The organism is Acidobacteriota bacterium (assembly GCA_026393675.1).
Taxonomy (GTDB): Bacteria; Acidobacteriota; Vicinamibacteria; order Vicinamibacterales; family JAKQTR01; genus JBAXOX01.
On record JAPKZQ010000005.1, the window covers coordinates 57,672 to 99,405 of the forward strand.

Sequence of the window (41,734 nt, forward strand, 5' to 3'; positions counted from 1 at the left end):
CGTGCTTCGGTACTACGCGTCCATCATCGGTGATGCGCCCTATCAGAGCCTGACGCTCGGCCTGATCGAACGCGACACGCCCGGCGGCCACAGTCCCGCGTACATGTCCGTGCTGAACCAGCCCCTGCCGACAGCGGCGTTCAGTTGGCGCAACGATCCCGCCGCGTTTCCCAACTTCCCGGAGTTCTTCGTCGCACATGAACTGGCGCACCAGTGGTGGGGCCAGGCTGTCGGATGGCGCAGTTATCACGAGCGCTGGATCAGCGAAGGATTCGCGCAGTATTTTGCGGCGCTGTACGCGAGGCAGATCCGCGGCGACGGCACGTTCAACGACCTGATTCGCCGGATGGCCCGCTGGGGAATAGACAAAGCTGAAGAAGGGCCCATCTCGCTCGGCTATCGCCTGGGCCACATCCGCGGGGACACGCAGATTTTCCGTGCCCTCGTCTACAACAAGTCGGCCGTCGTGCTCGACATGCTGCGGCGGCGCCTGGGCGACGAGACGTTTTTTCACGGGCTCCGGCGTTTCTACAAGGACTGGCGCTTCCGCAAGGCGGGAACCGACAACGTGCAGCAGGCCTTCGAGGCAGAGAGCGGGCAGTCGCTCGGGCGATTCTTCGACGCGTGGGTGCACGGCGCCGGGGTGCCCGCGCTCAGGTCGTCGTGGCAACTCGACCCGGCAGCCGCCGTCCCGACGGCCGTCGTGCGGCTGGAGCAAATTGGAGTTCAGTACGAATATCCCGTGACCGTGACGCTGCGCTACGCGATCGGACCGGCCGACGATGTGCTCGTGTCGGTCGTGGATCGCATCACCGACATCCGCCTGCCCCTCAAAGGCCGCCTGCGCGACGTCGAGATCAATCGGGACGGACTCACCATCGTCGACGTCTCCCGCCGGTAGCCGCCCGACTAATCCCTTGCTATGATGGCACGCATGGATACCGTCACTCTGCGCATCGATGGGCGCGAGATTACGACCGAGAAGGGCAAGACCATTCTCCAGGCCGCCCTCGACAACGGCATTTCTATCCCCTACTACTGCTACCACCCCGGTCTCGGTGTCGACGGTTCCTGCCGCGTCTGCATCGTCAAGGTCGAGAAGATGCCGAAATTGCAGACGTCGTGCTCGACCGTCTGCGGCGATGGCATGGTGGTCGATACGCGCAGCCGCGAAGTGATGGACGCGCGCGCAAGCGTATTTGAGTTCCTGCTCATCAATCACCCGCTCGATTGCCCGGTGTGTGACAAGGGTGGCGAGTGTCCGCTGCAGGATTTTTCGTACACGTTCGGCCCCAAGGGAAGCCGGATGGAGTTCCCGCGCCGCACGTTCGACGGCGAGGGCGTGAAGGCCGACATCGATTTTGGTCCGACGCTGATGTTGAACCGCAATCGCTGCATCCTGTGCACGCGCTGCGTGCGCTTCATGCGCGACATCGATGGCGAGGCGCAGATCGGGATCGTCGATCGCGGCAACGGGAGCCAGATCTCCACGTTCCAGGAGCGAGGCGTGCATTCGCTCGTGTCCGGCAACCTGATGGATGTATGCCCCGTGGGGGCCATCACGACGCGCGACTACCGCTTCAAGTCGAGGCCGTGGGATAACCCGATTGCCGTCGATACGACGTGCACGTTGTGTTCGAAGGGCTGCAACACGACCGCGTGGCTCAAGGCCAAGCCCGAGTGGGCAAAGGGCGCGCGGCTGATTCGGATCACGCCACGCTACAACGCGGATGTGAATGGCTACTGGATGTGCGACATCGGTCGCTTCCAGTATCACTGGGTCGAAAGTGACGCGAGATTGACGACGCCGCTGGTGCGCCAGAATTCCGGAGCGCAGGCAGCGGCCACCTGGCCTGGTGCCCTGGCCCGCCTCGCCGAGCACGTCCGGCCGGTGCTGCAGACCGAAGCGTCAGCGTTCCGCGTCCTGGTGTCGGCGCATGCGTCTCACGAAGAACTGTTCCTCGTCCGTGAGCTCGTGCAGAAGGCGCAAGGCCCGAACGCGACGTACCGTGTCGATGTGAGTTGGGCGACGTCCGAGAAGCCGCAGCCCGCACGCACGAAGTTCAAGGTGCCAGTTGTTGATGCGCCCAATGTGGCTGGCGCACGCACGTTCGGTCTCAATGTGCCCGTGGGCGATTCGGACCGCGCTGATCTTTGGGGCTTGCGCCGCGCCGTCGACGCGGGCACCGTCAAGGCGCTGTTTGTCTTCGATCCCGGTCCCGATGGCAGCATCGGAGACATCTCGTGGATCATCGACGCCAGGACGTCCGGCAAGCTGGCGTATCTGGTCGTGCTGGGGCCCGTGAGCACGGCGTTGACGGCAGCCGCTGATGTGGTGCTGCCTGGTGCTGCCTGGACCGAAAAGGACGCGACCTACACCAACGATGGCGGCCGTCTGCAGGCCACCTCGCGCGTGATGAACGCGCCCGGTGAGGCCCGCGAAGACTGGCAGGTGCTGACGCAGGTCGCCGAGGCGCTGGGTGTGGCGATGAAGTACGCGGATTCGGCTGCCGTGCGCGCCGCGATCGCCGAGACGATGGCCGGCGTGCCTGGGATGGCCGGGATTGCGCAGGTCATGATTGCGAAGCCGCAGACCGCGAGCATGTGGTTGCAGACGTCGAATCCGTCCGAGCGCTGGAAGTGGGATCACATGTTCCAGGACCTGCCGCCAGTCAAAGGCGAACCCCACGTCGTACGGGCGGAATTGATCAAGAAGTAGACGATGGATAACGTCACGCTCTTTGCCGCCTTCGTCGCCGGTCTGCTGTCGTTCGTCTCGCCGTGCGTGCTGCCGCTCATCCCGGGCTACCTGTCGTTTGTCTCCGGCGTGTCGCTCGAAGAGATGCGCGGCGGAAACGATGCCCAGGGCACCGCGCGCGCACGCGGCAAGGTGTTGCTGTCGTCGCTCGGCTTCATCTGCGGATTCACGATCGTCTTCGTTTCGCTGGGCGCGTCAGCCAGCGCCGTCGGCGAATTCCTGATGAGTCGCCTCAGCATCCTCGGCAAGGTGGCGGGGGCCGTGATCATCCTGTTCGGCCTGCACATGATGGGCGTGCTGAAGATCGGCTGGCTCTATAACGAGAAGCGCGTGCAGACCCAGAAGAAGCCAGCCGGCCCGCTGGGTGCCATTGTGGTGGGCATCGCGTTCGCGTTCGGATGGACACCCTGCATCGGACCCATCCTGGCCGGCATTCTGGCGATTGCCGCCAGCAAGGAGACGGTGTGGCAGGGGATCGAGCTGCTGTTGGCCTATTCGCTTGGCCTCGGCATCCCGTTCCTGATCACGTCGCTGGCTATCAACCAGTTCTTCGCGGCCTTCGCGCGCATCCGCAAGCACTATCACGCCATCGAAGTCACGTCGGGCCTCCTGCTCGTGACCGTCGGCGTCCTGATGATCACCAACCGATTGACGGTGATCGCCCAGTACCTGTCGTCGTTCCTCCCGACGCTCTGAATTTAGTTCTGTTCGTAGGGGCGCCACTCATCGCGCCCTTGTACCGCTCCCCCCTGCGATATAGTACGAATCGATGTCGTCCGCCCCGGAACCGACCGCTCCAGATCCCATCGGACCCGCCCAGCGCACAGGCGTCGTCTCGACGCTCGCCAAAATCGCCATCACCGCTGCGCTCTACGCCTTGGTGGCGTACTGGGTCGATGTCGGCGCTCTGTGGGCCCGATTGCGCACCGTCCAGATTGCCTGGGTGGTGCTTGGCGTCGTCGTCTATGTCGCCGGTCAATGGCTGAGCGCCTACAAGTGGTGGCTGTTGCTCAGGCCCGTCAAGCTCGTCGTGCCCTACCTGCGCGTCGTCGGTTTCTACTTCGTCGGCATGTTCTTCAACATCTTCCTGCCGACCATCGTCGGCGGCGACGCCGTCAAGGCCATCGTCCTCGCCCGCGAAACAGGCGCGCTGGCCCGGTCGACCATGTCCGTGTTCATGGAGCGCAACGTCGGGCTGTTTGCGCTGCTGACCATCGCGACGATTGCCGCCGCGTTCGCGCCGCCCGTCATCGTGATGCGTTTGTCCCTGCTGTCGCTCACGCTGCTGCTGTTCGCGGCATTTATTGTCGCCAATCTGGTGATTACCAACCGGCACGCGTATCGTCTGGTCGACTACTTGATCGCGATGACGCCGCTCTCGCGCATCCGCTCGCGAGCCTCGTCGCTCTACGACGCCGTCGTGCCGTATCGGGGCGCGGCTGGCGTGATTTCGGCCTCTGTTGGCGTCTCTTTCGTGTTCCAGGCCATCGTCATCCTCGTGGTATTCTTGAACGCCAAGGCGCTCGCTCATGATGTGCCGGTGTCGGCCCTGGCGGTGTTCGTGCCGCTCATCTCGTTGGCGGGGATGCTGCCGCTCAGCGTCAACGGTCTTGGCATCCGCGAGGCGCTGTACTTGTTGCTGTTCGGCCAGATCGGCATTCCAGCCGATGTGGCGGTGTCGATGGCGCTCCTCTATGCCGTCGTGACCCTCACGGCGAGCCTTCCGGGCGGAATCGTGTCAATGGTGCAGCGGCGTCCAGATCGGCTCGTTGCGCCACGCGCCCGTTAAGTAGGATGTCGGTGGAGGAAGATTCAATGAAGAGCCGGACCGTTCGCGTTCTCATGGTCGCGATAGCCGTCGTGGCTCAGGCCGGCGCAGGCTATCTGGCGTGGAGGCTCGACCAGCAGATGCGCGCCGAGCGGACGACCATCGCCGCATTCGAGGCGCAGGTCCGTCAGGCGTCGGAGTCGCTTGCGGCCATCGGCGCGGCCGAGCGGGGGTACGTGGCCGAAGGCCAGAGCGGCGAACGATGGCAGACGCAGGTGACGACGATGATGAAGGGCGCGACGCCGAAGTTGACGGATCTTCGGCTCGCGGCAAAGACACCCGAGGCACAGGGCGCGCTCGAAACCGCCATTGAGATCATGGCGTCGTTTGGCCAGGCCGACGCGAAGGCCCGCGATTATGTCAGTTCCGGCCAGCGGCTCTCGGCATCGGACGTGATCTTCGCCGACGGTCCCGGCTTGCTGACGAGAGCGATCGCCGCACTCGAAGATGCCCGCGTCCGCGAGAACGTCCAGCATGAGGCCGCCCTCGCGAAAATGCAGCAGACGCAGTTGTTCTATCTCGGCGGCGCCGTTGGGTTGACGCTCGTGATCCTGCTTGTGCTCGTGCCGGTTCCACGAGTCACAGAGGGCTCGGACGTCGGTGATGGCGTGGCGCGCGCGCCGGTCGGCGCCGGTCTGGGCCTGTCGCAACCGTCGAGCAAGACTGCCGGGGCAAAGGCGATGGCAAAGCCCGCGACAGGGTCCGCGGGACTGACCGGTCACGATCCCCGGGAAACGGCGTGGTCTGCACGCGTGCAGGAACTGGGTGCGGCTGCCGATATCTGCGCTTCGCTGGCCCGCGTCCAGAATCTCCAGGAACTGCCGGCTCTGCTCGAACGGGCAGCCGGCGTGCTTGATGCGACCGGTGTCATTATCTGGATGTCGGAAGGATCGCCCGCGCTCCTGCGCCCCGTATTGGCACACGGGTATGCGCCGGCCACGTTGGCGCGCATGGGCTCGATTGGACCCGATGCCGACAACGCCACGGCAACGGCCTACCGGACACGAACCGTGCAGACGCTGCCGGCGGACCCGCCGTCTGGCGGGGCCCTTGTCGTCCCACTGGTCACGGCGGATGGCTGCACGGGCGCAATCGCGGTCGAGTTGAAGAAGGGTGTCGAACCGAGCGACTACCTGCGCGCCGTCACCACGATCCTCGCCGCGCAGTTGGCCACGCTCATCACGTCGGCGCCCGCGGCGGATGCTTTGCACGCCAGGGAGTAGCGGCACGTGGGGAACGCTGGCTCACCGGTTCTCGATCCCGACACGATCACCGAGTTGCGCAGGGCGAAAGTTGACTACGGGAATCCGCTGCTCATCAGACAACTCGTCGAGATCTATCGGACCAACGCCCCGAAGCGGATCGAACAACTCCGGGGCGCGATTGCGGGCGGCGATGCCAGGACGCTCGGAATGGTTGCGCACACGCTGAAGACTAATTGCGCGATGCTGGGCGCGACCGCGATGGCCGCCATGTGTGCGACACTCGAGGAGTACGGTGACCAGGCGACCTTTGATGATGCGGTCGCGGTGTTCAGACGGGTCGAAACGGAATTCGAGAGGGTCCTCGCGGCGCTGACGCAGCTACTGACAGAAGAACCGGTGGGCATGTGACCGTGTAGGGGCAACCCCCCGTGGTTGCCCCGCGTGATTCGGGCGGGCACCCTTCGACTCCGCTCAGGGCAGGCGGGGGCCCGCCCCTACGGCGTGCAGGCATTGGCCTACCGTCTACTGGCTACTTCTCGTACGCTGGTTTTCCTCGCACGATGACCTTCGGCTTGCTCGGCGTGGCCTTCTCGAAGGTCGCCTTCACGCTCATGGCCTTCTTGTCGCGCGACAGGCCAATCGTCGCGTCGCCTTCCTTGTCGCGCAACTGCGCCACCAGCGTGTTGGCGTCGGTAATGGGCTTGTCATTGACCGCCGTGATCACATCCCCTGCCTTGATGCCCGCTTTGGCAGCCGGGCTGTCGGCGCGCACGGTCGACACCAGCACGCCGCCTTTCACCCCAAAATACGCCGCCAGTTCAGACGTCAGCTCCTGAACCGTCACGCCGAGACGGCCCCGGTTTGTGAACGCCTCGAAGAACGGGGCTTCGAAGGTGAACACGCCTTCTGACGGCGTCCGCGGTGCCAGCATTCCTGGCCCGCCTGGCATTCCCGGTCCACCCGGCATTCCCCTCCCACCAGGCTGACGCTCCATCCTGAACTGACGAATCAAGGGCTCGACCTGCGCCATGCCGCGCTCGATTTCGCGCCGGATGCCGTCCCGGTTGACCATCACGTCCACGAGCGGTCCTTCTGCCGTGGTCAGTGTGGCCTCGACATCGGTGCGCTTCCCTTCGCGCATCACGCCAATCTTCACCGCACGGCCCGGTGCCGATTCGCTGACCAGGCGCGTGAATTGACGCGTGCTGCGAACGGCTTCGCCATCAAACTGGACAATGACGTCGCCCGCCTTCAGCCCGGCCTTGGCCGCAGCCGTTTCCTTCGTCACGTCTTCGACGACCACACCAGTCTGCCCTGCCAGCTTCATCTTGGTCACATCGGCCGCTTCAACATCACGGATCGAGACGCCAAGGCGTGGCCCTCCGAACGCGAAGTAGCTGCCGGCCTGGCCGACCCGGGCCACGCCCTGAGGCTGCTCGCCGTCGCGCCCATCGACCGTCACAACGACGTTGTGCCGTTCCTGCCGTGTACCCGTATCCTGGGCCGCGACCGCAGGCGCCCACGCGACCGCCGCCGCCGCCACGGCAAGAATCACCACCGTCAGTCCGATTGCATGACCTAAACGCATGACCTGCCTCCAGATAACCAAGTGTGCCAACTACACCGACTCAGACGTGCGGCTCATCTGTTTGGTCGGCCCGCAACCCGGGCCACTGAAATTGGGTCAGACCCAGTTTCTCATGTCAGTCTCATTTTCGTGGGTCTGTTTCCGACCCTATATTGCAGTTTCTGCAACACCTCCGCCTGACGGCGGCAAGAAATGACCTCGGAAGAGGACGCGGGTCCAGCTGACAATGGGGTTAGCAGCGGATAATTGGGTCAGACCCCTTTTAATCTGGCCTGGCACCGCCAATGCGCCGATACACACAGGGAACCGTGCCGGTCTGGCGAGACTCGTGGTCTCGAACCAACCGGAAACCTTGTGTCCGTTGCCGTAACGTGACGGTTTTATTGGTGTTAGTTTATGACAACCGCCCTCAGCGGCGTGCCGTTGCGATCTACCGGAGCAAGCCATGACACCGTCCCAGGATCCTGAGCCGAACACAGACGACTCCGGCACAGACGCGCTCGATGCCGCCTGGAACGAGGCGCGCCAGCGGTTCGTCGCGGGGTTCCCAACGCGCTCAGATTCAATCGGCTACCTCCTCGGTCTGGTCGCCACGTTTGGCGGCCAGGGCCCGCTGATCCCGCTGCAAGAGATCGTCCACAAGACGGCCGGGCTGGCGGGCACGATTGGCTTCCCCACCGTGTCGGCTCGTGCGCGCGATTTGGAGGATCTGCTCGATCAGGTCCCGACTGGCAAACTGGATGTCAGTCGCGCCAACCTTCTCTTTGAATCGATCGAAGAGGGCTTTTCGACGGATCTCGCCAACCCGCCGCTGTGGGCGGGCGCCATGTCGAAGGCCGATCACCAGCCGCGAATCATGGTCGTCGAAGACGACGAGGATCAGCGGGAGGTCGTGGGCATTCATCTGCGGGCAGCCGGGTACGAACCGGTATTCGTCCCAACCGGCGACATCGCAGTCGAGGCGGCGCGGCAGCATCGTCCCGACCTCATCTTGCTCGACGCGAATCTTCCGGGCCTCGATGGCTACTCGGTCTGCCGCCTCCTCAAGCTCGATCCGGATCTGGCCACGACGCCCGTCGTCTTCATGACGGTGCGCGCCCGACTCGACGACAAGATCGTCGGTCTGCTCCTCGGCGCCGACGACTATTTGATCAAGCCGGTCGACATGACCGAGCTCACGCTCCGCATCCAGTTGCTGCTCGCCAAACATGCCAGTCGGAGCGATGCCCGGCCCGCGTTCTCGCTGCCAGACGAGGGCAAGGAACTCGATTTCGAGAGCTTCGTCGCCGTCGCGCGCGAGCAACTCGCCCTGCATGCGGCGACACTCGTCCTTGTGCGGACGCCGGAAGCTCGATTGATGGAAACCTACACGGCGTTCCGAACCGAATCCCGGCGCCGCGACCTGGTCGCCTGCTACGGGCCCGCCCACATCATCCTGCTCCTCGTCGACATGCCGACACCGAAGGCGACCGTCCGGCTCACCGACCTCATGAACCGTCTCGGACGCGGCACGCCGCCGCGTTTCCAGGTGGGTTTGGCGGTGTCTGCTGCCGCGGGGGCGAAGCCCTTCGAATTGCTGCTGGCCGAGGCCGACGAAGCCACCGTCGCGGCTCGGAAGTTCGGACTGCTGCTGGTCGTCGCCGGCGAGCCGTTGCTTGAAGCCACGGAATCGCGCCGCAAAGGCACAGTTGTGTTGGCTGATGATGACCCCGACGTCACGCGACTGATCCACGCGCAACTGAAGGCGGCCGGGTACGTCACGGTTGTGACATCGGACGGCAGCCAGGCCGTCGCCGCCATCGAACAACATCGACCCGACATCGTGATTATCGACATGATGATGCCGCGGATGACCGGGTTCGATGTGTTGGCGTCGATCCGTAACCTGCCCGCACGGCCGCGGAGCATTGTCCTGTCGGCGCGCGGCCGCGAACAGGACGTGACGCGCGCCTTTGCCCTGGGTGCCGACGACTATATGACCAAGCCATTCAATCCCCAGGAACTGCTCGCCCGCATCGAGCGGCTGCTGCGATAGATGCTCCGGATAGCCGACCTCCTCATCGCCGTGCTGGTGCCGTTCCTGATCTTCAGCGCGCTCGGGCTGATAGCCATGTTGGTGTTTCTCGTGTTACAGCGCGTCATCGACGAAATCCAGTTTCGCCGACGGCGCTCACTCACGGCCCGCTATCGCCCGGCCGTTGACGCCCTGCTGCGGCCGGACGGGGGACACGATGCGCTGGTCGAGCTGGCGCGGGCGCCGAAACGCCATCGCGCCGCGATTGCCGCAATGCTGCTCAAGCCCCTCGCCATTTCGACCGGATCCGTCGTCGAACGCCTGCGCGACGCGGCACGCGCGATGGGCCTGATTGAACAGTGGGCCCGGCGGCTCTCAGATCGGCGCTGGTGGGTACGAGCAGAATCGACTCGCGCGTTGGGGCTGGTTCGCGAGAACCGCGCCCTGTCGCTTCTCGTCGCGGCCCTCGATGATGATCACGAGGAGGTTCGGGCGGCCGCTGTTGATGCGTTGGGCCTGATCGGAAATCCGCAGGCGATTCCGGTGCTCCTGAGCCGCCTGGCGGACCAATCCAGAAACCAGCGGGCCCGGATCATTGAGGCCCTCCGAGAGTTCGGCGACGCAGCCACGCTCGCGCTCGTTGAACACGCCCAGCAGCGCGTAGAAGACGCAGTGGCGATTGCCGACGTGCTCGGGTTGATTGGTGGCCCGGTGGCAAGTGAACAACTGAAGTCGTGGATGACGCAGCCGCGTGCGGACGTCCGAACCGCCGCGATGCATGCGCTCGGCACAATCGGCCTCGACGAGAGCGGACTCATCGTCGCGCTCCAGGCGCTCGAGGATCCGGAGCCCGCCGTGAGGGCCATGGCCGCACGGGCCCTGGGCCGGGCGCGCCGGGAGGAAATCGCCGAGCACCTCGCGCACCACCTGGATGACGAGTGGATGGTCGCCGCCAACTGCGCAGACGCACTTCGCCGAATGGGCGCCAGCGGCGTCGAACGGCTTCAGGCGAGGGCAGACGACGAAGGGTACGTTGGCGATCTCGCCCGCCAGATGCTGTGGGAACGGCATGCCGCCGGGGCGGGAGCCTAGACGATGTTCCGCATCGCCATCGTTGACGGATTTGCGGCCTTCGATCTGATGCTGCTGATCTACTTCCTCGTGGTCAACACGATTTACCTCGTGTTCTCCGTTGTGTCGTACCTGAAACTCCGCCAACATCGCTTGCGCTGGACGTCGCGCGAACTGGGCGTCGTCATGCGATCGCCCGCGACGCCAGGCATTTCGATCCTCGTGCCCGCCTTCAACGAGGCCACGAACGTCGCCGAGAGCGTCCGGTCGCTCATGTTTCTCAACTACCCCCAATACGAGGTGATCGTCGTCAACGACGGGTCAACCGACAGGACGCTCGCCGAGGTCGTTGAGAACTTCGACTTGGTCCGGGCGCCGATTAGTATTGAGGAGGTGGTCGCGACCAAGCCCGTGCGCGGCATCTATCGGTCGATTGCCAGCCAGGATCTGATAGCCATCGACAAGGAAAACGGCGGCAAGGCCGACGCCATCAATGCCGGGCTCAACGCCGCCAGATTCCCGCTGGTGTGCGTGATCGACGCCGACTCGGTGCTGGAAGAACATGCCCTGACCCGCGTGGTCCTGCCGTTTATTGAGCACCCCGATACCGTGGCCGTCGGCGGCATCGTCCGTCTCGCCAATGGCTGCAAGATCGATCACGGCCGGGTCGTCGAGGTCGGGTTGCCAAAAACCCACCTGGGAACGTTCCAGGTCGTCGAGTACTTGAGAGCCTTTCTGGCCGGGCGGGTCGCATTGTCGGCGATAAACGGCCTGATGATCATCTCGGGGGCCTTTGGGCTGTTTAAGCGCGAGGCGATCGTTGCGGTCGGCGGGTTCAGGCAGGACACCGTCGGCGAAGACATGGAGCTGGTGGCCGATCTCCACAGGTTCTATCGCGAAGCCCGCAAGCCCTACCGGATTGTGTTCCAGCCGGATCCGGTGTGCTGGACCGAGGCACCCGAGTCGATTCGCGTCCTGGCACGTCAGCGGGATCGATGGCAGCGGGGCACGCTCCAGGTGTTGAGCCGTCACTGGAGGATGTGTGGAAACTCCCGTTACGGCGTGCTCGGCCTGTTCGTGATGCCGTACTATGTAGTGTTCGAGGGAATTGGTCCGATTATCGAAGTACTCGGCTATGTGCTGACCGTTGTGGGCGTATGTGCCGGGTTGATTGACTGGCGTTTCGCCGAGTTGCTGTTTCTCGCGGCGGTGCTCTACGGCGCGATGATTTCGCTGGCCTCTGTGATTCTCGAGGAAGTATCGTTCCGTCGATATCCGCGGCTCGGCGACCTGCTGGTGCTTGGCCTCTACGGTGTGCTTGAGAATTTCGGCTACCGGCAGATGGCCACATGGTGGCGCGCGCGGGGCGTGTTCAGATTCCTGCGCGGTCACCAGGATTGGGGGACCATGACACGGAAGGGGTTCGAAAAAGCATGAAACTCCTGCTGGCGGAAGACGAACCGGACGTGCAGCTGATTGCCCGCCTCTCGCTCAAGCGGGCGGGATTTCAGGTCGTCACGGTCAACAACGGTCTCGAGGTGCTCGAACGCGTGGGCGCCGAAGCGCCCGACGCCATCCTGCTCGACTGGATGATGCCGGATATGGACGGCTTCGAGACCTGTATGCGGCTGAAAGCGGATCCGGCCACCAGGCAGATCCCCGTGATCTTCCTGACGGCCAAGGTACAGGAATCTGAAGTGGCCAAGGCGCTGGCGCTCGGCGCAATCGGTTGCATCGGCAAGCCGTTCGATGCGCTCACACTTGGCGAGCAGGTGCTGACGATTCTGGGGAAATAGGCTTGTGAGTCTTCGGGGACGCATCTTCGCCGTGATCGGCCTTATGGTGGCCGCCGCCTTCCTGCAGGCCGGGGCTGTCGTGTGGTTCGAGCACTTGCGCACCCACGGCGACGTGGATATGATGCGCGCGGGACAGCGGTTCGATTACCAGACCCGCATGAACCGTGCCGTGGTGGAGTTGGAGAACGAGCAACGGTCCTACCTGCTCACCGGTCTGCCGGCATTCCGCACGGACTTCGACCGCCGATGGAGCGAATACGTCAACCTCCCGACGCTGCTGCTCCAGTACCTCGACGAGGAAAAGGACAAGAAGTCACTGGCCGACCTCGACCGCCAGATCCAGCAATGGCACCTGATGGTCACAGACCTGATGGACCGCCGCGAGCAACTGGCCAACCTGCCGCGCGTGTTGCAGGACCAGACCGCTCCGCCGATGCGGCAGGTCCAGAACGCACTCGACGCCAACCGGCGGCGTGTCCTGGAACTGCTCAACGACCAGATCACGAACGCGTCGCAATTGAACTTCAACAACTCGCTCTTCACGCTGGCGCTGCCGGCCATCGATATCATCATGTTGCTCGTGCTGGTCTTCGTGCTGGCGCGCATCCTGCTGGATCCGCTGGCCGCGATTGCCGAATCGGCGCGCCAGATCTCGGGTGGCAATTTCGACGTCCGTCTCCCGCCTGCCAAGCGCGACGAGATCGGAGCGCTCGTCAAGGCGTTTCGCGATATGAGCACGGCCGTCCAACGCCGGCAGCGCGACCTCACGGACGCGCTGTCGCGCGAACGCGAGATTTCGCAGATGTACTCCGCGCTCCGGACCAACGCGGAGCAGGAATCGGCACGGCTCCAGGCGACCTTCGCGACGGTGCCGGCGGCTCTGGTCATCCTGGAGGCGCCAAGCGGGCACGTCGTCCTGCAGAACGCGGCGGCCGACATGTTGATTGGCCGCGAACCCGACGACGAAGCCGATCGACATCGTTACTGGGAGAGCTTCCGCGCGACGTACCGCGACGGGCGGCCCTGCCCGGTCGACGAGTGGGGACCGCGCAGCGCGCTGCGCGGTGAAGTGGTGGTCGGCCAGGAACTAATCGTCAAGCCGCAGGATGGCAGAACCATCCCGCTCCTGGTCAGCGCCGCGCCGCTGCGCAACGACCTCGGCGTGATCACGGGCGCCGTCGCGGCGTTCCAGGACATCACGAATCTCTATGAGGTCGACCGGCTCAAGAACGAGTTTGTGTCCATCGTGTCACACGAGTTGCGCACGCCGCTCACCTCCATCAAGGGCTCGCTGCAGTTGCTGCTTTCCGACGTGCCCATGCCCGATCCGGACCATCGGATCCTGATGGGCGTGGCCTTGTCCAATACCGAGCGGCTGGTGCGCATCATCAACGACATTCTCGATATCTCGAAGATCGAGGCTGGAAAACTCGGACTCACTCCTCGGCCGTACGACGTCCACGAACTGGTGAATCACTCCATCCAGAGCGTCGGCCAGATTGCCAAGGGATCGTCGGTGACGCTTACGCCAATCGTCCCGCCGGACATCCCCAAGGTCATCGCCGATCCCGACCGTACCATTCAGGCCATCGTCAACCTGCTGTCGAACGCACTCAAATACGCGCCGGCCCGCTCCGACGTGACGCTGGAAGCGCGGTCAGATCCGCCCGGATTCGTGACCTTCGCCATTACCGACAAGGGTCGTGGGATTCCGGCCGAGAAACTCAGTCAGCTCTTCCAGAAGTTTCAGCAGATTGATGGGGCCGACACGCGGACGTTCCGCGGAACAGGCCTGGGCCTCGCCATTACCAAGGCGTTGGTTGAGATGCAGGGCGGATCGGTGGGAGTCACAAGCGAAATGGGCAAGGGATCGACGTTCTCGATCACGATCCCGGTCGTCAAGTAGAGCGATCCGGATTCCTGATCATGACGGTCCTCGTAATAGACGACGAAGACGACATCCGGTTGCTTGCCGAAGTGGGCCTCACAGCGTCCGGGCTGAAGGTGGTCGTCGCGGCGAGCGGCGCCGAGGGCGTCACGATGGCACGCACGCACACGCCGGACCTTGTCGTGCTCGACGTGATGATGCCGGAGATGGACGGCTACGCCACGCTCGATGCGCTGCGTCGCGATCCGGCAACCGTTCGGATTCCCGTCCTGATGTTGACGGCCAGGAACCTGGCGGCCTCGGAAGAAGCGCTGCGCGGGCGCGGCGTCGTCGATTTTGTGGCCAAACCGTTCATCCCCCGTGAACTGGTCAAACGGGTTCGCGCCGCCCTGGGCCTCTTCTGAACCGTGTTCATGTTGCAGTACGGACACGCCTTCCATTCAATCTTGAGATCCTGCCCGCAACTCGCACACGTCTTCTTGAGGCTGCTCAGGCAATATGGGCATGTGGAGAAGTCCAGCGTAGAGGTCAGGACGCGTCCGCGGCTGAGGACGTTCCGCCCTGGGACCCACAAGAAACACGCGAAAATCGCAGTCTTTCGCGCGGCACGACTCTTGATATTGGAGGGAGTAGGCCGCGTCGGATCAACGGGGTGGGTCAACCACAGGCAGGCGCTGGCATCACCGCCCCGTATGACAGGGCGATCCGGCGCGGCTCCTACACCAGCCAGCATTTACCGCTATGCCGTAATCCTCACCACCACGGCTGTCATGTCGTCGTTCTGCGCCGCCGTGCCGCGAAATGCCGTGGCCGCTTCGAAAATCGCATCGACAATCTCGCGGGCGGGCCTCGTGCGCGCACGCTGAATCACCGCCATCAATCGCTCCGTGCCGAACTCGTCGCCGTTCTCGTTCATCGCCTCGAACACGCCATCAGAGCAGGACGCGAACACGTCGCCAATTCCGAGACCAACGGTCAGATCGTCGTATGAACTCTCCGGAAACGAACCCAGCGGCACCCCGGGACACTCGATCTGAGTGCAACGCTCGCTGGTGCAATGGATGGGGAACGGCAGACCGCTGTTTGCCAGCGTCACCCTGTGATTCCTGAGGTCGAACTGCGCATACAGCAATGTGCAGTAGTACTCCTCGAGCCGGCGCTCGTGCATGATGCGATTCATTGACGACAGCACTTCGGCCGGACTGGGCGCAACAACACTGTGGCGGCGGCGGAACGTGCGGGAGCGGAGCAGCTCGCCGGCAAACGCGCTGTAGAGCGCCGCGGGCGCGCCCTTCCCCGACACATCGCCGACCGCCACGGTGAGTTTGTGGGGCTCGAGCGACAGAAACTCGTACAGGTCGCCGCCAAGCTCGCGGGCCGGCTCGAATCGCCACCCGACATCCACGCCTTTGAGCCGCTTGGGAAGCTCGGTTGGCAGGAGAGCCTGCTGGACGCGCTGCGCGAAGCGCATTTCCTTGTCGAGCCGGATCTCGTTGCGCCGCACCTCGTCGTAGAGGCGCGCGTTTTCGACGGCGACCGCCGCGCTTGACGCCAGCGGCGTCAGCAGTTCCACGTGCCGCTTGTTGAAGGCGTTCAGTTCGGGACTCTCGAGGTCGAACAGCCCCACGCAGCGGTCCTTGACGAGCAGCGGAATCACGAGTTCCGACCGAACGTCTTCGACCACCTTGATGTAACGCGGATCCTGTCGCACGTCGCCAACAAGTACCGGCGTCTTGTGCAGCGCCGCGTAGCCCACGAGACCTTCGCCAATCGGGATCCGTTTCTGCAGGATCTGTTCGTCGTACTTCACCGCGAGCCGAAGCGCGACCGTCTGTGCCTCTTCGTCAACCAGCAGAATGCCGAACGTACGGTAGTCGATGACGCGCTTGATCGTCCGGGCGATGCGCTCGAGCAGTTCGTCCAGATCGAGCGTGGAGGCGAAATCGCGGCCGATTTCCCCGAGCGCTTCGAGCGTATCCGCGTAGCGCCGCTCCGTGGCGAACAGCCGCGCATTTTCGATCGCGATGGCCGCGGCCGCCGCAAAGTTCCGCAGCGTCTCGACCTCGGCCGGCGTAAATTCGCCCACGTTCCGGCTCAGCAGGTTCAGCGCGCCAATCGTATGCCCTTTGCGCCGGAGCGGCAGGACCAGTTCGGCCCGCGTCTCCGGCACGACCTCGATGTACCGGGAGTCCTTCGTGACGTCGTTCGCGAGCAGGGGACGGGCCGCCTCCACCGCCGCACCCACCAAGCCCTCCCCGACTTTCAGGCGCAGCTCCCGGCTGCCCTCCGGATAGCCTGTTGAATACGCGATGTGGAGATCGCCGCGATCCTCGTCCAGCAGGTAGATGGCAAATGCGTGGTAATCGGTGACCCGTGAGATCAGATCCGGCAATTTGCGGAACAGTTCATCGAGGTCCAGAACCGACGATACTTCGCGCCCCAGGGCAAACAACGTCGTCAGCATCTGCCGGTCGCTCTTGGCGGCGGGTTGGTCGGGATACGCGCCAGCGGCCGGAAACAGGTCGAGATCGAGAGGCTCAGTCACAGACCGCATTATACTGGGAGGCGTCCGGAGAGCCTGGAATGCAGGGCTGGACCCCGGCTTTCGCCGGGGTGACGGAAACTCGCTTCATTCGGCGCGATGCGGCCGATAGAAGATGTCTGGGCTTCGGCGCAGCCGCAACTGACCACAAGGACGCATTTTGGAACTCTCACTGCCGTTCGATCAGACCGTCATCCAGCGCATCCTGCCGCACAGGTATCCGTTTCTGCTCGTTGACCGGATTATCGCCTTCGAACCCGACAAGAGGATCGTCGGCATCAAGAACGTGTCCCGCAACGAGCAGGTGCTGGCCGTCGAACCAGGAAAGACACCCACGCTGCCGCCAACGATCCTGACCGAGGCGGTCGCGCAAGTCGGCGCGATCATGATCCTCGCGAAACCGGAGAACAAGGACAAACTCATCTTCTTCATGGGCATCGATCGCGTGCGCTTCCGCCATCCGGTCTACGCCGGCGATCAGGTGGAAATCGAAGCCACCGTCCGCCGTCTGCGCAGCCGCATGGGCTCGCTCCACGGCATCGCCCGCGTCAACGGCGTCGTCTGCGCCGAAGGCACAATGACGTTTGCGTTGGGCAAGAAGGGTGAAGGCGCGGCCGCCAGCGCCCTGTAATTCTGCGCGCTGGCCCTGAGCCAGCCGAAGGGCGCTGGTCCTGAGCCTGTCCCCTTCGGCTTTCCGCCGGATCGGGGAAACAGGTTCAGCAATGGAAGCGTCGGAGCATGTCGCGACCCAAACTTAGCTCTTGGGGCCCTTGTAGAGCACGTGCCCGAAGCGCTGGTGGAAACCAGTGAATTCCCCGTCCCCGATATCGTCAGCCACCGCCGAACGCACTTGATGGATCTTCGCGTCAAGGTCATCAGCCATCGACACGATGAACGCCTCGACCGTCATCGGCTCCACAGGTGATCCGTACTCCATCGACCCGTGATGTGAGAGCACGATGTGCTCGATCTGCGTGAGCAGCGCCTGGGGAAAGTCAGGGATGGCCCGCGCCGCATCCCGCACCATGACCATCCCGAGGGGGATGTGCCCGAGCATGTAGCCCTCGCGGGAATACGCCGTCGCGTTCTCGTAGTTCAGTTCCTGTAACTTGCCAATGTCGTGCAGCACGGCACCCGCGAGAACGATGTCGGCATCAGCGCGATACACATCGGCCAGCATCGTCGCCACCCGCGCAATCTGGAGAATATGTTCGAGAAACCCGCCCCGGTAGGCGTGGTGGACCGTCTGCGCGGCCGGCCAGATGCGTAACTTCGCCTCGTTGTCGCGCACGATCCACTCGACCAGCGCGCGAACAAACGGGTTGCCGAGTCGGGAAATCGTGGCTTCGAGTTCGGTCCACATCTCATCTAGTGGCCGAGGGGCCGACGGCACGCACTCTTCTTCCTTGAAGCCCGCGGCGCGATCCGGGTCCGGCATCAAGCGCCGGATACGGTCGACGACGAGTTGCAATCGCCCGTTGTAGGTGTTGGTCCTGCCCTGCACCTTCACGAATTCGCCCGCCTCGAACTCCTGCTTCAGGTGCTCCACGTCGTCAAATACGCGGCCCGTAATGCGGCCCGTCGCATCTTGGAGCGTGAGGGACAGGAACTCGCCCTTGCGGCCTGGCCGGAGTTCCTTGTTCGTGCACAGGTAGAACCCCCAACCCGTGACATCCGCCGCCAGCTTGCGTAACGAAGGAAATCGGTTCATTGGCGACGATGGTAACTCGAAAAGCACTGGGTCGGGGTGCGTTGCACGTGCCCACACAACTCTGTCTTCCGGGAGTGATTGTTACTCAGAGCGCCTCATGCGTGGCCAGCTTCGAGCAGCGTGAGCGCCTCGGCGACCGTGCGCACGACGGCAATGCCGAGCTTGTGCGCGCCTTTCGAGATCTGCGCGTATGATTCCTCTTCGCGCCAGACCAGGATCGGCCAGGCCTTTGACTCGCTCGCGACGTCCACGCAGTTCTCGAGCCGGTCGTCGATGTGCGCGTCGAGCGTGAGCGCGGCGGCAATCCGCCCGCGCGATCCCTGCGTCGTGTACACCGCCGGCAAATCGAATCCCTGGCGGTGCAACCACCGCTGCGACTGCACTTGCGCCGTTCGCCCCGCGGTGGCTGGCCGCTGGGTGACAAACAGGACGTCCCACTGGTGTTGGTAGGCCAGGTGCTGGATGCGGCGTACGATGCCGGGCTCGTGTTCCTTCAACGATTCCCAGAAGTTTCGCGTCTCCCGAACACGATGCCAGAGGCGCGCTTGTTGCCGTGCGGTCAGTCGCGACAGAACAGCTGCGCCGGGCAACTCAGACGATTCCCCACCGCCACTGCCGTCTGTCTGATTCTTGTCGATCGCTTTCTGGATTCTGTTTTCCGCCTTGTTGCCGTCTTCTTGTTTCTGTTTCCGGCCCTTGGCCGAATTCGCAAACTCGTCCTCGGCCAGCGCGGCCAGCGCGCCATCCATGTCCGCCACGACGCCATCGAGATCGCACGAAATGCGCATCGGGTTCCGATTATACGTGAGTGTGCGCGCTGTCATCGGTTGCCATTGCTGACCGTGAAAAGCAGAAGGCACTCGTCAGACAATGATCCGAGGAGTGCCTCTGCTGCGGAAGAACGGCCACCAGCGAGATGGAGTGCGCGACGAAGCGCGTGTTCGTGTCTCTCGGATACCGTCCTAGCGGAGACCGCTCGCGACCTTGTAGTTGTGCACGACCACGAAGGCGTAGACCGAGTTAACCGCGACGAGCATCGCGACGGCGGCCACCTTGTTGCGCTTGGCGATCCTCTGCGCGGCGATAATCGTGCCGGTCGCCACAGCAGCCTTGACCGCGAAGAAGGCGGCGCGGTTCTTCGTGATGCCACCCATCAGCGCGTTCGACTCGACAGCGCCTTGTTTGAAGCCTGTCAATGTGGAGTGCATGTCCAGCGCCTGCATCGCAACCGTCGAGGCGTAGAGCGCCAGCATCCCGCCCGAGCGGGGACGAGCCGTGCCCGGCGCAACCTGCTGCTGAATCGGCATCGACAACTGCCCCGACGAAGCGGAAACGGCCTGAGCCTCCTCGACGCCGGGGACCTCACCCAGTAACGTCACGGGTTCGACCGCCTGCGCCTGGCCACGGACGGGCACGCGATCTTGTGCGCGAACTTCGCGAGCGGCCAACGGAGAGACCAACGTGAGGACGACGACGGCGGCGGCGAGAGTTCGGTGTGACATGGCAGCCCTTCCTGTAGTGTTCAGAACAGCGGGCTGTCATCTCTCGTTCGGGTGCTCACTGCATGTGCGCGCCTCGGTGCAGCCCACCCTCCTTAGGGCAAGGGTGCTGCCAGGTGTTCGCGCCGAGATGTTGCGCACACGGCCTCGAGTTTGTGCAGTGTTTATCGGTGTTTTTTGAAATCCTCCTTCGGGGAGCGTGCCCGACCGCACGCCTCCCGCGTGTGCGAGGAGTGCGGCGTGAGCACAACGGTGAGCGGCCACGCTCACGGCGCACGCGTGCGAGTGCGCTGAGCGTGGGGCGTGTGCAGCCCGGGTGAGCGGCCGGGTTACGCCGCTCGGAAATCAGGCCAGTACGCCGCCCAGGAAGCGATCCAGGAAGCGATCCGCCTGGGGGGCGTTCGTTCTGCGGTGGCGCCCTTGCGGTTCGCTACCCTTCACCTCCGTCAAGTTGGGAGAGGACTTGCATCGCCAAGTAGACGAACGCGCACGGCGTACAAAGAAAACGCCCCGCAGGCTCGAAGCCCGCGAGGCGGTGTGTCCAGTGGTATCAGGCGAAACTATCGCGACGGACTTGCGGTGGGGGCGTTCGCAGCGACAATAATACCGGCCGTCGCCAGCGCGCCAGCGCCAGCCAGCACAAGAATGCCGCCGGTGGTCGTGAAGAAGGAGGCCAAGCCACCTGCCGCGGCCGCGCCGGCCAGGGCTCCAGCCGCGCTCGCCGCCACGGTGATGCCAGAAATCACGCCGCCGGCCACCAGCGTCAATGACGTGCTAACACCAATCACCTGTCCGGCTGCGTTGACGATCTCCACGACGAAGCTGCCGGGGTTCAGTCCCGCAAACGAGAACGCGCCGTTTAGGCCCGACTGGGTCGTGCCGACAAGCTGTCCTGTGACGGAGTTGCGCAGTTGCACCCTGACTCCCGTCAGGACGACCTTGTTGGCGTTCAGCGCCGTGCCGGCAATCGTCCCCCCGGGTCCCTGCCCGGCAAAGGTGCTGGTCGCCACAAACAGGACGACGACGAACATGCCGAGGATTCGCTTCATCATGGCGCTAACCTTTAGAATCTCCGGGACGATTTGTCGCTCGTGCGGTCCGATGCGCCCGGTGACACACCGACACTACGACACACCACTGGTCAAATAGAATATCGGCCGATCGCCGGATAAAGTCAAGCCTCATCGCCGGTCGCGCTACTTCAGCTTCTCGACCGTGACACCGCCCGGCCCGTAAACCAGTCTGCGATCCGGCTTCCCGCGCTTCTGTGTGTCGAAGGCGACGCTCGCCAGGGCCCCGTTCCGGTACGTTTCCCATTTGTCCGGCTTGCCAGTACCGGAGGTGTCTTCTTCGGCCCTCGCAAGCGCGCCCTTCTCGTAGAACTCCCACCGCGAGATCGTGCCGTCGCGGTGCGTCGAGATCTCGATGCGGACCACCTGACCGTCGGCGCCCCGGTAGGCCCACGCGTCCACCTTGCCGTCCTTCTCGCGCGAGAACCCTACCTTTTCGAGCTTGCCGTCCTCGGTGTAGTACTCCCAGCGGTCGATGACACCGTCGTGGTTCGTGTCGATCTCCGTGCGGACGAGCCTGGTGCCGTCCATGTAGCTCCAGACGTCCGTCTTGCCGTCCTTGTTGGTGTCGAAGGTCAGCACTTCCAGCTTGCCGGTCTTCTTGTTGTAGGTGGCATTCATCGCCGCCGTGTCGCCGGGAGGAGACGACGACCACCCACACGCCGGCACCGACACGAGTACGAGCGCCGGCACGACCACCGCCGCCGCGATGCGAAGAAGATGTCTCACGAGAGTCATCCTAGCACTGTCGTGCAATTCTGGGGGGGGAGGCCCCAGGATGCCCCAGGATGCCCCTACTACCACGGACGCTCTGACACGGCACTTACGATCGGCGCAACCCGGAGTTCACACCTGCCGGTCCGAACGTGCCGGTTCGAATGATCACGGGCAGTGTTCGCCCTGGGGTACACTGAATCCAGGTGATTTGCCATGCCGATCTACGAGTATCAGTGCCGATTCTGCCGAAAGAGAATGTCAACGCTGGTCTTAAGCCGGGCGCGCGAGGCTGAGGTCCGTTGCGAGCACTGCGGTAGCGGCGACATCGAGCGCCTCTGGTCGTTTTTCTTCGCCCAAGTCCGAAGAGGCGCGTCTGGAATCGCTGGCCGACCCATCCTCACTCGCCGGTCTCGACGAAAACGACCCGCGCAGCGTTGCCACATTCATGAAGAAGATGGGCCGGGAGATGGGCGAGGATATCGGCGGCGACATCGAGCAATCCATGGAAGAAGAAATGGCCGGCGACAGCGCAGGACAAGACGGCACTGGCGGCGGATTTGGAGGCCCGGGCGGTCCGGTATCGTGATGTCTGATGCGCTGCTATATGGCCAGTCCTGGGCATGAGAGACGCGGCGTCGACACGTTATTGCTCGGCAGCATGACACATCCGATTTGCGCAAGGTGAGGCGGAGCGTTTAGAGGAGGCTGCACGCCTGGAATCCGCCCCAGATGATGGCGAGAAGCGTGAGAACAGTCAGTGCGGCCTTGACGACGTCGGCGGGTTTCTCGCGGCGGCCGCTTCCAACCAGTCGTCGCATCCGCATGCGGAGACGAGCGCCGCCGCCGTGGTGGCGATCAAACCGGCGGCTGCAGTAGAACGTGTTGGGATTGGTGGCCTTGGGTTCGGACCGCGGGACCGATGAATGTTGGTCGGCCGAAGCGGGTGCGCCCGAAAAATCCTCCCGGCCCTTCCAGCCCTTCCACCCGCATTTCGAGCACGTGAACTTACGCTGCCCGGTCAGCAGGTGCACGACGAACCCGAGCGCCTGACGGCGGCGCCGCCGAAGACGATGAGAGCCGCAGCGCGGACAGTGTGCCATGGTGACTACGCCGTCACTCGCGCGCCCGGTGCGCCGAGGTCTTGCGAATGGCGATGGCGCCAAGCACGCAGAAAAGCGCCGCGTTTCCAGGCATCTGCAGCGAGAACTCCACCACCTCCTGGAAGGCCATGGCCACGATTCCCGTGACGGCGCCCAGGCGAATCCAGTAGCCCGTCTGGTCGTCTTCGCCTTCCCTAAAGCGCTTCCACACCTCGCGAGCGAAGAGAAGGACCGTCAACACGACTGGCACGGCGACAAGCCAGCCCCCTTCGACGAGGATCTGCAAGTAGTCGTTGTGGGCCTCGATGTAGTGGGCCAAAAGGTCGTTCCGCTGGTAGAGCAACGTGGCCGTGCCGTAGGTGTTGAACCCCGCACCGAGCCACGGGAACATCTGGTGGATGCGCCAGGCGTCATCCCACGCAGGCGCGCGCCCGCCCATCTGCCAGTTCACATGCGAGAACCGCTCGGCAAGGGCGTCAATCCCGGCCCAGCTCACCGCGAGCACGAACACGAACAGCAGATAGCCGCTGAGCCATCGCTTCTTCGCCCTCGTCGCCTGGTGCCGCCACACGTTCGCCGCCGAGATGGCGAGCGCCAGGAGGAGGCACGACACGCCCGATCGCGAGAAGGTCATCACCAGCGCCATGCCCATCACGAGAACGGCGAATCCGACCAGCACTGTCCGGTTGGCCTGGTTGGTCGAGAACCACACGATTCGGCTGCGCCAGTCGCGCCGGACCCCTTGCATCCCCTTCGCGATCTGCGCCGAGAAGTACCCAATCGCCACCGGGATGGCGAGCAGCATCCACCCAGCGAAGTGATTGCGATTGATGAAGGGACCGAATGGACCAGCCCCGTGGTTGATGGGCTCCCAGAACCCGTACACCTTGCCATTCCAGAGCGCCTTCTGGATGATGCCGACGAGGGATAGGACGACGCCCAAGGCCGTCAGGCCAGGGACGATGGTGCGCACATCGAACCCATCGAGTCCTCTCGCCAGCCCCAGCAGGAAGATCCCGAAGGCGCCCAGCAGCGCCAATCCCGTCCAGGTCCTGGCCGGGTTGATGGAGATGGGGTGTTGTATGGGTTGTTGGAGCCCGAGGGCTTTTCCGCCCGCCAACACTTCCTGCGCGTACGCCACATCGTACTGCCGCAAGAACGCATCCGTCCCTGGGCTGACCTGCTGCAGCGTCGCCCGTTCGAGCGGCATCAGCTGGACGCCAATCGCCGCCGCCGTCACGAGGAGTCCCGCCAACACCGCGCCGCAAACGCCTCTCCTCACCGACGGAACTCGCCGCAGGAGCCCCCACACACCGACTACGACGCACGCCACCATCAACGGCCTGTACGCCCATTCGTACACCGCCCCAAAGGCCAGCGTCCCCCACGCGACGATCAACAGAACTGCCCACCCCATCCCGCGCATGATACCGCCCCCGACCTTACCTGCGTACACAGAAAGGGCCGCGAAGCGATGTCGCCGCGCGGCCATCGGATTTGCACCTTCCCCGGATCGACTGTTCGTCTCGACGCGCGGCGCGGACGCGTCTGGCGCGAGATGTGTGCCGGCACAAACACTCCCGGAGTGATTAGCTCGGAGTGGTTGTTCTACAGGTTGCCGTCGGGACGAAGCGCCACAAGGTACTGGTCCACCGGCACGCACAGGATGCCGTCGATGAGCAGGCGTTCGGATCCCCGGTACAACAGTCGCGTCTCAGCTTCCGGGTAGTCGCGCTTAAACGCACGCAACGCTCGCAGGTCTTCCGGCCGAACGCGGTTCGTGTGCTTCACTTCGATCGCCCAAAAGCCAGCGTCTCCGTAGACCACGAAGTCGACCTCCAGGCCGCCTGGTGTCCCCCAGTAGAACAGATCGGCTCGGCGCCGCGAGTAGGCGATCCACGCGCGCAGGTGCTGCGCGACCAGACCTTCGAGCGCGTTACCATCCGTGACGCCGCGGCCGTGGTCGAGCGGTCCCGTCGGCCGCAGTGACCTGAAGACCCCTGTGTCAAACAAGTAGAACTTCGGGTGGGCCGTCGTCGCCCTGGCCGCCCGGCGTGTGAACACGGGCAGTCTGAATGCGAGGAGCAGATCTTCCAGCACGCTGAGGTAACCTGCCGCCGTCTTCCGTTCGACCTGGCATTCGCGCGCCACGTTCGTCAGATTCAGGACCTCGGCATGCGAGAAGCTGATCGCTTCGAGGAACCGCGCGAAGGCGCCCGTGTTGCGCGCCCACCCTTCGAGTTGTACCTCTTGTTCGAGGTACAGCGTGGCGTAGGACCGGAGCGTGTCGTCCGGGTTCGGGGAGGACCGGACCAGCGGCAGCAGCCCGAGGTGCAGCGCGTCGTCGAGGTCGAAGGTCGGGAACTCGGCGGCCATGAACGGATGCAACGTGCGCAGGACGGCGCGGCCGGCAAGCAGGTCGACGCCGCCGCGTCGAAGTTTCCGCGCGCTCGATCCTGTCAGAACGAAACGCCGGGGTGAGGACGATTCGATCAGGCCGTGGACGACGTTGAGAAGCTCAGGCACCCGTTGGACTTCGTCAACCACGATCGTCGAGCCAGGCGGGGTGGCGGCGGCGAGCGCGGCCAGTCGTTCGGGGTGCGCACTGAGTTCACGGTAAACGTCCGGTTTCAGGAGATCGATTCGCAGGGAGTCGGGGAGCAGGTGCGTGAGCCATGTCGACTTGCCGGTGCCCCGCGGACCGAGGAGCAGACAGGAGCCCTCCGGGATGGCGAAAAAACGGGGCGCTAATTCCATAAATGGCTCACATTGGGAATTACCGATGCCATAAATGATAGCACTGATCCCGCTACCCACGCGTTGTTTTCGAGCGACCAGAGGCTCGCTGACATCCCGTACGCACGACGACCGCGCTCATGGTGGAACGCCGCGCCATCAGACAGGCGGCGCGAATCGGTTGAGCACGTGATCGCGTGAGGCGGCATGCCTGCCCTTCTGCCGCTCAGCTCGTAGTCGAGCTCCCGGAGTGATTGTTGCCTTGTTATGAAATATCTGCGGTACGCGCTGAAATATCATGATGGGGTCGGATGTCACTTGGGCCAACCGTCACTTGAGACAATCCAGCACGTCGTCTGGAGTCTGAATGTGGACGGCCGGGTTTCGCCGGCCACGCTTGACCCATAGGACCGGAACCACCTCCCGTCCGCGTGCCCAGGCGCTGTTGCGCGCCATCGACAGCAGCCGGTCTGTCTCCGCGCCGAGATCGACGGCGGCTTTATTCCACTTGGCCTCGCCGACCAGAACCGCTCGCCCATCGAGGGACTCGGCAACGACATCCACTTCCATTGGGCCACCATCGTTCCCCGTCCCCCACCAGCGGCGGGCCGGTCCCCATTCATACCCGCCAATCCCGGAAAACGGGACACTGGCCCTGGCCAGTTCTTCCCAGACCGCCGACACGTGCAGCGACAACTGCTTGTTGACTTTGGCCGCCACTGCCGCCACTCCGCCAACTTCCAGTTGCGACTTGTTCGGCTGCAGGAATCTAAAATGGAATAACAGAAACGGATCCGCGATCTTGTAGAGCGTCCTCCGGGTCGACTTGTCGTTCTCGCCGAATGGCGTTTCCCGTCGCACATAGCCAAGATCCACCAACTGGACCAGGGGCCGCATCAGGCTGCTTGCGGGCTTGCCAAGGCGTCCGGCGATCTCCGACAGCCGGTGACAACCTTGCCCGATGACCGACAGCAGGGAGTAGGGCTGAACCGCGCTCCGCATCTCGTCCAGGAGCAGTCCCATCGGTTCCTCGTGCAGCACACCGTTCCGGTGCAACACCAGTTCGCGAATCGCCTCCGCCAACCCATCGAATGACGAAGCCAGTTCCCAGTAGCGCGGCACGCCCCCCCAGACAGAATAGGCCTCCACCGCCTTCTCGCCATCGAGTCCCAAGGCGTCGCGAATCCATCCCGCTTTCAGGGGTTCAATTTTCAGAATCTCGAGCGCTCGTCCGTACAAGGGCGCGGTTCTGTCCAGGACCAGCCCGTGCATCATCCGCTGCGATGAACCGCATAAGACCAGGTTCAGATTCTTGGGCCCAGGGCGATCAATATACTTCTGCAGAATACTGGGCAACGCCGGAGACAATTGGACCAGATACGGAAATTCGTCGAGGCACAGCGAGATCCGCCGGTCGAGCCGATCGTTAAGGTTCAGCAGCAACGCATCCCAGGTGGCATAGCCGGCGGAGGAAAAAAGCGGCACGGCTTTGTCGACTTCCGCGGCCAGGTCCAGGATCTGCAGCGCCGGCTCTTTCTGGTCGGCCAGATAGTAGACGTCCCGGATTGAGATCACGTGCTGCAGGAGCGTGGACTTGCCGCAGCGCCGGCGGCCGTAGATGACAGCCAAGGCGCCCCCGGGGGCGTTCATGGCCCGTCGCAGCCGCCTTTGTTCATCCTCGCGATTGAGAAATGGTGCTGTCACGGAGTCGGCATACCTCCTTTATGTTTCTCGCACATTATGTTTGACAAACATATGTTTCAGCAAGTCGTAATCCGAGGTCCGCCCCACCTTACCTCCGTACGCAGAAAGGGCCGCGAGGCAGTGTCGCCGCGTTTTCAGGTCGCGAGGATCGCGGCGCGGTCGCGCAGCAGGTCGACGTAGCGCGTGCGGAATGACACGCCGAGCGGCGAGCGCGACACGAGATCGATCGCGCCGTCCAGCACGGCCGCGATGCGCGCCAGTTCCCGGGCGATCGATCGAGCCGGCAGCCCGCAGTACTTCCCGAACTCCTCCCAATGCTCGCGCCGCAACCCATCCTGCTTGCCGCCAACCGGCAAGGCAAGATGATCATCGGGCAGGACAAGTCGGGTGCACAGTAGATCGTAGGCGGGCGAGAGTTGGACGATGCCGTCGACCCCGATCAACAGCGAGAAGTTCTTCAGGTGCGCATCGCCGTTGCCCGTCCACCAGCAGAAGACCAGTTGACGGAAAAGCTTGAGACTCTCGATCGCCGGCTCGGTGGCGTATCGCCTGACCAGTCGCGCGCACAGTTCCGCGGACCCGTCGTACTTCCGTTTCGGCGGATATTCCGCCAACTGGCAGAAGTCCTCCTGACGCAACTTCTGGCCGGACTCCAGCCGATCGAAGCGGCGGGCCACGTACGCCATCGATCCGTCGGCCAGCGCGAGCAAGCCACACGGAGGGATGTTGATGCCTGCCATCTCCGCGACGCGCAGCGTCACCAGTTCGTTCTCCGGTAGCTCGGGAAACGTGGAGGCTTGCGGTTTGAGGATGAAACGGCCTGGACCGAGGGCGACCTGAAGCGTCTGCCTGTCGGCGGACAGGTTGACCGAAATCTTCCGTTGGACGCCAGACAAGGTCGTGCGGCCGACCATTGCGAGGCCAACCGTGTGAAGACGGGCAAGGTCGATGTCTACGGGTGCCGGCACGTCGGTCGAGCCGAAGAGCGATCGAAGACATCGAGTGTGATATTGACCCATCCCCTCGTGCGGGCGCAGGCAGATCAGGCAGATGCTCATCTGGCCTCCGCATCAGCCGCCACAATCGCATCGGCCGCCGCGTGGTCGTCCAATGTAACCACCACTCCGGGAGTGGTTGGTACAATCTCGACTGCCCCCACGCAGTCGGCGCACGTCGCGAGGAGCAGGCCGAAGGCATCGTCTGGCGAGATCTTGAGCTTGGTCGTGGAGAGCTGAAGCAGCCAACCTTCAGGCAAGAGGTTCTCGAAGAATGGGTGTAGCGCTTTGGAGTTGTAGGGCTCCGCCCGCAGTGGCAGCGTCAACGACACCGGCACGGCGTCGGGCCGGCTCAGCCATTCGGCGTCGTACACGAAACGCGTGTGTCCTTCGTCTATCTCGGAGAGTTCGCCGACGCGCTGCCCGTCGAGGCACACGACCGCCCGCCGCCCGCGCGAGTCGTCCTCCCGAGTCGAACCGATAGGGCTGTCCATCACTGCTCCGGCGTGGAGGTCTCACGGGCGGCTTTCGGGAGGTCCACCGGCCCCAGATGTTTGCCGAACGCTCGCAGAACCTGGTCGACCTTGTCCAGCCTGAGGGTCTGCTTACCGGCTTCGAGTTCCACGACGAAACGTTTGCCGACACCGGCGAGGTCGGCGAGGTCGTGCTGCGTCAGCTTCGCACCTCGGCGTCGTTGGCGAACGAAGTGCGCCACAAGAAGGCCCCGTTCGGGAACGTTATGCGGAGACATGAGGTGATTTTGCGATGGTTCACGTGCCAAGTCAAGTCAAATGTTCCTTGTCGGGCACATATTGCCGTTACCTCGCACAGCCCGTCCGTCTATAATTCTCCGTCTCCGACATGTAGTAGTTCGCGTAGTCCGACGCCAATCATTTTCCTTTCGCCTGACGGATTATGATCCATAACTGCTGTATAATCGTTCGCGACGAGAACGAAAACACAGCTTTTCAGGCTTTCGACATACAGGCTTCCCGGCCAGGACAGCCGACGGCTTGTGATCCTCACTGGCGCCAGGCAGACCGGAAAAACGACGCTTGCCCGGACCTGCTATGGCGGACTGCGGTACTTGAACCTCGACAGTATCGAGGAGCGAGAGTCTGTGCGGGAATTGAGGACGGCGGCCTGGGGCCGCACGGTTGGAGCGGCGTTATTAGACGAAGCTCAAAAGGAACCGTCGGTCTTCGAGAAGGTGAAATGGGCGTTCGACGCCGGGGAGATCTCGTTCACCGTCCTCCTCGGATCGTCTCGCCTGGCGTTGATGCAGCGCGTCCGCGAAACGCTCGCGGGGCGTGCGTTCGTCTTCGAGTTGTGGCCGCTCTGTGCGCTGGAGTTGCGACATTCCGCCGGCGAGCAGCCACCGCAACCGCTGGTCCACGATTTGGTCACCGGATCGGGCCTGATCGATGCGCGTCTCCGGGAGGAGCCGCCGGTACTTTTCGGCGACGAAGAGAACAGGCGGCGCGACTCGGTGGAGCACTTGCTCGCGTGGGGCGGCATGCCTGCCCTTCTGCCGCTCAGCGATACCGATCGTCGCGACTGGCTGCGTTCGTACCAGCAGACGTTTCTCGAACGCGACCTTGCCGATCTCGCGCGCATCGACGACCTCCATCCGTTCCGCAGGCTCGAGCGCCTGTGCATGCTCCGCTCGGGCGGACTGCTTTCCTACGCCGACCTGGGACGGGACGCAGGGATATCCCCATCGACCGCGCGACGGTACCTGGCGTATCTCGAGGCCTCGTGCCAGGTGCTGTTGCTGCCTCCCTACTCGCGCAACCTGACGAGCACCGTCGTGAAGGCGCCGAAACTCTATTGGATGGACGTCGGCCTTCTGCGGCAAGACACCCACCGCTGGGGCCCGGCGGACGGCGGCCTGTTCGAGACGATGGTGGTGGGAGAGCTGAAGAAGTGGTCGAGTGCGGCGGGAGTGGATGCGGAGTGGTTCTTCTATCGAACCCGGTCGGGACTGGAAGTAGACGTGCTGCTGGAAACACCGGCCGGCGTGATCGGCATTGAGATCAAGCATCGCCCCACTGCGGTCCGGTCCGACGCGCACGGATTGCTGGCCGTGGCCGCGGCGCTCGGCAGTCGCTGGCGCGGCGGCCTCATCGTCACGTCCGGCGGCCAACTCGAGTCGCTCGTGCCGGAGCAATCGATCTGGACCGTCCCGGTGCACCGACTGGTGTGATGGGCCGTCTCGCCGCAAGACAGCGCACGCCACCATCAGCGGCGTGTACGCCCAGGCGTACATCGCCCCAAAGCCAGCGCACCCCACACGACGATCACGAGAACTGAGCACGCCATCCCGCGCATATGACTGCCCTGCTCCTGTCGCCCGTATCCGGAATTTGACGTTTATCGCTTATCACTATACGCTATACACATGATTCGCTCGTTTCGAGACGCCGACGCCCAAAAGCTCTTCAACGACGAATTCTCCAGGAAGTATCAGGTCATCGAACGGGCCGCCCAGCGGAAACTCGCGGTACTCGACGAAGCGGAGACCCTGCAGGACCTTGCCGCACTCCCCGGCAACCACCTGGAAGCGCTCAAAGGCGGCCGGAAGGGGCAGCACAGCATTCGCATCAACGATCAGTATCGCCTCTGCTTTGTGTGGTCAGAGGCCCAGGCGACTGACGTCGAGATCGTGGACTATCATTAGTGGAGAACGCCATGCGCAAGCTTCTCGCCCCGATTCACCCTGGAGAGATCCTTCGGGAAGACGTGCTCAAGCCACTGAACATGAGCGTCAACCAGCTCGCCAAGTCGCTGGCGGTGGACGCCGCTCGTCTGAACGAGATCGTGCGCGGCCGGCGCGGGATCACCGCCGACACGGCTCTACGGCTTGCCCGATACCTCGGCACCACGCCAGAATTCTGGCTGAAGCTCCAGGTGCATTACGAGCTGCGCGTGGCGCGGCAAACGAAGCTCAAGGACATCGAGCACACCGTACGCCCGCGATCCGAAGCCGCGTAGGCGTCTTCCATGCTGCCGCACGCCGCCATTGGTACAAGCGACGGCCGCGCTCATGGTGGAACGCGGCCAGGGGTGCGACAGCGTGGTTGTCAGCTCGATTGATTGCCCAGGGTCTTCAGAAGATCCGCGAACCGACTCGAGCCCAGAAGTTCGGCCGGGTTGGGCGGCTTTGCGCCGGCCGGCAACAGATAGAGGCCACTGGCTCCGGTCTGGCGCAACACCTCGGTTGCCACTCAGCGTCCCGGTGCCTTCAGGATCCGCCAATCTCCACGATCGGTTCACCGCGCTGGAGCAGATCCAGGCCGTTCGGTAATCTCGCGGCGAGCACTGTGCGAAGTACGCGGTTCGTCGCGTTACCGCAGGTGACCCAAAGTACCTGAGCCGGAGGACTGAGCAGCGTCCGGGTCGGCGATGCCGCTCCAGTCGCGGAGGAACCACCGAAGTTCCTTGCGCAGCGCCTTTGTCACGTTCCTGAACCACGGGCGGATGATAAATCCATAGTGCAGGCGGCCAAGGATGTCGATCCATCGTTTTACGGTGTCCACCGACACGTTGATCTGGTTGGCCAGCACGGCGTAGACGAGTTGGTGGCTGCTCCGCTCGGCCAGGAGGGTCATGAGCGTCTCCATCGTGCCGAGGTCCTGGACGTGCGCCACGTCGCGCAGGTCCTCCCTGGAAAGTTGCTCCTGCCGCAGAGACCGCCACCGTCGCGAAAACCGCAAATCTCGGCGCAGGAACGGCTCGGGAAATCCGCCATGGTCGCACAGGGCTTGCCATTCCTCCTGGTCGATGGACGCGGCCGGCTGGACAATCCGGTCGGGCACGTGCGGGCGAAGCAGTTCGCCCGCCGACGCATTCGACCAGTCCTCGCGCTCCGCGTCCGTCATGGGCGGTAGCACGGTCACCATTAGCCGCGCGTTGCGGGAACATATCACGGGTAGCGCCCACACAATTTGAGTGAAATTATCAAAGTTATGCACAATTGATAACTTTCCTAATTTGCGTATACTTTAGCCGTGGACCCGATTACGAATCCCTTCGCCCCTGGTGCAGGCACGCCGCCTCCCGAACTCGCAGGCCGCGATGATCTACGCGAAACCGTTCGCGTGGCCATCGAGCGCGTACGCCGAGGTCTACCCACGAAGAGCCTCTTGATGGTGGGGCTTCGAGGGGTGGGCAAGACCGTGTTGCTCGATCGGATGAGAAATGACGCCGAAGGGGCTGGCATTCAAACCTTGCGCGTAGAAGCACCTGAAGGTCGTTCGCTGCCGGCAATTCTCGCCCCGCAATTGCGTCAGGCCCTGTTGAGGCTTTCTCGGAACGAGCAAGCCAAGGACTTGGCTCAACGGGCGCTTCGAGCGCTAGCAGGATTTGCCAAGGCCCTGAAGGTGAAATATGACGACATCGAGGTGGGATTGGACTTTGATCCCGAACCTGGCCTCGCTGACAACGGCGACTTGGAGCATGACCTGCAAGCGCTGCTGGAATCGGCTGGATTGGCCGCACAGAAGGCCGGAACGGCCATGGCGATCTTTGTGGACGAATTGCAGTATGTAAGAGAGGCGGAACTCGCGGCCCTCATCACCGCACTGCATCGCACAGCGCAGGGACGGCTTCCTGTCGTGTTGATCGGCGCAGGGCTGCCGCAGTTGAGGGGCCGAATGGGTCGCGCCAAGTCCTATGCGGAACGACTGTTTGATTTTCCTGAGATCGGTCCACTGACTCCCGACGCAGCGAGACTCGCCATCGCAAAACCGGCGAAAGACCAGGGCGTCGAGGTGACGCATGAGGCATTGGACGGCATCGTAAAAGAGACCCGCGGCTACCCCTATTTTGTGCAGGAGTGGGGTAAACATGCGTGGGACGTCGCCGGCCGGTCCCCGATCACGATCGAGGACGTTGAAGACGCCTCGAAATCTGCCATTGCCGCACTCGACGAGAGTTTCTTTCGCGTCAGATTTGATCGGCTCACGCCTGCCGAGAAGAAGTACCTCCGAGCGATGGCTGAACTCGGTCCCGGCCCACATCGGTCAGGAGACATCGCTGGATCGCTGCGACGTGAAGTGACCTCGCTCGGTCCGACGAGGAACCAGTTGATCGCCAAGGGCATGATCTGGAGTCCGCACCACGGTGACACGGCCTTCACCGTCCCCCTGTTCGACGAGTTCATGCGCCGGATCATGCCCGGTGACGACTGGGAGAATTAGTCGGCTACCGTATTTCCTTTGCGCCTGACCGCCCGCCCCCTCGTCAGGCCTTCGGCGTCTCCGCCGTGTAGTAGTTCGCGTAGCCAGACGCCAATCATGTTCCTTTCGCCTGTTGGATCTGCTCAACAGCGCGGTCGGCCGCCTTGGCCTGACCCGCGAGCCCCTCAGAGCAGTTGACTGAGCAGCGTCCGGGCCGGGACGACGCAGGGATGGGACTCTGCGAAGCAATCAACGGGCTGGAAGGGCAGGTCCACGACCACCTGAAAGGCATGGTCCGCGCGCGTCTGCGCCTGGAAGTGGGCCAGCGCCGGCGAGAGCGCGGCATCGCTGCGCTTCACCTCAACCAGGAACCACGGCTTGCGGTCACGCACCACGACGAAGTCGACTTCGCGTTTCGCCTTATCGCGCAGGTAGCGGAGTTCAAAGTCGCCGAATCCCAGATCTGTCCAACCTTCCACGGCCTTTAGCAGATGGCACCCCACCATCGTCTCGGCGCGATCGCCCGGGTCGGCGATGCCGCTCCAGTCGCGGAGGAACCACCTGGGTTCCTTGCGCAGCGCCTTTGTCACGTTCCTGAACCACGGGCGGATGGTAAATCCATAGTGCAGGCGGCCAAGGATGTCGATCCACCGTTTTACGGTGTCCACCGACACGTTGATCTGGTTGGCCAGCGCGGCGTAGACGAGTTGGTGGCTGCTCCGCTCGGCCAGGAGGGTCATGAGCGTCTCCATCGTGCCGAGGTCCTGGACGTGCGCCACGTCGCGCAGGTCCTCCCTGGAAAGTTGCTCCTGCCGCAGAGACCGCCACCGCCGCGAAAACCGCAAATCTCGGCGCAGGAACGGCTCGGGAAATCCGCCATGGTCGCACAGGGCTTGCCATTCCTCCTGGTCGATGGACGCGGCCGGCTGGACAATCCGGTCGGGCACGTGCGGGCGAAGCAGTTCGCCCACCGACCAGGGATGCATGCGGTATAGCAGGTAGCGACCCATGAGGCTATCGCCGCCACGGCGGTAGAGATCAAGACGCGAGCTGCCGGTGACCAGTATTCGGACGCGATCGCCATAGGTATCGAAGAAGCCCTTCAGCAGCGCCTTCCATTTCGTGTGTTTGTGCAGCTCGTCCAGAACCAGTACGGGCGGGGTGGCGCGAAGATGATCCAGCCCTGCGGCTTGGGCCAGCGCGGCGGGGCCGCGCAGGATCGTCCGCCGGTGGTCGGCGTTGTCCCAGTTGAGATAGACGTCGCCGGCCGCTCGGCATGCGGTGGTCTTGCCCACCTGGCGCGGACCGCTCACAAGGGCCATCTGACGGTTTCGTTGAAGGTGGTCGAGGATGATGGCGGTGTAGAGCCGTGGACGAGTGGTCATCGGGACCATTATCGTGCATATCGCTGTTTGGTCCAGCTCAAATTACGATGGTCGCGATATCAGGAACGCCATAACCGGCTTGCGGCGTCCAGTTTCCTTCAGCCGCGAGAGGCTCACTGACATCCCTTAGAGACGACGGCCGCGCTCATAGTGGAACGCGGCCATCGGCTCATGCCCTCATCAGATCACAACTGCGGCGCCATGGCGATCAAAAGATGTGTAGGATCTTGAGCTCCGGGAGGGATTAGACCAGGACGATGCGTCGGGTGACGTCGTGGAAGAACGCCCGCGACCACAGTGTGAGCGCGTTTGGATCCGGCACAAACGGCAATACGTCCGCTCGCGCCTGTTCGAGATTGAGCGTGTCGATCGCGCGGTCCATCAACCTGCGCCACTCGGTCGCGTTAAGGGCCTGCTCCAGGGGCCAATGACCGCTCTGCACCATGCGTGCCTCCAGATGCGCCAGATGCAGTTCCGGGTGGCGCGCGGCAAACCACACCAAGTCGTACCAGTCGCGCCCTTTGACGCGAGTCTTCCACCGGCGGCACAGCAGCGCGTGCATCTTGCCCGCGAACAGGTCCGGCAGCCCGTAGACGCGAACCGCAAACGGAATCGGCGACAGTAGGTATCGCACGTCGGTGTCGAATCCGGGCGGAGGGTCGGTGTCGACCTCGATCTTGATCGTCAGCACCTGATCTCGGTGGATCGTGCGGGTGATGGTTTCGGGTGCGTTGATCGAAACGAGCTCGCGCAGCGTGTGCGTCTTGAGGAAGGCAGAGTGGATCGCCGAACGGCGGGTCGATCCGGGCTTTTCGTGTGCGCGGACGTCGAAGCCAAAGGCGCGCAACTCCGTCTCGACGGCGGCCATGTAGCGCGCGAGTGCGAACCCCGGGGTGGGCGCCAGGAGCGAGAAGTCGAGATCTTCCGAGAACCGATCGAGTCCGTGCAGGACGCGCAGCGCCGTGTCACCGTAGAACGCCGCGTGCTCGTAGAACTTGTTGCGCCAGAGTCCGAGCAGCGCCAGTTCCTGCAGCACTTCGCGAAGCGCCGTGACATGGTCGGCCGGCGTGATGGGCCGGTGGCGAGCGATCATCTGGCGGACCAAGTCATTCACGTGTGATCACCTCCGCCAGGCGAGCGAGGCGTCGGGATGGCCATTGCGACGCGAGGTCACCGACCAGGCCCGCGTCGAGCGTGGCCAACTGATCCATGTTGATGCGGAGGTCGTAGGCCATGGCGGTCTGGAACGCGCTTCGCGATCGAGCGGTCAGGCCGCGGGACGCGACGATGGTGTCGCACAGGGCCTTCTCGCGCGAGGCGACGAGGAAGGCCCTGTTGGCACCCGTTTCGACGAGCGTCACGCCAACCGGAAAGACAGCGTGGGGCACCGGTCGGTAGCTGAAGCGCGCGACTGGCGTGTCGAACGTGCGCGATTTGCCGAAGGTGGCGGAGGTGATGGTGGTGACTCGCTCGGGGATGAGGCCGTAGTAGCTGAGCGCATATTCAAAGGACACGTAGGAGGGCCCGCTGATGAGGTTGGCCAGCAGCTCCACGCAGTACGGCAGGCGCCGGTAAGTCGGGCCGAAGATGTACAGGCCCTTCTTCACTCGGATGATGGCGCCGGCGTCGAGCAGGCGCGTGGCCCGGTCGCGCGGACGGGCGTAGTGGCGGAGACCCTGCAGGAGCGTCTGATAGTCGAACTCTTCGAACGGGACACTGGCGCGCAGAGCGGCGATCATCGAGTCATACCCGACTCAAACATACCAGTACGTCTGTGATTTGTCGACATACTGGATATAATTGGACGCCGCTCAAGGCGGTGAGATCCGCAGGGCGGACGGTGTGCGATGGCGGTCAATCGCCTTCCATATGGCCACTAAACCGGAATCGACGTAGGCGGCGACTAGGTGCGACCGGCGCGGTTTGCACATGGGGCCGTCAGTCAGTGGCACCCGCTGTCCATGCCATCGTGCGATCACACGAGAGCCTTCATGACGGCCTCGGCGTCGATCACATGCACGCCATGGTTGGTGACCGTCGCACTCGGCGCCGGCCTGGGCACGAACAGAACGCGCCGCGTCTGCGGGAGCAATCCCGGTGGCAAGGGTCGGGCAAGCAGCGCCCGGGCCAGGCGCTCGATTTCGGCATGGCCAAGTGGCTTGCTGGACCACTTCACCTCTCCGACCAGCGTGGCGTGTCCACCGGTGGTTGTCGATACCACATCCCACTCCGGTTCGCGGCCCTGCCACCAGCGTCTGCCAGGCATCCATGTGTCATCCGGCTTCGTGTCTTCACACAGGGCGGGCAGTCTTGGCACCGCGCTTCGGCACAGCGTTTCCCACGTCTCGGCCTCGAGGGCGTCTTTCAGCCGCTGCCACACGGCCAGCCGGGCGCCGTGCGGGGCACTTGCCAGCGTTGCGCGATGGGGCGCAACCACGTGGAACCAGAATCGGAAGAACGGGTCAGCAATTCGATAGATCGTGCGGCGACTGCTCTTTTCGGACCGACCAAAGGGGATCTCCCGTTGCACCAGGCCCAGGTCGACCAGCCGACCCAGCGGGCGGCTGAGGGACGTGGCGGGCTGGCCAAGGCGTCCGGCGATCTCGGAGAGACGGTGGGCCCCGCTGCCAATGACGTCCAAAAGAGGTCTCAGCGCGACTGCGGACGGCATCTCTTCCAGCAGGAGGCGATCGGGTTCCCGATGGAGCGGCCCAAGCGGATCCAGCACGAGCTTTTCCACCGCCTGGTCCAGGTTGACGTGGAAGGGCTCGGCGAGTTCCCAGTAACGCGGGATCCCTCCCCACACGGTATAGGCCTGCACCATCTTCGCCGGCTCGTCCAGTCCCAGCGCCTGTCCGATCCAACCGGCAGGAAGCGGCTGCAAGGGGAACGCCTCCAACGCGCGCCCGTAGAGCGGGGCGCTGGCGTCCAGCACCATCCCCTGCATCATGCGCTGACTCGAGCCGGCAATCGCCACCAGCAAGCCGCCCGAAGACGACTCCTGGTCGATCCAGTTCTGCAGGATGCTGGGCAGTGTTGGCGAAGACGCCACGAGGCAGGGAAACTCGTCGAGCACCAGCGGCCCGCGCCAGTTCGCCGTGCGGGCGTCTCGCGAGAGGCGGCGCAGCAGTGGCAGCCAACCCGGATAGTCGCTGTCACTGAACCCTTGCAGTCGCCCGGCGATCGCCTCGGCGAAGTAGCGCCGTTGAACCGGCTCGGCCGACTGGTCGGCGACGGTGTAGACCCCGTTGTGGCGATGGCACCACTGCGTCAGCAGACGGGTTTTGCCGACGCGACGGCGTCCCCACACGGCGACCAGGCCCGCCGCGCGGCGCGCGACCAACCCGTCCAGGCGGTCGAGTTCATTCCGACGGTCGAGGAAGTCCATGAATGAACATTATGCCACGCATCATTATGCTCAGTAGCATAATCACGAGGACGTCTTCGGTTGAGCTGGGGCACCGACCTCATCGTCACGTCCGGCGGCCAACCCGAGACGATGGTGGTGGGAGAACTGAAGAAGTGGTCGAGTGCAGGTGGAGTGGATGTGGAGTGGTTCTGCTACCGGACCCGGTCGTGTGAAACCAGGTGTCGGCCACGCCATGGTGCTGATGGGGTGTGCCGTCAGGATCCCGCAATCTCCACGATCGGTTCACCGCGCTGGAGCAGGTCCAGGCCGTTCGGTAAACTCGCCACAAGTATCGTGTGAAGCATGCGGTTCGTGACGTTACCACAGGTGACCCAAAGGACTTGCGGCGGTGGGCCGAGCCTGGTGACCATGTCGACGAAATCCTCATCCTTGGAGACGATCACGTGACCAGCCTCGCGGAGCGCGGCGAAAATTCGTGCGTCGTCGGCGTGCCTGAGGCCAATCGCGTCGAGGTTGCTGGCTTCAACATCGAACCGGCCCGCGATCCAAGCGGCAAGGGCCGGCGGCAGCTGGGCGTCGATCCACAGTTTCACGCAGCAGCCCGAGGGATCGCCGTGCGACGAGCGGCAAACAACAGGCACGCGGGGACGTCGTCGGGTTCCAAGTCGGGAAAATCGGCCAGAATCTCGTCAGCCGACACACCCGCAGCAAGCATCTCGAGAATGTCGCTCACGCGGATCCTGAGGTGCCGCACGGTAGGCCGGCCTCCACATCGACCTGGGTCCTGCGTGATTCTTGCGAGGAGCTCAATTGAGTCCATGTGCCAACCTTCCGCCACCGTCTTCGTGGCCGTCACGACTATCCTAGCCCTTTCATTTCCTTCGAGCCAGCGGAAGCTGGTTGACATCCCGTACGCGCGACGCCCGGCGAGTTCAAATGCGCGGCCATCGGTTTTGCGACAGTTGTTACACGCGGTGGATGTCGGTCCAGGGCACGGCAGCGGCATACGACCGGGGCTGATGTTGGTCGCCGCCGTAGATGACGCGGCGCTCCACCGCGCGCTCAGGCCAGGCGGTCTTGGCGATCTCGTCGAAGGCGCGCAGGCCGTCGAAGGCGTCCGCGGTGATCGTCGCGCCCGACTTGGCTTCCACCACCAGGAGCGAATCCCCTCCGTCCACCACGACGTCGACTTCGCGGCCACGTCGAGCGCGAAATCGAGCAACTGAACCTGCGGGACGTGCGCAAACTTGCGGGGAAGACGCAGGCCGATGTGGCGAGAGCCACAGCGGTAGCGCAGGGCGAACTGTCCAGGCTCGAACGGCGTCAGGATCATCGTGTGTCGACGCTCCGGAAGTACGTCGAAGCCCTCGGCGGGGAATTGCAGATCGTGGCGCAGTTCGGAAACCGGAGCGTTCGGCTGAAGGGCGTGTAGGGAAGCCTCTAAACACTCCGCGCAGGGAGTGATTATCTCGTTCGGGCGACGTTGCTTCGGCGACCGTCGAGCGTTCGCCCTGCTGCACGCGTTGTGTCTGTTCGCCGGCCCGCCAACCGGCTTTCGGCAACGCGATGTCCGGGCGCACGTCGCGGCCCTCCAAGGCCTGACACTCGTGCAGTACGGCTCCGGCGCGCTCAGCTATGATCTGCGTCGGCTGCGCCTCCACCAACTCATCGAGCGGATCCCGAAGACGCGCCGCGGGATTCGGCTATCAGGTCCGTGCCTGTCGTGGCCAACACGTGATCCCCATAGATGGCCAGCAGCCGCGCCGCAAAATCTGGCCGGACAACGCGTGTCCGGCGATTCGGGGGCGACAGAATGGCGACCGGCTCATTCCGCCGGCGCACTTCCACTGATTCGCCGCCCGCGACCCACGACAACACGGTGGTGGTCGCGTGTTTCAGTTCCCGGATCGTCGTGGTCTTCATTGTGTGACACATTATCGTGACACATCTGTGATGTCAACGGCCTGGTGACGGCGCCGGTCCATCGTGATCGCATTCTGCTTGATCATGATCGCCGTGCTGCTGATGTTGGTCGACATGCGTGAACAGCACACCAACGTCTACGTCGCTTCCCGGGCCAGCAGCTCCCCGGGCAGCCGAGCCGAACAGGACGGCAAGCGTGATGCCCGGGACGTGCTCGAGCAGACGCGTGAGCGGAGACGTATCGGTCACAGGACGCATGATAGCTTGCCACGCGGGCCTGGGATAGTCGTTGCAACGGTGCCGCGGAGGCCGACATCGTGGCCTGGACGGGTGACCGGCGGTCGGCCGGGCGCCGTCGACGAGAGCATCAGGATGCCGGCCGATGGACCCGTATCAACTGGCCCGCGACTGTGGCGACATCGGCGATCGCCCGGTCAATCCGCTCAGCCTGGCCAACGACATCGGCGTCCTGGGTGCATACGACGATGCCCGTGTGGGAGGCGTTCTGCTGATGCAAGCGAATGAAGTCGCGCCGGTTCAGGGTGAGGACGACACGCTTCCCCAGCTTCCGCCGTCGTTAAGACGTCATGCCCGTGCGCGCGCAGGGCTTGGACCACGGTCAGCGGGAAATTCTCGTTGGCATAAAACGCTGCCACGTTCAAGCCGCCTCGTTGCTGGTGATGTCCTGCTCAACCTCGTCTCGATGGGCCTCCACGTACGCCCAAGCCCCGACCAGATCTACGGCGCGCAGCGCTGGAAAACTCTCGAGCAATTGCGCCTCTCTCCAGCCAAGTTGTCGGTAACGTTCAAGAGTCCAGACGGGAATCCTGGTGCGCACGATGCACGCCGAGCCCCCGGCTACGCCTGGATTACGCTCAATTCCGGGCCAGACGTCGGCGACCTGAAGCGCTAGCATCCTGAGCGCTTGAACCTTCTCAGTCGGACTGAGCGCTGCCAGCTGGGCTTCGAAATTCCTCAACGGCGTCGACATGTTTCTACTTGGCAGCATGATACATCCGAATCGTCGCCTCCGGCGGCCAACTCGAGCGGGTTCATGCCGAGATCGGGAGGTCCCAACTGCGCTCGTTGCTGATGCGACGTGCCGCGAAGAGAAACGCAGCGGACAGCCCCTCACCTGACAACTGTGGATACTGCGCGAGGATGTCGGTATGGGTCGCGCCGCTGGCAGCCAGTTCCAGGAGAAACTCGACGCTCAGTCGCGTGTTTCGCACACATGGCTTCCCGCCGAGGATTTCGACATTTGTTACGATCCACGCTTCGGTCATAGCGGCACCTCGTTCCAATTTGGTTATGATGCCACAATCCCGGCCCGCCGCGCCCCTCTTCAGGCTTTCGGCGTCTCCGACGTGTAGTAGTTCGCGTAGTCCGACCCCAATGATCTTCCTTCGCCTGCTGGATCTGCTCGACCGAGCGGGAGTCCCGCCTGACTCGTAATGGAGTGGATTAGAGGGAATAGAGGAGTCGTATGAGCGACGACAATTAGATCTGCCGCCCGTGTTGCCTCAACAATAGATGTTACCCGAGCTCCCCACTCATTTCGTACCGGACGGGCACGCCGGTCTGACGAACGGCGGTCTAGAGCAATGCGCCGGCTGCGCCGGCGACAACCGCTCCTGACCACGGGGCGCGACGC

The 41,734-nt window shown here is 63.7% G+C and carries 44 protein-coding genes and 2 pseudogenes (1 of these 46 running past the window's edge); 19 read left to right on the top strand and 27 right to left on the bottom strand.

Annotation, left to right across the window (positions count from 1 at the left end):
* The 6 genes from NT151_02580 to NT151_02605 form a co-directional block, all read left to right on the top strand.
* A protein-coding gene (locus NT151_02580; protein ID MCX6537813.1) for a M1 family aminopeptidase crosses the window boundary here: on the top strand, positions 1-901 show its 3' end. It extends 1,796 nt beyond the left edge of the window; 901 of the gene's 2,697 nt are visible here — the last part of the coding sequence; its start codon lies beyond the left edge, outside the window; the stop codon is at positions 899-901.
* A gap of 33 nt (positions 902-934) precedes the next feature.
* Positions 935-2,719, top strand: a complete 1,785-nt coding sequence (locus NT151_02585) for a molybdopterin-dependent oxidoreductase (GenBank protein MCX6537814.1) — start codon at positions 935-937, stop codon at positions 2,717-2,719.
* Positions 2,720-2,722: 3 nt separating this feature from the next.
* Positions 2,723-3,454 carry a cytochrome c biogenesis protein CcdA gene (locus tag NT151_02590; GenBank protein ID MCX6537815.1) on the top strand — a complete coding sequence of 244 codons (732 nt, stop codon included), beginning with the start codon at positions 2,723-2,725 and terminating at the stop codon, positions 3,452-3,454.
* A gap of 73 nt (positions 3,455-3,527) precedes the next feature.
* Complete coding sequence (locus tag NT151_02595) at positions 3,528-4,547, top strand: lysylphosphatidylglycerol synthase transmembrane domain-containing protein (GenBank protein MCX6537816.1); 1,020 nt, start codon at positions 3,528-3,530, stop codon at positions 4,545-4,547.
* 26 nt (positions 4,548-4,573) lie between these two features.
* Positions 4,574-5,809: a hypothetical protein gene (locus tag NT151_02600; GenBank protein MCX6537817.1), complete on the top strand. Its 1,236-nt coding sequence runs from the start codon at positions 4,574-4,576 to the stop codon at positions 5,807-5,809.
* A gap of 6 nt (positions 5,810-5,815) precedes the next feature.
* Positions 5,816-6,199: an Hpt domain-containing protein gene (locus NT151_02605; GenBank protein ID MCX6537818.1), complete on the top strand. Its 384-nt coding sequence runs from the start codon at positions 5,816-5,818 to the stop codon at positions 6,197-6,199.
* A 121-nt stretch (positions 6,200-6,320) separates the two neighbouring features.
* Here NT151_02605 and NT151_02610 read toward each other — a convergent pair whose 3' ends face one another.
* Positions 6,321-7,379, bottom strand: a complete 1,059-nt coding sequence (locus NT151_02610) for a PDZ domain-containing protein (protein MCX6537819.1) — start codon at positions 7,377-7,379, stop codon at positions 6,321-6,323.
* A gap of 445 nt (positions 7,380-7,824) precedes the next feature.
* Here NT151_02610 and NT151_02615 point away from each other — a divergent pair, with 445 nt between their 5' ends.
* From NT151_02615 to NT151_02640, 6 genes are read left to right on the top strand one after another with little or no spacing between them, the layout of a single operon-like run.
* On the top strand, positions 7,825-9,414 hold the full coding sequence (locus NT151_02615; GenBank protein MCX6537820.1) for a response regulator: 1,590 nt from the start codon (positions 7,825-7,827) through the stop codon (positions 9,412-9,414).
* Positions 9,415-10,485 carry a HEAT repeat domain-containing protein gene (locus NT151_02620; GenBank protein MCX6537821.1) on the top strand — a complete coding sequence of 357 codons (1,071 nt, stop codon included), beginning with the start codon at positions 9,415-9,417 and terminating at the stop codon, positions 10,483-10,485. It begins immediately after the preceding gene.
* A 3-nt stretch (positions 10,486-10,488) separates the two neighbouring features.
* Positions 10,489-11,901: a glycosyltransferase gene (locus NT151_02625; protein ID MCX6537822.1), complete on the top strand. Its 1,413-nt coding sequence runs from the start codon at positions 10,489-10,491 to the stop codon at positions 11,899-11,901.
* Positions 11,898-12,260: a response regulator gene (locus NT151_02630; protein ID MCX6537823.1), complete on the top strand. Its 363-nt coding sequence runs from the start codon at positions 11,898-11,900 to the stop codon at positions 12,258-12,260. Before NT151_02625 ends, NT151_02630 begins: the two co-directional genes overlap by 4 nt.
* Before the next feature lie 4 nt (positions 12,261-12,264).
* Positions 12,265-14,166 (top strand): ATP-binding protein, encoded by a 1,902-nt coding sequence (locus NT151_02635; GenBank protein MCX6537824.1) that lies wholly within the window; start codon positions 12,265-12,267, stop codon positions 14,164-14,166.
* 20 nt (positions 14,167-14,186) lie between these two features.
* Complete coding sequence (locus NT151_02640) at positions 14,187-14,552, top strand: response regulator (GenBank protein MCX6537825.1); 366 nt, start codon at positions 14,187-14,189, stop codon at positions 14,550-14,552.
* A gap of 335 nt (positions 14,553-14,887) precedes the next feature.
* On the opposite strand, the gene NT151_02645 is transcribed toward NT151_02640, so the two are convergent.
* Positions 14,888-16,693, bottom strand: coding sequence for a GAF domain-containing protein (locus NT151_02645; GenBank protein ID MCX6537826.1), 1,806 nt, complete (start codon positions 16,691-16,693; stop codon positions 14,888-14,890).
* A 157-nt stretch (positions 16,694-16,850) separates the two neighbouring features.
* Between NT151_02645 and fabZ the strand changes: the two genes are divergently transcribed.
* Positions 16,851-17,321 (top strand): 3-hydroxyacyl-ACP dehydratase FabZ, encoded by a 471-nt coding sequence (gene fabZ / locus NT151_02650; protein MCX6537827.1) that lies wholly within the window; start codon positions 16,851-16,853, stop codon positions 17,319-17,321.
* A 123-nt stretch (positions 17,322-17,444) separates the two neighbouring features.
* Here the strand turns inward: fabZ and NT151_02655 are convergent, their stop codons facing one another.
* From NT151_02655 to NT151_02675, 5 genes are all read right to left on the bottom strand, one after another.
* A complete protein-coding gene (locus tag NT151_02655; GenBank protein ID MCX6537828.1) occupies positions 17,445-18,401 on the bottom strand; it encodes an HD domain-containing protein in 957 nt (318 codons plus the stop codon).
* A gap of 95 nt (positions 18,402-18,496) precedes the next feature.
* Positions 18,497-19,225 carry a hypothetical protein gene (locus tag NT151_02660; protein ID MCX6537829.1) on the bottom strand — a complete coding sequence of 243 codons (729 nt, stop codon included), beginning with the start codon at positions 19,223-19,225 and terminating at the stop codon, positions 18,497-18,499.
* A 138-nt stretch (positions 19,226-19,363) separates the two neighbouring features.
* Complete coding sequence (locus tag NT151_02665) at positions 19,364-19,903, bottom strand: DUF5658 family protein (protein ID MCX6537830.1); 540 nt, start codon at positions 19,901-19,903, stop codon at positions 19,364-19,366.
* Positions 19,904-20,460: 557 nt separating this feature from the next.
* On the bottom strand, positions 20,461-20,952 hold the full coding sequence (locus NT151_02670; GenBank protein MCX6537831.1) for a carboxypeptidase-like regulatory domain-containing protein: 492 nt from the start codon (positions 20,950-20,952) through the stop codon (positions 20,461-20,463).
* A 144-nt stretch (positions 20,953-21,096) separates the two neighbouring features.
* Entirely contained in the window at positions 21,097-21,699 is a 603-nt protein-coding gene (locus NT151_02675) for a hypothetical protein (protein MCX6537832.1), read from the bottom strand.
* A gap of 433 nt (positions 21,700-22,132) precedes the next feature.
* Between NT151_02675 and NT151_02680 the strand changes: the two genes are divergently transcribed.
* Positions 22,133-22,273: a hypothetical protein gene (locus tag NT151_02680; protein MCX6537833.1), complete on the top strand. Its 141-nt coding sequence runs from the start codon at positions 22,133-22,135 to the stop codon at positions 22,271-22,273.
* Positions 22,274-22,382: 109 nt separating this feature from the next.
* Here NT151_02680 and NT151_02685 read toward each other — a convergent pair whose 3' ends face one another.
* From NT151_02685 to NT151_02715, 7 genes are all read right to left on the bottom strand, one after another.
* Positions 22,383-22,787: a hypothetical protein gene (locus NT151_02685; GenBank protein ID MCX6537834.1), complete on the bottom strand. Its 405-nt coding sequence runs from the start codon at positions 22,785-22,787 to the stop codon at positions 22,383-22,385.
* A 13-nt stretch (positions 22,788-22,800) separates the two neighbouring features.
* A complete protein-coding gene (locus tag NT151_02690; protein ID MCX6537835.1) occupies positions 22,801-24,279 on the bottom strand; it encodes an O-antigen ligase family protein in 1,479 nt (492 codons plus the stop codon).
* Between the two features lie 116 nt (positions 24,280-24,395).
* Complete coding sequence (locus tag NT151_02695; protein MCX6537836.1) at positions 24,396-25,544, bottom strand: AAA family ATPase; 1,149 nt, start codon at positions 25,542-25,544, stop codon at positions 24,396-24,398.
* A 309-nt stretch (positions 25,545-25,853) separates the two neighbouring features.
* Positions 25,854-27,227 (bottom strand): ATP-binding protein, encoded by a 1,374-nt coding sequence (locus NT151_02700; protein MCX6537837.1) that lies wholly within the window; start codon positions 27,225-27,227, stop codon positions 25,854-25,856.
* 134 nt (positions 27,228-27,361) lie between these two features.
* Positions 27,362-28,285: a HipA domain-containing protein gene (locus tag NT151_02705; protein MCX6537838.1), complete on the bottom strand. Its 924-nt coding sequence runs from the start codon at positions 28,283-28,285 to the stop codon at positions 27,362-27,364.
* Positions 28,282-28,716: a HipA N-terminal domain-containing protein gene (locus tag NT151_02710; protein MCX6537839.1), complete on the bottom strand. Its 435-nt coding sequence runs from the start codon at positions 28,714-28,716 to the stop codon at positions 28,282-28,284. The genes NT151_02705 and NT151_02710 overlap by 4 nt, the downstream gene beginning before the upstream one ends.
* Positions 28,716-28,973, bottom strand: coding sequence for a helix-turn-helix transcriptional regulator (locus tag NT151_02715; GenBank protein MCX6537840.1), 258 nt, complete (start codon positions 28,971-28,973; stop codon positions 28,716-28,718). The genes NT151_02710 and NT151_02715 overlap by 1 nt, the downstream gene beginning before the upstream one ends.
* A gap of 264 nt (positions 28,974-29,237) precedes the next feature.
* Between NT151_02715 and NT151_02720 the strand changes: the two genes are divergently transcribed.
* From NT151_02720 to NT151_02730, 3 genes are all read left to right on the top strand, one after another.
* The gene (locus NT151_02720; GenBank protein MCX6537841.1) at positions 29,238-30,428 is read left to right on the top strand and encodes an ATP-binding protein; all 1,191 of its coding nucleotides are present in this window, start codon (positions 29,238-29,240) and stop codon (positions 30,426-30,428) included.
* Positions 30,429-30,623: 195 nt separating this feature from the next.
* Positions 30,624-30,902, top strand: coding sequence for a type II toxin-antitoxin system RelE/ParE family toxin (locus NT151_02725; GenBank protein MCX6537842.1), 279 nt, complete (start codon positions 30,624-30,626; stop codon positions 30,900-30,902).
* 11 nt (positions 30,903-30,913) lie between these two features.
* Positions 30,914-31,216, top strand: a complete 303-nt coding sequence (locus NT151_02730) for a HigA family addiction module antitoxin (protein ID MCX6537843.1) — start codon at positions 30,914-30,916, stop codon at positions 31,214-31,216.
* 353 nt (positions 31,217-31,569) lie between these two features.
* Here the strand turns inward: NT151_02730 and NT151_02735 are convergent, their stop codons facing one another.
* Positions 31,570-32,124, bottom strand: coding sequence for a DUF4143 domain-containing protein (locus tag NT151_02735; GenBank protein MCX6537844.1), 555 nt, complete (start codon positions 32,122-32,124; stop codon positions 31,570-31,572).
* A 108-nt stretch (positions 32,125-32,232) separates the two neighbouring features.
* On the opposite strand from NT151_02735, the gene NT151_02740 reads away from it, so the two are divergent.
* On the top strand, positions 32,233-33,423 hold the full coding sequence (locus tag NT151_02740) for an ATP-binding protein (protein ID MCX6537845.1): 1,191 nt from the start codon (positions 32,233-32,235) through the stop codon (positions 33,421-33,423).
* A 164-nt stretch (positions 33,424-33,587) separates the two neighbouring features.
* On the opposite strand, the gene NT151_02745 is transcribed toward NT151_02740, so the two are convergent.
* The 7 genes from NT151_02745 to NT151_02775 form a co-directional block, all read right to left on the bottom strand.
* Positions 33,588-34,787, bottom strand: coding sequence for an AAA family ATPase (locus NT151_02745; GenBank protein ID MCX6537846.1), 1,200 nt, complete (start codon positions 34,785-34,787; stop codon positions 33,588-33,590).
* Between the two features lie 244 nt (positions 34,788-35,031).
* Entirely contained in the window at positions 35,032-35,901 is an 870-nt protein-coding gene (locus NT151_02750; protein ID MCX6537847.1) for a nucleotidyl transferase AbiEii/AbiGii toxin family protein, read from the bottom strand.
* The gene (locus NT151_02755; GenBank protein MCX6537848.1) at positions 35,894-36,526 is read right to left on the bottom strand and encodes a hypothetical protein; all 633 of its coding nucleotides are present in this window, start codon (positions 36,524-36,526) and stop codon (positions 35,894-35,896) included. Before NT151_02755 ends, NT151_02750 begins: the two co-directional genes overlap by 8 nt.
* A 236-nt stretch (positions 36,527-36,762) precedes the next feature.
* A complete protein-coding gene (locus NT151_02760; GenBank protein MCX6537849.1) occupies positions 36,763-38,175 on the bottom strand; it encodes an ATP-binding protein in 1,413 nt (470 codons plus the stop codon).
* A gap of 236 nt (positions 38,176-38,411) precedes the next feature.
* Positions 38,412-38,750: a DUF5615 family PIN-like protein gene (locus NT151_02765; protein MCX6537850.1), complete on the bottom strand. Its 339-nt coding sequence runs from the start codon at positions 38,748-38,750 to the stop codon at positions 38,412-38,414.
* On the bottom strand, positions 38,747-38,977 hold the full coding sequence (locus NT151_02770; GenBank protein MCX6537851.1) for a DUF433 domain-containing protein: 231 nt from the start codon (positions 38,975-38,977) through the stop codon (positions 38,747-38,749). Before NT151_02770 ends, NT151_02765 begins: the two co-directional genes overlap by 4 nt.
* 145 nt (positions 38,978-39,122) lie before the next feature.
* Positions 39,123-39,311 (bottom strand): hypothetical protein, encoded by a 189-nt coding sequence (locus NT151_02775; protein MCX6537852.1) that lies wholly within the window; start codon positions 39,309-39,311, stop codon positions 39,123-39,125.
* Positions 39,312-39,394: 83 nt separating this feature from the next.
* Here NT151_02775 and NT151_02780 point away from each other — a divergent pair, with 83 nt between their 5' ends.
* Positions 39,395-39,589 carry an XRE family transcriptional regulator gene (locus NT151_02780; protein MCX6537853.1) on the top strand — a complete coding sequence of 65 codons (195 nt, stop codon included), beginning with the start codon at positions 39,395-39,397 and terminating at the stop codon, positions 39,587-39,589.
* Between the two features lie 233 nt (positions 39,590-39,822).
* On the opposite strand, the gene NT151_02785 is transcribed toward NT151_02780, so the two are convergent.
* From NT151_02785 to NT151_02805, 5 genes and pseudogenes are all read right to left on the bottom strand, one after another.
* Positions 39,823-40,080, bottom strand: a complete 258-nt coding sequence (locus NT151_02785) for a hypothetical protein (GenBank protein MCX6537854.1) — start codon at positions 40,078-40,080, stop codon at positions 39,823-39,825.
* Between the two features lie 159 nt (positions 40,081-40,239).
* A pseudogene (locus NT151_02790) lies at positions 40,240-40,338 on the bottom strand (hypothetical protein).
* 109 nt (positions 40,339-40,447) lie between these two features.
* A pseudogene (locus NT151_02795) lies at positions 40,448-40,736 on the bottom strand (hypothetical protein).
* 2 nt (positions 40,737-40,738) lie between these two features.
* Positions 40,739-41,071: a DUF433 domain-containing protein gene (locus NT151_02800; GenBank protein ID MCX6537855.1), complete on the bottom strand. Its 333-nt coding sequence runs from the start codon at positions 41,069-41,071 to the stop codon at positions 40,739-40,741.
* A 61-nt stretch (positions 41,072-41,132) separates the two neighbouring features.
* Complete coding sequence (locus NT151_02805) at positions 41,133-41,366, bottom strand: DUF433 domain-containing protein (GenBank protein MCX6537856.1); 234 nt, start codon at positions 41,364-41,366, stop codon at positions 41,133-41,135.
* Between the last annotated feature and the right edge of the window lie 368 nt (positions 41,367-41,734).

Bases quoted from the DNA above. Each gene is read 5' to 3' on its own strand.
- NT151_02660 (MCX6537829.1), bottom strand. From the start codon at position 19,225: ATGACAGCGCGCACACTCACGTATAATCGGAACCCGATGCGCATTTCG.
- NT151_02610 (MCX6537819.1), bottom strand. From the start codon at position 7,379: ATGCGTTTAGGTCATGCAATCGGACTGACGGTGGTGATTCTTGCCGTG.
- NT151_02695 (MCX6537836.1), bottom strand. From the start codon at position 25,544: ATGGAATTAGCGCCCCGTTTTTTCGCCATCCCGGAGGGCTCCTGTCTG.
- NT151_02805 (MCX6537856.1), bottom strand. From the start codon at position 41,366: ATGACCGAAGCGTGGATCGTAACAAATGTCGAAATCCTCGGCGGGAAG.
- NT151_02735 (MCX6537844.1), bottom strand. From the start codon at position 32,124: ATGGTGACCGTGCTACCGCCCATGACGGACGCGGAGCGCGAGGACTGG.
- NT151_02630 (MCX6537823.1), top strand. From the start codon at position 11,898: ATGAAACTCCTGCTGGCGGAAGACGAACCGGACGTGCAGCTGATTGCC.
- NT151_02770 (MCX6537851.1), bottom strand. From the start codon at position 38,977: ATGGACTCAATTGAGCTCCTCGCAAGAATCACGCAGGACCCAGGTCGA.
- NT151_02620 (MCX6537821.1), top strand. From the start codon at position 9,415: ATGCTCCGGATAGCCGACCTCCTCATCGCCGTGCTGGTGCCGTTCCTG.
- NT151_02680 (MCX6537833.1), top strand. From the start codon at position 22,133: ATGAAGAAGATGGGCCGGGAGATGGGCGAGGATATCGGCGGCGACATC.
- NT151_02585 (MCX6537814.1), top strand. From the start codon at position 935: ATGGATACCGTCACTCTGCGCATCGATGGGCGCGAGATTACGACCGAG.
- NT151_02760 (MCX6537849.1), bottom strand. From the start codon at position 38,175: ATGGACTTCCTCGACCGTCGGAATGAACTCGACCGCCTGGACGGGTTG.
- NT151_02670 (MCX6537831.1), bottom strand. From the start codon at position 20,952: ATGATGAAGCGAATCCTCGGCATGTTCGTCGTCGTCCTGTTTGTGGCG.
- NT151_02725 (MCX6537842.1), top strand. From the start codon at position 30,624: ATGATTCGCTCGTTTCGAGACGCCGACGCCCAAAAGCTCTTCAACGAC.
- NT151_02730 (MCX6537843.1), top strand. From the start codon at position 30,914: ATGCGCAAGCTTCTCGCCCCGATTCACCCTGGAGAGATCCTTCGGGAA.
- NT151_02625 (MCX6537822.1), top strand. From the start codon at position 10,489: ATGTTCCGCATCGCCATCGTTGACGGATTTGCGGCCTTCGATCTGATG.
- NT151_02800 (MCX6537855.1), bottom strand. From the start codon at position 41,071: ATGTCGACGCCGTTGAGGAATTTCGAAGCCCAGCTGGCAGCGCTCAGT.
- NT151_02665 (MCX6537830.1), bottom strand. From the start codon at position 19,903: ATGTCACACCGAACTCTCGCCGCCGCCGTCGTCGTCCTCACGTTGGTC.
- NT151_02640 (MCX6537825.1), top strand. From the start codon at position 14,187: ATGACGGTCCTCGTAATAGACGACGAAGACGACATCCGGTTGCTTGCC.
- NT151_02745 (MCX6537846.1), bottom strand. From the start codon at position 34,787: ATGACCACTCGTCCACGGCTCTACACCGCCATCATCCTCGACCACCTT.
- NT151_02595 (MCX6537816.1), top strand. From the start codon at position 3,528: ATGTCGTCCGCCCCGGAACCGACCGCTCCAGATCCCATCGGACCCGCC.
- NT151_02690 (MCX6537835.1), bottom strand. From the start codon at position 24,279: ATGGCCGCGCGGCGACATCGCTTCGCGGCCCTTTCTGTGTACGCAGGT.
- NT151_02590 (MCX6537815.1), top strand. From the start codon at position 2,723: ATGGATAACGTCACGCTCTTTGCCGCCTTCGTCGCCGGTCTGCTGTCG.
- NT151_02705 (MCX6537838.1), bottom strand. From the start codon at position 28,285: ATGAGCATCTGCCTGATCTGCCTGCGCCCGCACGAGGGGATGGGTCAA.
- NT151_02600 (MCX6537817.1), top strand. From the start codon at position 4,574: ATGAAGAGCCGGACCGTTCGCGTTCTCATGGTCGCGATAGCCGTCGTG.
- NT151_02655 (MCX6537828.1), bottom strand. From the start codon at position 18,401: ATGAACCGATTTCCTTCGTTACGCAAGCTGGCGGCGGATGTCACGGGT.
- NT151_02685 (MCX6537834.1), bottom strand. From the start codon at position 22,787: ATGGCACACTGTCCGCGCTGCGGCTCTCATCGTCTTCGGCGGCGCCGC.
- NT151_02710 (MCX6537839.1), bottom strand. From the start codon at position 28,716: ATGGACAGCCCTATCGGTTCGACTCGGGAGGACGACTCGCGCGGGCGG.
- NT151_02785 (MCX6537854.1), bottom strand. From the start codon at position 40,080: ATGAAGACCACGACGATCCGGGAACTGAAACACGCGACCACCACCGTG.
- NT151_02755 (MCX6537848.1), bottom strand. From the start codon at position 36,526: ATGATCGCCGCTCTGCGCGCCAGTGTCCCGTTCGAAGAGTTCGACTAT.
- NT151_02715 (MCX6537840.1), bottom strand. From the start codon at position 28,973: ATGTCTCCGCATAACGTTCCCGAACGGGGCCTTCTTGTGGCGCACTTC.
- NT151_02615 (MCX6537820.1), top strand. From the start codon at position 7,825: ATGACACCGTCCCAGGATCCTGAGCCGAACACAGACGACTCCGGCACA.